The organism is Limibacillus halophilus (assembly GCF_014191775.1).
Taxonomy (GTDB): Bacteria; Pseudomonadota; Alphaproteobacteria; order Kiloniellales; family CECT-8803; genus Limibacillus; species Limibacillus halophilus.
The window spans coordinates 113,531-170,847 of the sequence record NZ_JACHXA010000001.1 but is presented as its reverse complement, the minus strand read 5'-3'; the positions used below and the strand labels follow the sequence as shown (position 1 = coordinate 170,847).

Sequence of the window (57,317 nt, the reverse complement as noted above, 5' to 3'; positions counted from 1 at the left end):
GCGGTGTAGCGTTTGTTGAAGTCCTCCCAGATCGCTGGGTCCGGCGCTGCGAACCAGCCGCCCTTGAGGGTGTCTTCTCGCAACAGGCTGGCATCGGCCCAAAGTGCGGTGCCCAGGAAACGAACATCGGGCAGTGCAATATCGTAATAGGGTAAATAGGGTGCCACGCCCAGCAGCCGCTGGCCGCCGTCCGGTAACAACACGGCATCGATCGATTCGGGGCCGATTGATGCGAAGGCCTTTGCAGACTCGTTCAACGAGCGTGCCGTTTGATCGTAGTAAGCCACACGTTCCACGCTGAGCGGCCCGCGCGTTGCGGCTTGCTGGAGAGCAACCACAGCGACGCGGCCGTAGGGTGTATCCGGCGCAAAAGCCGCGAACCGAAGCAGCCCCTGGCGCGACGAGAATTCGACGATACGGTCAACTTCGCTGGCAGGGTCAAATCCCAGTGTATAAACACCTTGGCCCGCGATCGAGCGGTCATTCGAGAAGGTCAGCAGTGGGACGCCCGCCGCGGCCAAAACAGGGGCGGCGGCCCGTGCAGAAGCCGAAAAGAGTGGGCCAACAACGATCCCGGCGCCCTGGTCCAGCAAGCGTTGCGCGGCTGCCGCCGCCCCTTGCGGATTGCCGCCAGTATCCTCCACCAACAGGGCCAGATCGGCCCCGGCATTGTCGAGGAAAGCAATCTGCGCGGCCTGCAACAAGGCTTGACCGACCGCGGCCTCCGATCCGGTAAGCGGCGCCAGGAACCCGATGCCGATCTTGCCGTCGTCAGTTAACCCTACGGGCCTAAGGGCCGTCGTATCGGGCGCTTCCACAGTTGGTTGTGTCGGTTGTATAGTTGTTCTTGTATCATCGGTACGCGGGCTGCCACAGGCAGCCAGCAGCAGGATGAACAACATTGACGCCAGACGAAAAGCGGTTCGCTTGAAGGCCCTTGAAGGCTGTTGAGCCGCTCCCGATTCAATGGAACGGCGTTCTTGACGTGCAGTCATCTGCTTCTCCCTCGCTAGGGGTGTGTCGCCCGACCCCTAATCCGGTCAAGATAGCGGGGCCGGCGAATGCCGTAAACCGGGCTGAATCACGATGGGAGGAATGCATGCCCGGCAAGACAAAGAAGCGGGGTCCCGGCACCGCTCCGATAGCGCAAGGCGCCCGCCGCCGGGCTTGGCGTTCAGGGCGTCGTGCCGAATGGTGGGCGCTGCTCTGGCTGCGTTTGCGCGGGTATCGCCTCTTGCGGCACGGTTACCGTTGCGCCCAGGGCGAGGTGGATCTGATCTTGCGTCGCGGTGGGTTGCTCGCTTTTGTCGAGGTAAAGCGCCGTGCGACCTTAAGTGCTGCAGCGGAGGCTATTCGTCCTGCACAGCAACGCCGTATTGCTGCTGCCGCAGCGCATTTCCTGCAGCGTCACGAGCGTTACGCGTCCTTTGCGTTGCGCTATGACGCTTTGTTGCTGGCGCCCGGCCGCTTGCCTTGCCACATAACTGGGGCTTGGCGTGACTCCAAGTAAAACGTTATGAGAATCATAGGATCGACACGGGAGAGATGGCTTCCCGGGGGTCGCCCCATCATCTGATTGGGAACCTGAAAGGTAAGGATGCAGAAGTACAGTCAACTCCTTTCGATGGAATGGGCAGGGTTTCGCGGCGGCATTTCAGGCGCGTTGCTGGCTTTGCTACTGGTTATGACCGCTTGTTCTCCTGCGGGAACTGCGGTCGGTGTCGGCGCCGGCGTCGGCGTCATGGCGTCCCAGGAACGTGGCCTGGGTCAAGGGGTCGAGGATCAGAGAATACGCCTCGAGATCAATAGCAAGTGGTTGCAGCATGATGAAAAGATGTACCGGCTTTTGTCGCTACAGGTGCAAGAAGCGCGTGTGTTGCTGACGGGTGCGCTGCCGAGCCAGGAAATGCGGCTCGCCGCGGTGCGCTTGGCTTGGGAAGTCGATGGCGTCAAGGAGGTCATCAACGAGATCACGATTACGGACGAAGGCGGGTTGGGGACCTATGCGCGCGATACCTGGATATCCACGCAGATCAAAACCAAGCTGATCTTCGATGTGGAGGTTTCCTCGATCAATTACTCCATCGAAACCGTGCATGGCGTGGTCTATCTGATGGGTATTGCCAAGGACGATACCGAGCTGTCCAGAGTGATCAACCACGCGCGCAATGTATCCTATGTCGAGCGCGTTGTGAGTTATGTGCGACGGCTTGATGATCAGGGGCCCGGCAAACCGCAGGTACAGGGATAAGCTGGAGTGAGTGATCGCTGGCAGAGTGCCTTGGCCGTTCCCGCGCGAAGTGAACTTGAAGCGCGTTTGAGACAGCTGACGTCAGGTCAAATGCCGATTGATCGCATTGCCGAGGCGGCGCTGCTAATGGCGGGCCTCGATAGGCCTGGCAAGGCGATGGTGCACTACCTGGATCATTTGGAGGAGTTGGCACGCGACACGGCCGCTGCCGCCGCCGACCTGGGGGCCAATCGGGCCGACATTTGGACTCCCGACCTGCGCTTGGAAGCGTTACGTGGAGTATTTGCGGTGCGGCATGGCTATTGCGGTGATCATGAATCTTACGACGATCCGCAGAATGCCAATCTTATGTCGGTAATGGAACGTCGTCGGGGTTTGCCGGTCTCGCTGGGCATTCTGACCTTGCAGGTCGCGCGCGCTCAGGGCTGGCATATGAATGGAGTCAGTTTTCCGGGCCATTTTCTCATCAGCATGGATACCGGCGGTGCGAGAGTCATCATCGACCCCTTCAACGGTTGGCGCCAACTTGCAGCTAGCGACATTCGCGAGTTGCTTAAAGCCATCACGGGATTGGGCGCGGAGCTATCGCCTGCCCATTACGCAGCGGTTGATGACCGTCACGTGCTTTTGCGGTTGCAGAACAACGTCAAGCTGCGGGCGGTTCAGGCGGGTCGCTTGAATGATGGATTGGCTAGCCTGGAAATTATGCTGATGATTGCGCCCGACAGCGCTGAGCTCTGGCGCGAGGCGGCGCTTCTTCATATCAACACCGACAACCTGCGTGCTGCGATACTGGCGCTTGAGCGGTTTATCAAATTGGCCCCGAGTGATCCGCGAGCCGATGAAGCCTTTGCGCTGATACGCGATCTACGGCATCGATTGAACTGAGATACACGAAACCGCGCCCGCTTGCAGGCGGCGATCCTGTCGTTATAGTGCCGTTTTGAGTAGCAACGGCCCAGCCCGGGTACCCCCGGGCACTATCGCCTGCGCAGTAACCCGGCTGGAGAAGAAACAAGATGAGCCTGGCTGTAGCCATCCAGATGGACCCGATCGATGTGGTAGACATCGACGCCGATAGCTCTTTCGCCTTGGCGTTGGAGGCCCAGAATCGCGGCCACAGATTGTTTCATTACCTGCCGCGGGACCTGACCTTTCGCCACCATCGCGTGATGGCGCGCGCCCGGTCTTTGTCCGTGCGACGCAAGGCCGGCGACCATTTCACACTTGGCGATCCCGAGATAGTGGACCTGCAGATCATGGACGTTGTCTTGATGCGTCAAGATCCGCCCTTTGATATGTCTTACATCACCGCGACCCATCTTCTGGAACACATCCATCCGCGTACATTGGTGGTGAATGACCCCGCCGCCGTGCGCAATGCGCCGGAGAAGCTGTTCGTAACGCACTTTCCGGACCTGATGCCGCCGACCTTGATTTCCTCGAACAAGGAGGAGATCAAGGCTTTCCGCAAGGAGCATGGAGATATTATCGTCAAGCCGCTGTTTGGGAACGGCGGGGCCGACGTTTTCCATATCCGGCCCGAGGACGACAATCTAAATGCGCTGCTTGAGATGTTCACCCGTATTTACCGTGAGCCAATCATGGTGCAGCGCTACATTCCCGAGGTACGCAAGGGCGACAAACGGATTATTCTGGTGGATGGCGAGCCGTTGGGCGCACTCAATCGGGTGCCGCCAGAAGGTGAGTCGCGCGCCAACCTGCACGTGGGCGGCAGGGCGGAAAAGGTTGGACTTACCGACCGGGAGCGCGAAATCTGTGCGGCAATAGGGCCGACGTTGCGCGATCAAGGGCTGATCTTCGTCGGCATCGACGTGATCGGTGACTACCTGACCGAGATCAACGTGACCTCACCGACCGGGTTGCAGGAGATTGGCCGCTTCGACGGCATTAATCTTGAAGGCCGCATCTGGGACGTGATCGAAGCGCGGGTCGCCCGGCGCCGGGACGCCTGAGGCGAATGACCTGGGGCGCAGCCTTGCTTCTGGCTTTGGTTGTGGCCGGTGCAAGCTGGGCAGCCGTCGGGATGCTGCAAAAGGGATTGCACCGGGCAGGCGTGCTCGATCATCCAAACGCGCGTTCCAGCCATCTTGTGCCGACGCCGCGCGGTGCGGGCATTGTTCTGATCCCAATCGTTCTTCTGGCCTGGGCTTTTGCGGGCCAACTCGGGCCCGCCACTCTGCCGGTTGCTGTGGTGCTGGGTGCGCTTTTGCTTGCCGCAGTATCCTGGGTCGACGACCTGCGCGGGCTTGGCGCCTTGCCGCGCCTGCTGGCGCAGTTTCTTGCCATCGGCCTGGGCCTATACGCGCTTGGTCCCGAGGGCAGCGTTTCCGGAGGTTTTCTGCCATTCTGGCTTGATCGCTTGCTTCTGGGTTTGGCCTGGCTCTGGTTCGTCAACCTATTCAATTTCATGGACGGTATCGACGGCATATCTGCCGTTGAGGGACTTTGCCTGTGCGCCGGTCTTCTGCTCTTGTCTTTTGTTTCGAGCCTGCCTTTTTCACCGGAGCCCCTGTTACTTGCCGCGGCTCTGCTGGGCTTTGCTTACTGGAATCGCCCGCCGGCGAGGATTTTTCTGGGTGACGTGGGGAGCGTGCCTCTCGGATTCCTTTTCGGCTTTCTTCTCGCGGAGGCGGCTTTGGCCGGGTATGCCTACGCGGCCATCATCATTCCGGCATATTATTGGGCGGATTCGACACTGACATTGTTGCGCCGGCTCTATCGTCGGCAGGTGATCTGGCAAGGCCACAGAGAACACTGGTATCAGCGCGCCGCCGCGCGGCTGGGGCATGGTCCGGTCGTTCTGCGCATTCTATGTTTCAATATCTTTCTGCTTCTGCTGCTGGTTCCAGTCGCCCTTGCTGAACCCTGGCTCAATCCCTGGGTTGCAATGTCGCTGGCAGGTTTTGCGACGCTGGTTTTCCTGACCGTCATTGGGCGCCCATTTGATGCCTGACGCGGCGCTGTCGATCTGCAACCGCTTGTGGTAAGTCTTTGACCTGAAAGGGGCTGTCGAAGATGCGCTATTTGCGGTTTTTCCTGCGGGCGGGCATGGCGTTCGTGCACGACACGGGCATGGCGGCCCTATCGTTCGTCCTGTCGCTTTATCTGCGCCTTGGAGAAAGCTTCGCCGCACGCTTCGATGATGCCCTTTTGCTGGCTACCGGCGTCTTTACGTTGGTCGCCGCCGCCAGTTTTTATGCGGTCGGTCTCTATCGCGGCATCTGGCGGTATGCATCACTCAGCGATCTAACGGCCATTACCAGAGCCGTGACACTGGCCTTGCTCGTGTTTCTGGCCGTGACCTTCTTCCTGACCCGCCTGGAGGCTGTGCCGCGCGGCGCCTTGATCATCAACTGGTTTGTGCTGATCGCGCTGCTTGGCGCTCCGAGGATGATTTACCGTGTACTCAAGGACAAGGGCTTCGAGCACCTGCTTGAGCGCCGCAGGCCTGGTATCCCGGTTCTTTTGGTCGGCGCAAACGATGCGGCGGAACTGTTCTTGCGCGAATACAAGCGAAACCCGAACTTCGCCTATGAACCCCTGTCCATGGTCGGTATTACCGGCAAGCGCACCGGGCGAATGATCCACGGCCTGAAGGTCGAGGGTGCGGTTGACGACATCCCGCGCATAATCGAGCGCTTGTCGGATAACGGGAGACCGCCGCAGCGGCTTATATTGACGCGTGACGTGGACCGGCCCGTGCTGGAGAAATTGCTGGAGATCGCCGACAGCAATGGAATCAGTCTAGCGCGATTACCCAAGCTATCGCAGTTACGGGCGGGCAGCACGCCGGATGGCTCCGGTTCGGGCGTGGAGATTCAGCCAATCCCCCTTGAGGATCTGTTGGGCCGTAAGGCAGTGCGCTTGGATCGTGGAGCGATGGACCGCCTCGTCCGTGCTAAACGTGTCCTTGTGACCGGCGCGGGCGGTTCCATCGGCGCAGAGTTGGTGCGCCAGCTGCTTGCCTTCGAGCCCAGCGAGTTGTTGCTGTTCGATATCAGCGAATACAACCTCTATAGCCTGACCCAAGAGCTTTCCGGCAGCCAGGTGAAGACGCCCTGGCGTTCTTTCCTGGGCGATGTGCGGAATCGTGAAAAACTCAACCGGCTGCTGGGCGAACTGCGTCCGGAGATTGTTTTCCACGCGGCCGCGTTGAAGCACGTCCCCCTGGCGGAAGACAATATCGGCGAGGCGATCCTGACCAACGTCGTGGGGACCAAGAACCTGGCGGATGCGGCGCGCGCCGCCGGGGCCGCCGCGGTCGTTATGGTATCGACGGACAAAGCCGTCCACCCAGTCAACGCCATGGGTGCCACCAAGCGCTTGGCTGAGAGCTATTGCCAGGCGCTTGACCTTGAGAGTGACGGAACCCGGTTCATAACGGTGCGCTTCGGCAACGTCCTGGGCTCTACGGGTTCCGTGGTCCCGTTGTTCCAGCGCCAGCTTTCCGAAGGGGGACCGCTGACCGTTACCGATCCTCACATGGTGCGTTACTTCATGTCCGTGGAAGAAGCCGTCCAGTTGATCCTCCAGGCCGCAGCCATGGAATTGGGTTCGGAAAAACACGAGAACAGCGGCCGGATTTACGTGTTGGAAATGGGAGAGCCCATCGCCATCGTCGATCTTGCGCGCCAGATGATCCGTCTTGCCGGTCTGCGTCCCGACAAGGACGTTCAGATCGTCTTCACGGGCCCACGGCCTGGCGAGAAGCTTCGCGAACGTTTGTTTCATGAAGCCGAAGAGATGTTGCCTACAGATCATCCCTCCTTGCACCTCGCTTCTCCACGAACGGCCGATCTTCGTTTGCTGATGCGTGGCATAGATGACCTAGAGGCCCTGAGTCGTCGAGGCGAGGACGTTGACGCCCAAACATTGCTGGGCCGGTTGGTTCCAGAATATGGCCAAACCGCAATAACGGAGTCCGCCGCCAAGGCCTAGGTTTGATTTCTCACCGCTACTCGGTGCGCTGCCGCTTGACCCTTGTCGCCTCGGCCTCTATTCAAAGGCGATCGCCTTCCCGCCCCCGGAATTGAGACGGAGTGAGCCCCATGACCGACGACCGCAGGACGCCGATACGGCGTGCTTTGCTTTCCGTTTCCGACAAGAGCGGCCTTGTCGAACTGGGTCATGCCTTGATCGCGGCAGGTGCGGAGATTCTGTCGACTGGCGGTTCAGCGCGGGCGCTGGCCGATGCCGGCATTGCGGTTACCGAAGTCTCGTCCCATACCGGATTCCCGGAAATCATGGATGGCCGCGTCAAAACACTGCACCCCAAAATCCACGGGGGTATTTTGGCGCGCCGGGATTTGGAAAACCACACGGCGGCCATGACCGAGCACGGCATCGCTCCTATCGATTTGGTGGCGGTCAACCTCTATCCCTTCCGGGAAACGGTCTTGAGCGGCGCGGATGCCGAGACCTGCGTGGAGAACATCGACATCGGTGGACCCGCCATGGTCCGTGCGGCGGCCAAGAACCACGCCGATGTCACGATTCTCACCGATCCTGGCGACTATGAACTCGTTATCTCTTCTCTGACGTTGGGTGGCCCCGACTTGGCATTGCGGCGGCGTCTTGCTGCCAAGGCCTATGCCCATACCGGAGCCTATGACGCAGCGATTGCCGGGTGGATGAGCGAACAACAGGGCGAGGCGTTTCCGGTTGAAGGCAGCTTGCCGGGCCGCTTGAAGCAAGTTCTACGCTATGGCGAGAACCCGCATCAAATCGCGGCTCTCTACCTGGATAGCTCTGCGCGACCGACGCGCCCGGGTATTGCCTCGGCTCAGCAGCTGCAGGGCAAGGAACTGAGCTACAACAACCTTAACGATACCGACGCGGCTTTTGAGTTGGTGGCGGAGTTCGATGAAACCCCGGCGGTCGCCATCATCAAGCATGCCAATCCTTGCGGCGTCGCTCAGGGGGCGGATCTACGGACCGCCTATCTACAGGCACAAGCGTGCGATCCCACCAGCGCATTTGGTGGTATCGTCGCCTTCAACCGTCCCCTGAACGCTGCTGTGGCGAAGGAGCTGGTGAAGACTTTCCTGGAGGTTATCATCGCTCCGGAGGTTGATGCCGAGGCTAGGGAAATTCTCTCGAGCAAACAGAACCTGCGAGTCTTGGTTACGGGCGGGCTCCCCGATCCGTTGGAAGCCGGGATGACCTTTAAGTCTATCGCCGGAGGGTTCTTGCTACAGAGTCGTGACGCCGGAAGGATCGGGCGGGCTGACCTGAAGCTCGTCACTCGTCGTGCGCCCAGCGAAGCGGAGTTGGCCGATCTCCTGTTTGCCTTCAGGGTCGGCAAGCACGTCAAGTCCAACACTATCGTTTATGCCAAGGAAGGCCGGACGGTTGGCATTGGCGCTGGTCAAATGAGTCGCGTTGATGCCGCCAGAATTGCGGCAATCAAGGCGCGTGAGGCGGGCGAGGCGGAAGGAGAGAAGACCTTACGGACGGCGGGTTGCGTCGTTGCCTCTGATGCCTTTTTCCCTTTTGCTGATGGATTGATGACAGCGGTCGAGGCTGGGGCGACGGCGGTTATTCAACCGGGCGGGTCGATGCGCGATGACGAAGTCATCGAGGCCGCCGACGCCGCCGGGATCGCCATGGTGTTTACGGGAATGCGGCACTTCCGCCACTAGACCTCGGCCACGGACCACCATTCCTGACCATGGGCGAAGCGGTCAACCAGAAGATCGAGGAATGTTCTTACCTTTGGCGAGAGATGCCTAGAGTGGGGGTAAAGCGCAAAAATCTCACCCTCCGGGGCGTGCAGATGCGGTAGGAGTTGTTCCAGCCTGCCGGCTTCCAACTCCGATGCGACGAGCCAGACCGGTAGCTGCGCAACACCGAGGCCCGATCGAGCCGCGGCCATGACCGCCTCCACGTCATTAACCTCGAACCGCCCCGAGACGGTGACGGCGGTTTCGTTCTCGTTCTCATCCAGAAAGCGCCAGTAGTAGCGATCACTGCGTACGGTATGGACGATGCAGTCGTGGTCAACCAATTCCTCGGGTCTCGTTGGACGGCCATATTTCTCAAGGTAGGCGGGGCTCGCAACGACCAACCTGCGATTGGTTGAAAGTCGCCTGGCCACCAGCGAGGAATCACGCATCGTGCCGGTGCGAACGACAAGGTCGACGCCCTCCGCCACAAGGTCGACAATGCGGTCGTTGAGCCGCAAGTCGAGAGTCACGTCCGGATTCTGCTTCAGGAACTTCTCACACAGCGGCACGATCCAGCGCCGCCCGAATATCACAGGGACTTCGACGGTCAAGCGACCGCTCGGGCGCTTTCTAAGGTCGCGAACGGCGTCCTCGGCTTCGGCGAGATCGGCCACCAACTGCCGGGCGCGCTGATGAAAAGCGCGCCCCTCATCGGTCAAGGACAATCGCCGTGTCGTACGATGGAACAGGCGTGCGCCCAAACGATCCTCAAGATGTGCGATCTGCTTGCTGACCGCAGAGGGGGTGACGTTCAGTTTCCGCGCGGCGGCGGAGAGCGAACCCGCGTCGGCGACTTCAACAAACAATGCAAGCTGTGCGAAGGAATCCATTTGTGCCTACAAGGAATAAATTATGTGCTAGAAAGCCATATTATAATTCATATGGAAAGTCCACATCTTTACCTGCAAGGCGTGACGGCTGTCGCCGGCACCGTGATTTGCAAGTGAGAGGAAAGATGATGGACTGGCATGTAGAAAGGCGCACCGCGCGGATTTCTGAGGCCATGCTCGCTGAGGCACAGCTTTCTGGCGGGGCCATAACCCGGACGTTGAACGAAGCCCAGCAAAGGCGAGCCGAGAGTCTGCTGGCATTGGTACGGCGCCTTGGTAGCGCCTTGCGTTCAGTTGGCCGCATGCCGCGTCCGGCAGCCCGCTTTGCCACAAGAACGATCGGCGATGGCGATTGCCCGGCCTGCGGTTAAACGGGCGCCTGTTTCAGGACTCGCTCTTTAGAGGTGCGAGGATCAGGAAACCGACGACGAAGAATGCGACGATCGATGCCATCCCGGCACGCTGGCTATCGAAAGCCAAGGTCAACCAACCGACCAGGAATGGCCCCATGAATGCCGTCGCTTTACCGGATAAAGCGTAGAGACCGAACATCTCTGTACGTTCATCAGGCTTTGCCAGTCGCGCCATCAGGCTGCGGCTCGCGGCTTGGGCCGGGCCAATGAAAATACCGATCGCGCAACCCAAGACGTAAAACATGAGCTTGTCGCTCACCAGGAGCACGGCCCCGCTGAGAAGTGTGAGTGCGCCCAATGCAATCAGGATCGTAGGTTTCGGCCCAATCCAGTCGTCGACCCAGGCAAAGCCAAGCGCGCCCAGGCCGGATGTGACATTCAACAGGATCGCAAAAACCAGGATCTCCTGAAAGCTCATGCCGAAAGTGCCAGCGGCGTAGATTCCGCCGAAGGCGAACAATGTGTTCAGTCCATCGGTGTAAAGCATGTGGGCTATCAAGAAACGGCTGATCCGGCGGCGCTGAGGGAGGCGCTTGAGGCTATGCTTGAGGGAGACGAAGCCGCGCCGAACCGCCTGGACAACGCCGATCTGACTGGCCGGGCGGTCCGGAACCAGAAAGAAGAGCGGTAAGCCGAACAGCAAGAACCAAAGGCCAATCAGCGGACCGCTCATTCGAACGGGTTCGGCCTTACTTGCATCCAGACCAAAGGGCGGCGTTTCGGGCTGAATGAAAACCACCAGGCAAACCACGAGCGCCGCCAAGCCTCCCGCATAGCCGATGCCCCAGGCCCAGCCGGATATGCGCCCCAGTTTCTCCGGCGGCGCCACCTCGGGCAGCATTGCGTTGTAGAACACCGTTCCGAGTTCGAAACTCGCAGATCCGGCACCAGCTAGAAGAAGGGCCAGAAGCAGGAACGAAGGGTTCGGCTCCACGAACCACAGGCCGAAAGCCGTGGCGATGGTGATTGCGCTGAGCACGCCAAGCCAGGGCTTGCGCGGTCCTCCCTGATCGGCGATGGCGCCCAGGATGGGCGCCAGGACCGCCACCGACAGCCCGGACAGGCTCATGGCGTTTCCCCAGGCTGCGGTGCCGCTCTCCGGATCGGTCGCTACGCCTGTCGTTACGTAGGCCGCGACAATGAAGGTGACGACCACCGTGGGATAGGCCGAATTGGCCCAATCGAAGAGGCACCACGCCCAAAGGCTGCGTTTGTGCCTGGGGTTGCTGTGATCTCCTGTCGAAAGGGTCGCGTTTTCCCCAGAGGCAGCCGGTCCGGTCATCAGAGTTCCTGGCAATGCGTAATAAAATTTTGCAAAAAGATCGCTAGCAGCTTTGTCGCGTGCGAGCAAGCAGGTCGCTGATATTCAAGAGACTTTCGGCAATATGTGGATAATTCTGTGTAAAGAACGTGCAAGATATGTGCGAGAAATCCGCTTTTTTGCACAGATTTTTGCGTTTGGGCGGTTCTGTAATGCTTGTCAGCGAGCCGCTTTGGCGTAACCCTTAAGTCACGTGAAAGCGTCGGGTTCGAAGATCCGGCGGCCCGGCCAGAGGATCACGGTTCAGGCTTCAAGCCCACCGCCTTATGGCAGCGGCGTCGCGATCATAGAACCTTCCCGGTAAAGTCGGCCTTTCGGGGTCGAAGGTGCCGGGCGGTTGGAAGACGGGTCCTTCGGGACAGGTTTTCCGATTGGGGAGCCTCGGTGGACCGGTAACCACTTGCTTCCTTTGCCGCCTCTCAGTCCATCCCTGCGCGGGCTGATTGGCGGATTGCCCACCCCCTCTTCGGGGGGGTGTGCCAGGACCCTTCGGGGACCAGGTGCCGGGCGGCTTCCTTCGGGAACCGCACGCGGTGGGCGCGGAAGTAGGAAAGGTGCCGCGAAGATTTGAGGTTTCCGATGTGGGGCCGTGGACCCGGTTCGCCGGGGAAGCCGTTCTCGCCGCTGCCGCTGACGGGGTCGCCAGGTCCGATCGACGGCGCGCGATGAAACGAAAAAAACCTCCCGCTTTTACGCGGGTTCCCCCTAAAAAGGGTTCCCGAGGCGCCGGGCCAACGGTTCACCCCGTGGCCCGGCGCTTCTCGTTTGTGCGGCCTATGCCGCGCTGTTTGGAAGCCGCGCGGCTTAGCGGCGCGGCATCAAGACCCAGTAATCCAGCTCCAGCACCGTTGCCGGGTCGATGCGGCCTTCGCTATCGGCGAAGGGATGGTCTTGGCAGGGTCTATTTTTCGTGGCCACGGTCCGCAGACGCAGTGCACCGATATCATTGCGAGCCGGAATCGCAGCTGAATCCAGCACTTCGCTCCAGGCATAGATCGTGTCCCCGCCAAAGGTCGGGTTGCAGTGACGGCCGCCGTTGATGGCCGCGACGTTCAACGCATTGGCCAGTCCGTTGAAACTGAGCGCACGGGCTATCGAAATGACGTGACCGCCATAAACAATGCGCTTGCCGAAGCGGCCGCCGCTTTCGGCGTGCTGATTGAAATGTACCCGGGCGGTGTTGTGATAGAGGCGGGTCGCGAGCTGGTGCTCCGCTTCTTCAATCGTCATCCCGTCGACGTGGTCTATTTTCTCGCCAGCGCTGTAGCCTTCCCAGAGATGCGGCGAGCCGGAAAGCGTCGTGTCGTAGTCTTTGCCCACCATGTTCTCCGGCACGATAAGCTGGTCCGCAGAGATCGCGTCGGGAAGGCTGGGTACGACCGGTTCGGGCGCGGCGCTGCCCGCATCTCGTTTGTGCACCATGACCCAACGGGTATAGCGCAGAACTGCTTCTCCACGCTGATTGTGTCCGGTCGTCTCGACATAGACGGTGCCCGTCTTACCGCTGGAGTTTTCCTTACGGCCTATGACTTTAGAGACGGCGGTCAGGCTGTCACCCGGAAAGACGGGCAAAAGGAAGCGCCCATCGGCGTAGCCTAGATTGGCAACCGCATTGAGGGAGATATCCGGTACCGATTTTCCGAAAACCAGATGGAAGACCAATAGGTCATCCAGTGGCGCGCGCGCCAACCCCAAACCCTGTGCGAAGCTGTCGGCGCTGTTGAGTGCGAAGCGGCTGCCATAGAGCGCCGTATAGAGCGCCTGGTCGCCGCTAGTCGCTGTTCGCGGCGTCGCGTGAACCAGGGTCTCTCCAGGGCGAAAATCCTCGAAGAAGCGGCCGGAATTGGTTTTGCAGCCGGTATCGGTTTTTGCCATTGCAGCTTGTCTCCTCGCCTCCTGGGTCGATCAGTTATCCGCGGGCGCCAGTGCGGCAATGGCCTGTGAGAGCGCGACCAGACGTTTTGCGCTTTCGACGTGAAGGTTCTCGATCAACTTTCCGTCGATCACCACCACGCCCTGACCGTCCGCGACCGCCTGTGCATGAGCGGCGATAATCTTACGTGACCATGCGATCTCCGCTTCATCCGGGGCAAAGGTTTCGTTCGCGGCAGCTATCGTCTTGGGATGGATCAAGGTTTTGCCGTCAAATCCCAGGTCTCGTCCCTGTTGGCAGGCGGCGCGGAATCCAGCGTCGTCCGACAGGTCCAGATGAACACCATCGACAATAGCCTTGCTGTGGGCCCTGGCGGCTAGCACGCAAAGGCTCAAGGCGGTCAACACCGGAAGGCGATCCGGTGTGTGCGCTGCCTGCAGGTCCTTGACGAGATCGGACGTTCCCATGACGAGACAGGAAAGACGGGGCGTCGCACCGGCTATTTCTGGGGCGTTAAGAATGCCCAACGGTGTTTCCATCATGACTTGGATCGCCATTTTCTCCGGCGCACCGGCGGAAATCATGCGTGCTTCGAGTTCTTGCACCATCGTCGCGGTCGAAACCTTGGGCAGCAGGATGGCATCCGCCGAAGTCTTGGCGATGGCGGCGATATCCTCGGCGGCCCAAGGCGAATCAAGACTGTTGATCCGCACCGCGATTTCACGTTTGCCGTAGCCGCCTTCGGCAAGGGCTGCGACGATCTGCGCGCGCGCGGCGGTCTTGGCTTCCGGCGCAACCGCATCCTCTAGATCCAGGATCAAGGCGTCAGCTGGCAGGGCGCGGCCTTTCTCCAGGGCGCGTGGGTTCGAGCCGGGCATGTAGAGAACGCTGCGGCGTGGGCGGACGGTGTGAGTCATCGCGGTTTCTGTTCCCCCTGGAATATTGCAGTGCGGTATAGCCTCGTTCAGGGATCGCTACAATGCAAGACGAAGCTGTGCCAAACTGCGATTCGAGGGCAGTCGCAGGAGATTCACGGGCCATGTCGGTCTTATCGATTCAGTCGCACGTTGTCTTTGGGCACGTTGGGAATGCCGTGGCCGCGTTTGCGCTGCAACGGCTGGGTATCGAGGTCTGGCCGGCGATGACCGTGCAGCTCGCTCATCATACCGGACACGGCCCGGCAAAGGGTGGGCCCCTGACGTTGGATAACCTTGAAGCGGTTACCCAGGGGTTGGATGACCTGGGCGTTCTTTCCAAATGCCGGGCCGTGCTGTCGGGTTATCTTGGTTCGGCGGAGCTCGGCCAGGCGGTTTTGAACGCTGTTGCGTTGGTAAAGGAGGCAAACCCAGACGCCTTTTACGTATGCGACCCGGTGATGGGCGATGACGGCGAGCTTTACGTCAGCCCGGAGATCCCCCGGTTTTTCCGAGAAGAAGCCTTGCCTCAAGCCGACGTGTTGACACCGAACCTCTTTGAGCTGAGCTTGCTCACCGGTTGGCATATTGAGCGGCGTCTGGACCTGTTGAGCGCTTCCGAATGGCTGCTTGAAGGCGGGTTGGACTGCCTTTTGGTAACCTCGGTCGATCTTGTGGATAGCCCGCCCGATAGCATCGAGATGCTGGTCGCCGGGCCCAAGGGCATTTGGCGGCTGGTCACGCCGCGATTGACGCTCACGCACAAGGCCGGCGGGGCCGGAGACCTCACGGCGGCACTGTTCATCGGTCACCTGCTACAGGGTCGGGGCATGGACGAGGCCTTGGCATTGGCCGGCTCATCGGTTCATGCCCTGCTCAGGGCGAAGGCGGAGGATGCGCTCGACTTGCCGCTGGTGGCTGCTCAGGAGTTCCTGGTCAAGCCGCCGACGCTCTACGAGGTCGAACAGGTCGTCTGAGAAGGGTTGCCAGGCGTCCCTATAGGCCCAGGACATCACGCATTGAGTAGAGGCCAGGCTTGCGGCCCTTCGTCCAGAGGGCGGCTTTTACCGCGCCAGAGGCGAAGACGCTGCGATTGGTGGCTTTGTGCGTGACCTCGATGCGTTCGCCGTTTCCGGCAAAAATCACCGTATGGTCGCCGACCACGTCGCCGCCGCGCAGCGATTGGAATCCGATGGTGCCGCGCTGGCGGACGCCGGTATGACCGTCGCGCACTCTGACCGCCGCCGTTTCCAATGCGACCTCGCGGCCCTTAGCCGCCGCCTCGCCCAGCATTAATGCCGTGCCCGAGGGGGCATCGACCTTGTGTTTGTGGTGCATCTCCACAATCTCGATATCGAAATCGGGATCCAGCGCCTTGGCCACCTGCTCCACGAGATTGACCAGCAGGTTGACGCCCAGGCTCATGTTGCCTGCCTTGACAATTGGGGTGTGCGTCGCCGCCTCGGCGATCTCGGCCTCTTCCTCTGCCGAGATACCGGTGGTGCCGATGACGTAGGCGACCTGCCGTTCGCTTGCAAGCTTGGCCGTGGCGGTGGTGGAAGCCGGGCTGGTGAAGTCGATCAGGACATCGCTGAGGGCGATTAGGGCGGTGGCGTCGTCGCCTACTTTCAAGCTCAAGGGTCCGAGCCCCGCCAGTTCGCCCAGGTCGCGGCCGACAGCTTCGCTGCCCGGCCGCTCAATACCGCCGGACAGAACGGCGCCGCTGGTCGCGGCCACGGTCTGAATCAACATCCGGCCCATGCGACCGCCCGCGCCGACTATTCCTATTCTGGTATCCGCCATCTTCCGTTTCCCCCAATCATCGCAGCTTGCTTTAGCATGTAGGCGTTGCGGGGAAAAGGCGCGTTACTCGGTGAGGCCATCCCAGAATTCCTTGACCTTGGCGAAGAAGCCGTCGGACTGGGGTGAGGTCTTCTGGCCCTTGCTCTCGGTCTGGAATTCCTCCAACAGCTCTTTCTGGCGCTTGGTAAGGTTTACCGGCGTTTCCACCTGAACCTGGATATAGAGATCGCCGCGCGCCGAAGAGCGCAGCACGCTCATGCCCTTGCCGCGCAGCCTGAAGGAGTGGCCGTTCTGGGTGCCTTCGGGAATCTGCAGTCTTGCGCGCTTGCCGTCGATCACCGGCACTTCCAGGGTGCCGCCCAGGGCAGCCGTGGTCATGGGGATCGGCACGTTGCAGAAAAGATGCGCGCCCTCGCGCTTGAAGAAGCGATGCGCCTTGACGGAAATAAACACGTAGAGGTCGCCGGGGCCGCCGCCACGCAGGCCCGCCTCTCCCTTGCCCGATAGCCGAATCGGCGTGCCGTCTTCGACACCGGCCGGGATCTGGATTGCCAGGGTCTGATTCTTCTCAATCCGGCCTTGTCCGTGGCAGCTGTGGCAGGGGTCTTCGATGACCCGGCCTTGTCCCTGACAGCGCGGACAGGTTCGCTCGATGGTGAAAAAGCCCGACTGCTGTCGTACGCGCCCGCGACCCGCGCAAGTACCGCAGGTCGTCGGTTGGGAGCCTGGTTCGGCTCCGGTGCCGTTGCAAGGTTCGCAGGCAACGGATGTCGGAACGTGGACTTGGGCCTTCTTGCCCTCGAAGGCTTCCTCCAGGGTGATTTCCAGATTGATCCGAATATCGGAACCGCGAGTCCCTGCCGACTGGCGTCTCTGTCCGCCGCCGCCGCCCATGAAGTCGCCGAACATCTCGTCGAAAATATCGGCAAATCCGCCGCCGAAATCGCCGCCGCCGCCGCCCCTCGGACCCCCGCCCATGTTGCCGTCGAAGGCGGCATGACCGAAGCGGTCGTAAGCGGCACGCTTCTGTTCGTCCTTCAGAACGTCATAAGCGTCATTGGCCTCGCGAAATTTTTCTTCGGCTTCCTTGCTGTCCGGATTACGGTCCGGATGATACTTCATGGCGAGCTTCCGGTAGGCCTTCTTGATCTCGTCGATCGAGGCCCCTTTGGATACGCCCAGCGTTTCGTAAAAATCCCGTTTAGCCATCGATGTGGATGCCCTCTCCGCCGCGTCGTCCGGATCCCGCCCCGGATACGGCCGCGTGGTGCGGCCGATCCGGCAGCGGTCGAACCGGGTTCGTTACGAGTTTTTCTTCGACTCGTCGTCGTCGACTTCTTCGAAGTCGGCATCCACGACGCCTTCGTCCGCGGCAGCGCCGCTTCCACTTTGGCCGCCTTCGCCCTGGGCTGCGTCACCCTGGGCTTCCTCGCCCTGCTTATAGAGCGCTTCGCCGATTTTCATGGAAGCCTGTACAAGTGCTTCCGTCTTGGCTTTGATGGCCTCAAGGTCGTCGCCGTCCTTGACGCTTTTCAGGTCGTCGATGGCTGCCTGAACTTCTTGCTTCTCCGCGTCACCAAGCTTGTCGCCGACTTCGCTGAGCGACTTTTCGGACTGATGGATCAGGGCATCGGCCTGGTTGCGCAGTTCGGCAACTTCGCGCCGCTTCTTGTCTTCTTCCGCGTGCGCTTCGGCGTCCCGGACCATCTTCTCGACCTCGTCGTCGGCAAGACCGCCGGAAGCTTGGATGCGAATCTGCTGCTCTTTGCCCGTGGCCTTGTCTTTCGCCGAGACCTGAACGATGCCGTTGGCGTCGATATCGAAGGTCACTTCGATCTGCGGCATGCCACGCTGCGCCGGAGGCAGTCCGACCAGATCGAACTGGCCGAGCAACTTGTTGTCGGCCGCCATTTCCCGCTCACCCTGGAAAACGCGGATGGTCACCGCCGTCTGGTTGTCCTCGGCGGTCGAGAAAACCTGACTCTTCTTGGTCGGAATGGTGGTATTGCGGTCGATCAGTCGGGTAAAGACACCGCCCAGGGTCTCAATACCCAAAGACAGCGGCGTCACGTCGAGCAGCAGGACGTCCTTGACGTCACCCTGCAACACGCCGCCCTGGATAGCAGCGCCGATGGCCACGACCTCGTCGGGGTTGACGCCCTTGTGGGGCTCCTTGCCGAAGAAGGTCTTCACCGTCTCCTGAATCTTGGGCATGCGGGTCATGCCGCCGACGAGAATAACCTCGTCGATATCACCCGCGGTCAAGCCGGCGTCCTTGAGGGCGGTCTTGCAAGGCTTGACGGTTCGCTGCACCAGATCGTCCACCAAGCTTTCCAGCTTGGCCCGCGAAAGTTTGATGTTGAGGTGCTTGGGGCCGGACTGGTCGGCGGTGATGAAGGGCAGGTTGACTTCCGTCTGCGTGCTGGCGCTGAGCTCAATCTTCGCCTTCTCTGCGGCTTCTTTAAGGCGCTGCAAAGCCAGCTTGTCCTCGCGCAGGTCGATGCCCTGCTCTTTCTTGAACTCGTCGGCCAGGTACTCGATGATCCGATTGTCGAAGTCTTCACCACCCAGGAAAGTGTCGCCATTGGTGGCCTTAACTTCGAAGACACCATCGCCGATCTCCAGGATGGAAACGTCGAACGTGCCGCCGCCAAGGTCGTAGACCGCGACGGTGCCGCTCTTGTTCTTTTCAAGACCATAGGCCAGGGCAGCGGCGGTCGGCTCGTTGATAATACGCAGCACTTCCAAGCCGGCAATCTTGCCGGCGTCCTTGGTAGCCTGGCGCTGTGAATCATTAAAATAAGCCGGAACCGTGATGACGGCCTTCTCGACCTTCTCGCCCAGGTACCCTTCGGCTGTTTCCTTCATTTTCTGCAGGATGAAGGCGGAAATCTGGCTAGGGCTGTACTTCTCGTCGTGCGCCTGAACCCAGGCGTCGCCGTTGTCGGCCTTGACGATCTGGTAGGGCACCAGTTCCTGGTCCTTCTTCGCGGTCGGGTCGTCGAAGCGACGACCGATCAAGCGCTTAATGGCAAACAGCGTATTGCTGGGGTTGGTGACCGCCTGGCGTTTCGCAGGCTGACCCACAAGGCGCTCGCCGTCCTTGGTAAAGGCGACCATGGAGGGGGTCGTGCGTGCACCCTCGGCGTTCTCAATGACCTTAGCCTGCTTACCATCCATGATGGCGATACAGGAGTTTGTGGTTCCCAGGTCGATTCCGATGACTTTGCTCATGTGTTTCCTCTTTTCCAGCAGACCTCTCGGGTGGCCTTCCAGCAGAAGCGCCACCGCTTCGGTCCCCAAAAGGTTTTCGTCTACATTCGGCTCATTGCGACGGCTATGATGATCACGTCGCTCCAACGCGCTATATAGTCAAGACTGGCGCGCCTGCAAGCATTGAAACCGTTTGACGTGCAGGGTTTTTATGTCGCGGCGTGCCAAAACGCCAGTCTAGAAAGTCACAGAGCCTAAGGAGCCGACCCGCGATGGCTAACGATAAGAAAGAGCAAGCAGACGCGCCACGACAGCGCACAGCCTTGTTGTTGGTTGCAATAGCGGTGATAGGCGTCTTGATGATGTTGGCCGGCGAGCTGCTGCTCGACAGTGTGATTCTGTCTCGTTTGGGCAGCTATGTCGCGCTTGCGGGCGGGGCAGTTTATTTTTTGTTGCGGCGTCGCGGCCGCTCCCGAAAGGGAGAGGAAACAGGGTGATCGGGGGTGTTGGCTATTTCCCGGAGTTTCTTTGCGGTGAGCAGCAGCGGACTTTGGTCGCCGCTATAGCGTCCGTGCTGCAGGAAGCGCCGTTTTTTACACCGGTGATGCCCCGCAGCGGCAAGAGCTTCTCGGTCTGCATGACCAACACAGGCCCCCTGGGCTGGGTATCGGACCGCCAAGGCGGCTATCGTTATCAGGCTTGTCACCCGAACACCGGACGGCGCTGGCCGCCAATCCCGCAATCGGTGCTGGATGTCTGGTCTTCGGTCGCAGAATATTCTCATCCGCCGGAGGCCTGCCTCGTCAACTACTATCGGCCTGGCGCGCGTATGGGGTTGCATCAGGACCGGGACGAGGAAGAGCTTGCCGCGCCCGTCGTTTCGATCTCTTTGGGGGATACCGGCCTGTTTCGGATCGCAGCGGATCGGCAAGGGCCTTCGAGCGTCGTTAAGCTGCGTTCAGGCGATGTGTTGGTGATGGCGGGGCCTGCGCGGCTGTCCTACCATGGTATAGACCGTATTCTGGGGGGCTCCAGCCGGCTGTTGACCGGGCCACTGTTTCCCGACGGCGGTCGGATCAACCTCACACTGCGTCGCGTTACGCGACCTTGACGATGACCGGTACGTGGTCCGAGGGTTTTTCCCAGGTGCGGGTATCCCGGAAGACCTCATAGCCGGCGATCGCCGCGTTTCCTGCCGCGTTGGCAAGGACATGGTCCAAGCGCCATCCATAGTCCTTCTCAAAAGACTGAGCGAAGCGGTAACCCCACCAGCTGTAAAGCGGCTTATCCTCGGAGACAAAGCGCCGACCCACGTCGGTGAGCGCGCCTGAGGCCAACAATTGCTGGAAGCGTTCAGTTTCCGTCGGTGTATGGCCGACGCTGCGCAGCAACTTTTTGTGGTTCCAAACGTCATTTTCCCACGGTGCGATGTTCAAGTCGCCAACCAGGATCATGGCTCGATCATCGTTTTTCCGATCTGCCGCCCACTGCGCCATCTCGTCATAGAACCCTAGCTTGTGCGCAAACTTCTCATTCTTTTCCGGGTCGGGCGTCGGGCCGCCCGAAGGAGCGTAAAAGTTATGAATCTCAAGGCCGCCATCCAACTCAACGGATGCATGGCGGCAGTCGTCTTTGCCCCACCACGCACGCCGCTCTCCCACGGCCTTGAACGGGCGGCGAGAAAGAACGGCGACGCCGTTGTAGCTTTTCTGTCCAATGATAACCTGATGCGTGAAACCCATCGCCTTGATTTCTTCGGCGGGAAACTCCTCGTCCCGAACCTTGGTCTCCTGCAGGCACAGAACATCGGGGCTCTTTTCTTCCACAAGCCGCGCCAGACCGTCCAGGCGTTGGCGCAGGGAATTGACGTTCCAGGTGGCAAGGGTAAGGGCGCTCATGCTGTATCCTCTCCGGTGCGCGGGTCGGCAGGACGAATCCAAGCCCGTCAAACGTTGGGCGCGCAGTCTGCCGCCCTAGGTGGGGTCAGGGCAAGCCGAACCTTGTGACGATGCTTCGCGATCAAGGTGGGGGCGGATTTCAGGCAAAAAAGAACGCCCGGCTCGGGGGGAGGAGATCCGGGCGTTCTCGTTTGAGCTCCTAAGAGCTGGGAGTTCCGGCAGGGGAACACGGAACTTCCCTCTTATGCGTTACTCACCGTTGCGGCTTTCACTCATGAGTATGAATCTAGGTCGCAGAATGTATCTTGCAATAGGGTGCGGCGCACAATCGTATGCATCTCAGGAATAGCTGCCTTGGCGGGCATGCAGAGCCGAAACGACGAACCAAAGCTCAGACGGCCAAGGCCAGGCGGCCCTGCGCCCTGGCTTCCGCACGTTGCCGGGCGGCGTCGCCGAAGGCCTCAAACATTTTCAGTGAAGCGGGGTTCTCCCGGACCTTGTATTCCGGATGCCACTGCACGCCGAGCGCAAAAGTGCTGGCGCCCTTGACGCTCACCGCCTCGTACGTGCCGTCTGGCGCGATCGCCTCAATGGCCAAACGGTCCGCGACCTGATCGATGGCCTGCCAGTGAAGCGAATTAATCTCAATCCTTCGGACACCAAGTATTTTCTCAAGTTCGCCGCCGGGTGTCAGATCAACGGAATGGCGCGGCCCATACTTGATATCCATATTCTCGACCTTGGGCGCCCGGTGATCCAGACGACCTTCAAGCTCATGAACCCTTGGATAGAGTGTCCCACCAAGGGCCACATTAAGCTCCTGATAACCGCGGCAGATTGCAAACAGGGGTACGCCATGCTCCAGCGCCAGCTCGATCAGGGGTAGCGTCGTTTCGTCGCGCCACTCGTCATGGGGCTCGGCTTCCGGTGTAGGGGTCTGGCCATAACGCGTAGGGTGAACATTTGATGGACTGCCGGTCAGCATTATGCCGTCCAGACGGTCAATCATCTCAGCGAGTGGAATAAGATCACCCAGCGCTGGGAAGACGACGGGAATTCCCTTTGCGCCAAGACTGACGGCGCGCACGTACTTGTCGCCTACCACATGGAACGGCATTTGATCCATGGACCGGACGCAGGCCGGAACGCCAATGAGGGGTTGCTTTGCTGTCATACCCGATAGCTAGCGCTGAACCTGACAAAGCGCAAGAGCGTTAGCATGCGGTAGAGTTTATGAGCAGCCCTAGCACGGGCTTGTGTATTGCCTTCGCCTTCAAGGCGCGGCATATCACGCGCTATGGAAAACGCGATCGAAGAACTTCTGACATACAAGGGACTGATCGTCGCACTTTGGCTGGGGGCTTTTTTCGTGGCCGAACGGCTCTATCCTGCAGCGCCTCTGCCGCCGGAACTGGGGGCGGCAACAGCACGATCCAGTTGGCTGCGGTTGGCGCGCAATGCGTCTCTCTGGCTGGTTAATGTCGGACTGTCGCCCCTGATCGTCCTGCCGCTTTCACTTTGGGCAAGCGGCCAGATACTCAATTGGAGACCCGATTGGTGGAGCGGCGCCTTAGGTCTGGCTTTCGATCTTATCCTGCTCGATTTCCTGATCTACTGGTGGCACCGGGCCAATCACGTCGTGGGGTTCCTCTGGCGGTTCCACGAGGTGCATCACCTGGATCGCTTTTTGGACACCACTTCGGCGGTGCGTTTCCATTTCGGCGAGGTTGTGCTGTCGGCGCTGGCCCGTGCGGGCGTCATCATTCTGCTCGGTATGCCTTTTACATCCGTGGTCGTGTTCGAGGTGGTGGTGCTTTGCGCCGCGATATTTCACCACTCCAACCTCCGCCTGCCGGCGGTAGTCGAGAAACCGCTGTCCAAGGTGATCGTAACGCCTTCAATTCACTGGGTGCATCACCATGCGGTGCGCAAGGACACCGATTCGAACTACGGTACGCTCTTTAGCTTCTGGGATCGTCTATTTGCGTCCTTCAGCCGCAATCATCGACAAACCGACATGGTAATCGGCGTCGAAGCACGGCCCGAGCGATCTTTGCTGGGTCTTTTGGCGCGGCCGTTTACGGGATGATCGTGAGACCGGTCAACGGTCCGACGCGCTGCCGCTGAGCGGCAGCGTGTACTCGCTGAAATCGAACGCCTTGTCGGGAATCGGGTCGTTGAAGCGCGGATCCAAGAGCGTGATCTGAATAATCATTCCCTGTGCGTCAACGATCTGCCAGCGTTGAAGACTGAGTGGATTCTCATTGAACTGCAGGGTCACGGTTCCCTGATCAAGCTTATCTTCTTCAACGAGCGACACCAGAACCGTGCCGCCGCGCCGCTTCAATTCGACGATACGTAAGGGTTGATCGAAGGATACCTGTTCCCGCAGCAAGAACCAGATAGGAGTTTGCTCGACATCGATGCGTGTCGCTTCTTCCAAGTCCCGGTCGTAGTAAAAAAGTACATCACCGTCAGATATCATGACGATGGGGTGGGGCGCATCATACTCAAAGCGCATCTTGCCTGGCCGATCCAGGTGCAGCATGCCCTCCGCGTAGGCGCCGTTGGACGCGAGCTGGGCATAACGCGCCGTGATCGTGTCGATCCCGTTGAGATATGCTTCGATTTTCCCGAGCAGCCGCGCGGCCTCCGATCCCTTGTCGGCGCCGTCGATACCACTGGTCTTGAAATCACCCAGGTTGGGCGAAGCGTTCTGCGCTTTCGCCGGGAGGCCGGCGGCCAGCAGCGCGCCTAACAGCAGTAGAGGCAATAGACGCAGTCGGGTGATCTGAAATCTTTTCATATTTGCCTTCGCCATGTTTTGCATGATTTGAGGGTGAAAGCCGCGGTAGCGGTCGTGCCAAGACAATGGTGTTGCTTATCTTGCCTGACAAGGCCGGTACACCAGATCGCCGTTACTAGGCGACAAGCATGGCAATTCTATGACGGGTTTCTTGGCTGCCGGTCTGGCGTGTGTCGCTCAGCCGTCTCCACCAACCAGAATTTCACGCTTACCAACATGGTTGGCCTTGCTGACCAAGCCTTCCTGTTCCATGCGTTCAATCAAACGTGCAGCCCGGTTGTAGCCGATCTGCAGGTGGCGCTGGACGAAGGAAGTTGAAGCCTTACGTTCGCGCAACACCAAGGCTACCGCCTGATCGTAAAGCTCGTCGCCGCTGCCGCCTCCGTTGATGCCTCCACCATCGCCACCGGGCATCAGGATGTCGCCGCCGACCTCCGTTTCATCGGTGACCGATTCGAGGTACTCCGGCTCACCCAGATCGCGGAGGTGATTGACGACGCGCTCGACCTCCTCGTCGGTGACAAGCGGTCCATGAACGCGCGTGATGCGGCCGCCGTGCGCCATGTAGAGCATATCGCCCTGGCCCAGCAACTGCTCCGCACCCATCTCGCCCAAGATCGTACGGCTGTCGATCTTGGAGGTGACGTGGAACGAGATGCGTGTAGGGAAGTTGGCCTTGATCGTGCCGGTGATGACATCGACCGACGGGCGCTGCGTTGCCATGATGAGGTGGATGCCCGCCGCACGCGCCATCTGCGCCAAGCGCTGGATCGCACCCTCCACATCCTTGCCGGCGACCAGCATCAGGTCGGCCATTTCGTCGACGATCACCACGATGAAAGGCAGTGCCGTCAGATCAAACGGCTGTTCCTCGTAGATCGGTTGGCCAGTGTCCGGATCGAAGCCGGTTTGCACCTTGCGCGTCAGCACCTCACCCTTCCGTTGGGCTTCGTCGACCCGCTGGTTGTAACCCTCGATAGAGCGCACGCCGAGCCGCGACATGGCCTGATAACGCTGCTCCATTTCGCGAACGGCCCATTTCAAGGCGACGACCGCCTTGCGCGGATCGGTGACTACCGGTGAGAGCAAGTGCGGGATTCCGTCATAGACCGACAATTCGAGCATCTTCGGGTCGACCATGATGAAACGGCATTGCTCGGGCGATAGGCGGTAGAGCAGGCTGAGGATCATCGCATTGACCGAGACCGACTTGCCCGATCCGGTGGTGCCGGCGACCAGCAAGTGCGGCATGCGGGCCAGATCGGCGACGAGCGGCTGTCCGCCAATGTCCTTGCCAAGCACCAATGGCAGCTTTGCCCGCGTATCCTGGTAAATGTCGGAGGCCAGCACCTCGCGGAGCCAAACGGTGTCACGCTTTTTGTTGGGGAGCTCGATGCCGATCACGCTGGAGCCCGGGACGACCGCCACACGCACCGACAAGGCGCTCATCGAACGGGCGATGTCATCCGCCAGACCGATGACCCGGCTTGTCTTGGTTCCAGGCGCAGGCTCCAGTTCATATCGCGTAACCACGGGTCCTGGCCGCACCTTCACGATCTCGCCTTTGACGCCAAAGTCCTGTAACACGCCTTCCAGCAGGCGGGCGTTCTTTTCCAGGGCGTCGTTGCTATGCTCAGCGTTGACAACCTCTGGCGGCGGCGTTCGCAACAGCTCCAAGTCAGGTCCCGCGTAGTCGCCAGGGTTGCCGAGTTTTAGGCTGCCCTGTTTCTGCGCCGCGGTTTGCCGTGGGGCTTTCTTCTCCTCAGGCTTGCTCGGGATATCCGTCGGGCCCTTGGCGGCACTACCGCGGGCAGCGGGTTTTCGGGGGCCGTCATCGCCACGCTTGCCGGTATCCAGTCGCGGCTCCACGCGATCGCTACGCGGCGGTGCATCCTCCTCGTCCTCGCCGTCAGATCCCGTGAGCGGCTTGAAGCGCGCCCAGAAACCGGCAAGAGACGGCAGCCGCGGCATGGAGGGACGTTCGGTCAGGAAAGAAGGGAAAGAAAGACCGCCCGCGCTTTCACTGGCCTTGTTTCCGGCGCTGGTTCTAGCTTCAGATTTACGGGCAGATTTTGGCTCCGGACGGGACTTCTTGCCCTTAGCATCCACCTGCCGGCGTGGGAACAGCCAGGTGGCGCCGCGCCCCAGTGCGCGCCAGTCACGACCTGTTAGCGCCAAGCAAAAGCCCAGCAGACACAGGCCCAAAACAAGGCCGATCAACCCCAACAGCCAAAGCGCCAGTCCGAAGGTGCCTTTGAGAGCGCTGGCCAACAGCGCGCCCGAGAACCCACCCAAATTCGAGGGGAAAGGCCAACCTTCGGGCCGAGGCAGCGTCTCCATCGCCATGGCAATGCACAATAGACCGATAGGCAGCAACGTCAGCCGCAGCCACATCCGTTCGAGCGTGTGATCGCGCAGAATCCGATAACCCCAGGTCATGAAGATGACCGCCAGAACCAAAGTGGCGAGCCCCAGGCTTTGCAGCAGAAGATCGGCAGCATAGGCACCCGGCAGGCCCAGCAGGTTTGTAGCTTCGGTCGTCGTTGCGCGGTTGAGAGACGGGTCGTTGGGGTTGTAACTGATGCTGGCGGCGATCAGGGCCGGGCCGAGGGCAAACAAAAGCACCCCGAGCAACTCGATTGCGCGGTTGCGCAGAAATGCGCTCGCATTCTCCGGTAACAGGCGGCTCGCACCGCGTCCGGCTGTAGAATCTCTCACCGACATGCCTCCTCCCCCAGCATGGTTGGAGCTTCGATGCCCTGCAAGGCACTATCTGCGTGGCGGTTGTGTCTCATACTTCCAAGGTGTCCAGCAATAGGCGTAGAGCGGCTTCGTTGAAGGCCGCATCATAGACCAGGGCTACGCGGATATATGGCGCTCCGGGGTTATCTCCCCGTTCGTCCTCCGCACTCATGTAGGCGCCGGGAAGGACCCGAATACCGGCCTCCTTCCAAAGCTTCACCGTTGCGGCTTCTCCGTCCCCGACGTCGAGCCAAAGGAAAAAGCCGCCTCCTGGGCGCCGATAACCTAATCGATTGCCGAGCAAACGCTCGGCCATGACAAAGCTCTCGCGGTAATAGTCACGATTGCGCTCCACGTGCACCTCGTCGCGCCACAGGCTGGCCCCGGCTGCCAGTGCCGGTAAGGGGACGCCTGCACCGCCAAAGCGCATTGCACCATCCACCCGGTCGATCCAGCGCGCATCTCCTGCAACGAAACCGCATCGCAGACCCGGCGCGCTGGAACGCTTCGAAAGGGAGTGGAACACCACCAGATTGTCGAGTGAGCCAAACTCGGCAGCCGATTGGAGCGCGCCTAGCGGCGGTTGGTCCAGATAAATTTCAGAGTAGCACTCGTCGAATATGGCGAGGAAATCATGCTGCCGGGCCAGGGTGATGACGTCGCGCATCTGCGCTGCATCGGCAATCGCGCCTTGTGGGTTGGACGGCGAGCAAAGGATTGCCAGCGCCGCCTTCTCCAACACCTCCTTGGGCAAGGCGGCGTAGTCGGGCATGAACCCGGTTTCAGCCCGCGCAGGAACAAAAACAGGCTCGCCTCCAGCCGCCGCCGTGGCGCCGGCGTAGACGTGAAAGAAGGGACTGGGCAAAAGAACCTTTCGCTTTTCGCCTTCGCCGGGGCCGGGAATCGCCATCATGATCGTGAAAAACAGGCCTTCGCGGGTGCCCGGGACAGGCAGGATGTTGCGGTCCGGATCGATGAAATTGGCCGGCAGGGCAAAGCGGTTGGTCAGCCAGTCCGCTGCAGCTTCCCTATAGTCGGCCGTACCGCGCGGCGGCGGATAGGAGCCCCAGCCCGCCGCGTTTTTTTGCAGGCACTCCTGCAGGAATGCCGGCGGCGCATTCTTGGGGTCGCCGACTTGTAGCTGTATCGGTCCCTTGACGCCCGGGAGCCCGTGGTCGCCGGCAGGGTGGTCGCGCAACAGGCGTTCCAACCGCAAGAACGGATGGAAGCTGCCGAGGGCGCTCCTACCTGCAGCCGCAAAAGATGTCATCGTTGGCAGTTCCCTTTAACCCCGCGCCATATTCATCAAGCCTGAACAGCCAAAGCCCAGCGGTTCGGTCGGAAATAGGCTAAAACAAGAACAATCTTAACGTTATGTCTTAAGACGGACAAGCAGCTTCGATTGATAAGCAGTTTGGACGGCTGGAAGAAAATCCGCAAGATGTAGTGGGCTTGTGAATTCATGGCCGCAATACTTGTCTTACCAGAGCGAAATGGCGCCTGCCAATCTGCCCTTTGCGACTCGAAAACGACTCGGGCGCGACTCGGGAGGCGAATCGAATCTCGAAATCAGAACATAGCGGGAACTTAATAAAAAAAGCCCGGAAGCCGAAGCTTCCGGGCCGAGGTTAGCGGAGGAACATCCGCCGGGAACGGTTTGAGGACTGCTCTGTCCTTAGAAGGTTTGGGAGCCGCGCCCGAACTCGGGGTAGGCCTCCATGCCCAGTTCGGCCTTGTCGAGCCCCATGTCTTCTTCTTCTTCGCTCACGCGCAGACCAATGAAGGTTTTGATAAGGAGCCAGAAGATTGCGCTAGCAACCGAGACGAAGATGCCGATGGCCAGAATGCCGATGATCTGGGCGCTGAATGAAGCATCGCCATTGGTGAGAGGAACGGCCAACGTGCCCCAGATACCGGCGCAGAGGTGTACCGGAATCGCACCGACGACATCGTCAATCCGGATCTTGTCGAGAAGGGGGACAACGAACACCACGATGACGCCGCCCACCGCGCCAATCATCATGGATTCGACCAGCGTTGGAGTCAGCGGTTCCGCGGTGATCGAAACCAAGCCAGCAAGCGCCCCGTTCAGGACCATCGTCAGATCCGCCTTCTTGTAGATGACTTGGGTCAGGATCAACGCTGTGATCGCGCCGCCGGCGGCCGCAGTGTTGGTGTTGGCGAAGATGCGCGCTACGTCGGAAGCGTCACCCAGGGATCCCAGGGCAAGCTGTGAGGCGCCATTGAACCCGAACCAGCCGAGCCAGAGGATGAAGGTACCCAAGGTCGCCAGAGTCAGGTTGGAGCCCGGCATCGGGTGTATGCGCCCATCGGCGCCGTATTTGCCCTTGCGCGCACCCAAGATCACGGCGCCGATCAGGGCCGCCCAGCCGCCGGCGGAGTGCACGATGGTTGAGCCCGCGAAATCGTTGAAGCCCAGCGCATCGAGCCAACCGCCGCCCCATTTCCAGGAACCCTGGATCGGGTAGATAAAGGCGGTCAGCAGCACCGTGAAGGCTAGGAAAGGCCACAGCTTGATGCGCTCGGCCAGCGTGCCGGAAACAATGGAGGCCGTGGTTGCGCAGAAAACCAACTGGAAGAAGAAATCCGAGCCGACGGAAGCATAAGTGATGTCTTCGCCTTCGTGGCCCGGCAGCGACGTGACACTAAAGGCGCCCAGCCAGCCCTGACTCATCCAGGCGTCGCCCGGATACATGAGGTTGTAGCCGATCAGCATGTAGGTCAGGCAAGCTATGGAGTAGAGCGTGATGTTCTTCAGGCTCTGCATGGCCACGTTCTTCGTGCGGACCAGGCCCGCTTCCAGCATGGCGAAGCCGGCAGCCATCCACATAACCAGGAAGCCGCCGATCAGAAACAGTGTGGTGTTGAAAACGTAGGTGACTTCCTCGGAAACCTCGGCGGCGGCCGGAGATACGAGCAAGACCCCACCCAAGGCAGCAAGACCTGCGATGGAGAGGGATTTCCTGATTAAGGTGCGTGTCATGTTCCAAGTCCTCCTCAAAGAGCCGCGCTATCGGTTTCGCCGGTGCGAATGCGCACGGCGTGATTCAGATCCAGAACGAAGATTTTGCCGTCACCAATGCGCCCGGTATTGGCGGCAACTTGGATTGTCTCGACGACCTTCTCGACGAGCGGGTCATCAACCGCGATCTCGATTTTCACTTTCGGCAAGAAATTGACGGCGTATTCGGCGCCGCGGTAAATTTCAGTTTGCCCCTTCTGACGGCCGTATCCCTTGACCTCGCTGACGGTCAGACCCTCGACCCCGACGCCTGTCAACGCTTCTCGGACCTCGTCGAGTTTGAAGGGTTTTATGATGGCCATTACCAGCTTCATGGCTGGGTACCCCCGTGTTGTTGGTAGCAAGAGTTCATTCTCCCCAAGACCGGCGACAGCCGGCCCCTGACAGATAACAAGCAAGTTTCATGCCAAAATCGCCGGCTTCTCGAATCATGACGGCGAATCAAACAGCTACTTCGCAGGTGCAGCATGAGCGGTTCATGAAATACAAAGAGCTTTATGGGATAAATGCCTAAATAATAATCATCTACAATCATTTGCATAAAAAATATGCATATATAGAATCTAAGCCGCATCGCCTCAGGGGCTGATCCGGGGGCTGGACAGCGCGCGCTCGGCAGTCGATCTTTACGGAATGAAGAAGAACCCAAATCTTGAGTGTGATGTATTGATCATCGGCGGCGGGTTGGTCGGCCTGACGCTTGGTCATGCTTTGGCGGGCGCGGGATTATCCGCCGTTGTGTTGGACCGCGCCGATCCGGCAAAAATGCAGGACAACACCTTTGACGGCCGGGCTAGTGCCATTGCCAGGGGCACGAAGCAGATGCTGCAGGTGTTGGATCTTTGGGGCGCGATGGCGCCGGCGGCGGCGCCCATCCTGGATATTCGGGTTTCCGATGCGCGGGTGGGCGAGCAGCCGTCGCCGCTTTTCCTGCACTATGATCATCGGGAGGTTGGCGATCAGCCGCTTGGCTACATCGTCGAAAATAGAGCGATCCGTCGCGGGCTCTTCGGCGCATTGCCGCGCGAAGGGATGACACTGCTTGCTCCCTGCACGCTGGAAAGCCTGGAGCGTGGTGCACATGCCGTGGAGGCGACGCTGGGTGACGGCCGTCGGGTCACCGCTCGTCTGGCGGTTTCAGCCGAAGGCCGCAACGCGCGTTTGCGCGACGAGGCGCGTATCGAGGTAACACGCTGGGATTATCCCCAGAGTGGCATCGTCTGTACGGTCGAGCACAGCCTGCCGCACGAGGGCGTGGCGCACGAAAACTTCCTGCCTTCCGGTCCTTTCGCGATGCTGCCGTTGACAGACGACGCCGCGGGCAACCACCGCTCCTCCATCGTCTGGACGGAGAAGCGCAGTCTGGTCGACCATCTGATGGCTTTACCCGAAGCCGACTTTTCAAAAGAGATCGCCCGTCGTTTCGGTGATAGCCTGGGGACCCTCAAGGCGGTCGGCCCGCGCTGGTCTTATCCACTCTCTCTGCTGCTGGCGGACCGATACATCGATAATCGACTGGCTTTGGTTGGTGACGCCGCCCACGGGATTCACCCGATTGCCGGTCAGGGACTCAATCTGGGGCTGCGTGATGTCGCTGCCTTGTCCGAAGTGCTGGTGGATGCGGCGCGCCTTGGACTTGACGTCGGTTCGGCAACTGTTCTGGAACGCTATCCGCAATGGCGGCACTTCGATGGTCTGGCGCTGGTTGCCGTCACCGATGCGCTCAATCGTTTATTTTCCAACGATATTGCCCCGGTTCGCCTAGCCCGTGATCTGGGGCTGGCGGCGGTTCAGCGAATTCCGCCGCTCAAACGTCTCTTCATGCGTCACGCCATGGGCCTGGAAGGCGATTTGCCGCGATTGATCAAGGGCCAACCCTTGTAGCGGCGCTAGGCCAGGAAATCCGAAAACTCGGGAAAGGCTTTGACCTTTTCGATCAGGTAGTCGCCATAGACGACTGCCGGATAGGCTTCGCTTCCGGTGCCGGGCAAGGGTTCGATCACGGCATCGACCGCTGGTTCGAAGAAGAAGGGCAACGAGTAACGAGAACCGCCTTGAAGCGCCAGGACCCGATGGCGGGTAGCGCGGTAGCGGCCGGCGCTCCAGCGTTCCATCAGGTCACCCAGGTTGATCGCCAGGCTGTCCGGCAAACAGGGGACATCAATCCACTGGCCCGCGCCATTCTCCGCCTGCAGTCCCGGTTGGTCCAGTTGGGCCAACAGGGTCAAGCAACCGGAATCACTGTGCTCCCGTGTCATGATGGGATAGCGGGCGCCCTGATGGTCGCGGTAAGGCCGGTCTAGTCCGATGTAGGATTCCGCACTGCGCGGCGGATAGTGCAACAGACGCAAGGTCCCGTTTCCTTGGTCGAAGGCCTGGGCGAAGTGGTCCTCGGCCAGACCCAAAGCCCGGGCGAGGGACTGCAGCAGGGCTGTCCCGACCCCCTCCATGGCCTTGCGATAGGCGAGAACATCGGCGCGCCAGCCCGGTAGGTCGTCCTCGGTCGGCCAGGGGTTTTCCTCAATCAAGGGGTGTCGCTTAGCGGGTGCCGGGTCAGGACCGAGGTCGATTCCCTCCTTGTAGGCGGCAACGCCTCTCTGCAACGGGAAGTACCCTCTATAGAGCGTTCGGGCCTCGGGCGCGAACTTGCGTCGCCAGAGTCGCCGTTGCGCGTCCGGCGGGATCGAAAAGAGCCGCAGCAGGGACGCCCGGCGTTCCGGGGAAAGCAGGGCCTCGTCCGGCAAACCCGTAACAACAAGAAACCCGATCTCCCGGCAGGCCCGGTCGATGGCCCGGTCAACGACATCGCGCGCGGCGCTTGGGCGCCCAAAGAGTGGCGAAATGTCCACTTGGGGAATCGTGTCGAAGGCTGCGGCTGACATGGGATCGGCGTCCTTGCGCTAAATCTCCCGGCCCAGCAAGGCTTCCTCATACGGGAAGGTGGAGAGACGCTCGACGCCGCTTGCCGTTATCAGGACCTGATCTTCCAGCTTTACGCCCTCGTTGCCGCCCTCAGCGCCGATGTAGCTTTCCACGCAGATGGTCATGCCGGCCTCCAGGACGCCGTCGTAACCGTGGGCGTCGATATCCTCCAGATAGGCACAGTGCGGATACTCGTCACAGAAGCCGACGCCATGAAAGATTACGGAGTAGCGGCCTGGCAGATAACGATCCGGCAGCTTGAAGGCGGTCTCGGCTAGTTCACGAAACGAAATACCGGGCCGGATGAGCTGCATGTTCGTCTCAATCTGTTCATGGGCCAGGCGGTATAGCTCTTGCTGTTCGCCGCTCGGCTTGCCGTGGCCGCAGTAGTAGGTGCGCGATAGGTCGGAGCAGTAACCGAAGGGGCCGATCAAATCGGTGTCGAAAGCGACCAGCTCACCTGCGCGAATGATCCGGTCGGAGCACTCGTGGAACCAGGGGTTGGTCCGGCCTCCCGAGGCCAGAAGGCGGGTCTCGATCCACTCTCCGCCGCGCGCGATATTGACGTGATGCAGATGTGCCCAAAGCTCGTTCTCGGTCATGCCGGGCTTGAGTTCCTCGCGCATCTTTGCCATCCCGGCCTCGCAGACCGAAATAGAATGGTTCATCAACGCAATCTCATCCGCTGACTTGATGCAGCGCGCCAGTTCGCAAATTGCCTGGCCGTCACAGATTTCGATGCCGTGAACTTCCAGCGCGCGGATCCCCGCGATGTCGCAGTGGTCTGCCGCCAAACGCCTGTTGCCGCCGCCGGTCGCCTTCACCAGATCGGCAATCTCGGCGGCCCAGATGGCGGCCTTCTCGTTCATGCGGGGGCCGGCGCCGAAGAAGTACCAAGCTTGGGCGGGCCGCACTTCGGCGATGGTTTCCAGGCCTTCCGACAGATGCTCGCCGTTGTGGAACTCGAACAGCACGATCGGGCCTTCGGTGGGCACGAAGCAGTAGCGCGACGCATTGTGCAGGGTCCAGACCGCCATGTTGCGGCTGCCGGTGGCATAGCGGATGTTGATCGGGTCATAGAGCACGATGCCCGCCACGTCGTGGGCGCGAAGCTGAGCCCTCAAACGGTCGAGGCGATAGGCGCGCAGGCGCTTCATGTCGACCTGCCCTTCGCAGTCGCTGAGGGTTGGCGGCGCCGTGCGGGCGGCCAGATGCGTCGAGATGCTACGAGATGAAAGACTGCGGGCCGCACCCGCCGGTATGATCGTATCTGGCGCCATGACGATCTTTCTCCCTGCCATAGCTATTCCCACCAATATCCGGGAAAGCCTGACAGGATGTAAGCCGCTGTCTTGCTAGAAACCGACTCGCATACCGCAAATTCGACAGTTGCGTCACTTATCGTGGCATCAAGTTATCAAGGGTCGCGGCTGAGGCCCTTCTTCTCCAGGTCGGCCAGGTAGGCCTGCCAGATCTCGTCTTGCCGCTCGCCAAGATCATAGAGGTACTTCCATGAAAAGATGCCGGTGTCGTGCAGGTCGTCAAAGCGCAGACGCACCGCATAGTTGCCGACCGGCTCGATCGCCATGATGCCGACGTGGCGGCGGCCGGGGACGGTCTTCTTCTGCGAGGGGCCATGGCCCTGGACCTCCGCCGATGGGCTTTCGACGCGCAGCAATTCGGCCGGGTAGTCGAACGTCACGCCGTTATCGAAGGTGATCTTCAGGTGTTTGGTTGCCTTGGCGTAGGAAATCTCCGTCGGCCAGTGGTTGCTCTCCCAGGTTCCGTCGCTGGACGCTGCGTCGTTGCTCATGAGGCTCAAGTCTCCTTATCCAGCGACCGTGCTTCGTCCGGTAGCATGATGGGAATGCCGTTGCGAATCGGATAAGCGAGCCCCGCCTGACGGCTGACCAGTTCATTGGCTGCCGCGTCGTAGTCGAGGGGACCCTTGGTTACCGGGCAAACCAGAAGCTCCAAAAGCTTTGGATCGACCTTTGTCATGACCTTGCCGCCTTTCTTCTTCGCGGAAACAGACCCGCTCAATGCCTTGGTTTGGCGCCGCCTTGCGTCTCTTGGGCGCTGGAGGCATCCAGCTCCAATAGTTTTATCAAGGTCTCGGCCCGTGTCGAGAGGTTGGGCGCCATCAGCAGCGCCTGCTTCTCCAATGCCTCGAAAGGACAAGCCATGGCGAGCGAGGTGATCAAACGCTCGCCCGGCGCCTGTTCGATGGCTTCCCAGTCCGCTCGGATTCGTTTGACGCTAAAATAGGCGCGCAGGGCCGTCAGCAAGCGATCCCGGTCAAAAAAGTCCTCCAGGACTTCCGGCCTTTCAAGGTCGTCGCGGAACTCGGAGTAATCCGGCCGCACGCGGCGGAAACCCCTCTCCAAAGACAACTCCTCGCCGACCTTGAAGCGGAGCATGCCCTTCAAGGTTATGAGATAGCGGCCGTCCTCTGTTTCCGCGAAGGACACGATACGACCGACGCAGCCCAAGGGAAAGCAGGGGGCCGATCCCATTTGCAGTCCCTTTGTTTCCAAACTGGGCTGGATCATCCCGATCATGCGCCGACCGGCCAAGGCCTGATCGACCATGGCCAGGTAGCGCGGCTCGAAGATGTTCAGCGGCAATTCAGCGCGGGGCAACAGCAGAACCCCGGTCAACGGAAAGATCGGCAGAATTTCCGGCAACTCGTCGAAGGTCGGATCGAAAGGATTTTCGCTCATACCTATGAGAGATAGGGCCGGTTGATCACGAGAAAAGCAGGGACGACAGTTTTTTACGAGCCTGAACGGTCACCGGGTCGGTCGGACCCCAGGCCTCGAAGAACTGCACCAGCTGCTTGCGGGCTGCTTCGTCGTTCCAGGCGCGTTGGCGCCGGATGACTTCCAACAGCGCGTCCGCGGCTTCTTCACGCTGACCCGTGGCGTTCAGGGCCATGGCGAGATCGAAGCGCGCCTGATGATCGTTCGCATCCTGTGCGATCTTGGCCTGGAGATCAGCCAGATTGGCGGCGGCACCGTCGGCCTGCTCGGCAAGTTCGAGCGCGGCCAAAGCGCCCTGAATATCGCTCTGCAACTTCAAGGCTTCGCTGAGCTCGTCGAAGACCGCCCTAGCCGCCTCCATCTCGCCGGCGCCGATGTAGGCGCGGATAACACCGGATAACGCCTTGGCGTTCTCCGCGTCCTGTTCCAGCACCTGGGCGTAGAGTGAAGCGGCGGCTTCCGGTTGGCCCTGTCGCATCAACTCGTCGGCCTGTTCAAGGAGCGCCTCGATGGAGTTTTCGTCATCCCCGCCGCCAGCGGCCTCGAGGACCTGCTGGATGAACTGGCGAAGCTGGCTTTCGGGCAGGGCGCCTTGGAATCCATCCAGGGGGCGGCCCTGGTAGAAGGCATAGACCGTCGGGATCGACTGGACTCGGAGCTGTTGGGCAATGCCCTGGTTCTCATCGACATTGACCTTGGCAAGCATGACCTTTCCACCGGCTTGCGTAACCAGCTTCTCCAGCGCGGGGGTTAGCTGTTTGCAAGGACCGCACCACGGGGCCCAGAAATCAACGATGATTGGCCGCTGCATCGATGCTTCGATGACTTCGGCCATGAAATCCTTTTCGCTGATGTCCTTGATGACATTGCCTGGACCCGTTCCATTGGTCGCAGGACCGGCGCTGCCGATAATCTCTTCCATTGTGGCGATACCCTTTTCCCGACTTTCTGATCCGGGCGTTGTGCTGTTCATCAACGCCTCGCGTTTCGTTCCCAAGTTACATGGCCGTTCCGATCAACCATGGCAAGCCCGGCTTTAGCAGGCCCGCTCTTGGCTTTCGTCTATTCCGTCGCTGACCCTTCAAAATCCAGGAGCTGGGGCGGGTGCCCCACGGCTTCCAGAAACCGCAACAAATCCTGCGGCGCTATCGCGGTCGTCATATGATTGACCAGCGGGTGCGCATTGACAATTTCCCCTTCAAGAACCGCTCGATCCAAGACCATGGTGACGGCAGAGGTTCGATCATTGATCACCGCCAACGGCGTCACGGCGCCGGGACGCACGCCGAGGAACCGCATCAGGCGTTCCGCGCTGCCGAAGGAAAAACGACCCGCTTGGAGTCGTTCGCCCAAGGCCTTCAGGTCGATGGTTCGATCTTCCAGGCAGGTAACCAGCCACATCGCGCCTTTCTTATTGCGCAGGAACAAATTTTTGATATGCGCGCCCGGCAGGTTGCCGCGCAGCGCTTGGGCTTCCTCGACGGTGAATACCGGGGCATGCTCGACGGTCGTTTGCGCGACGTTCATGGCAGCCAAGCGCTCCAGCAACTGTTCGGGCGTTAGCGGCGGATGGCCGTCTTCAAGTATTGCGTCAATCTCGCTCATGGAATATCTGCCGTTCCTGGGAAGGTTCATGCGAGTTGCGAAGCTAACTTCCAGGCGGCTGCCTCTCAAGAGGAAACGCCTCTGCGACCGCTGAGATGAACGACCGTGATCCTGAAAAAGGGATTTTACCCCTTGCCAAACCCCCTGAAAGGTTTTATCTCCCCCACCGCGAAACTGATACGCGGGCGTAGCTCAGGGGTAGAGCACAACCTTGCCAAGGTTGGGGTCGTGAGTTCAAATCTCATCGCCCGCTCCAGTTTCCCAAATGAGCCGCCTCCGGGCGGCTTTTTTGATGCCTCCTCATCGGCCTTTTCAGTCGGATTTGCTATGTTGAGTCGGGTCGCAGTTGGATGGCAGGAGGCAGGGGACGCATGAAAGAGAAGGGCGTAGTGGAGCAGACGGTTGTCTCCCTAAACGGTCGCATTGAGCAGCCGGGCGCCGCTTCTGTTGCGATCTCCTCGCCGGCGGTCGCCTTCGGTCTGTCGGTCTTCGAGACGTTGCGTGGCTACCGACAAACGGCCGCCGGATCGGAGGGCATCGCGCTGTTTCGGGTTGGTGACCATCTGAAACGCCTTGCTCGCTCGGCGGAGATGATGCGCTTTCCGCCATTGCCACCGGAATCGCAGATGTCGCGATGGTTGGTCGAGGCAGCCCAGGCGCTTGGTGGAAACGAGGACTGCCATCTGCGGATCACGGCCCTCTTGTCCGGCGAGCATGGGCGCCTTCTTGATGACAGTCCGGTAGCGATCGCCATCGTCGCTGCCCGCCGTCCCGAACCCGACCTCGGTTCCCGGGTGCGGCGCTGCCACCTGAGCCCTTGGGTCCGTATCTCGCGCCAAGTCATGCCGCCGCTTATCAAGTGCGCTCCCAACTATCATAATAGCCGCCTGGCTCTTCTCACGGCCCGCGAGTCTGGCTTCGACGGTGCGGTGATGTTGAACGCGGCAGGCAATGTCGCCGAAGGGCCGGTCGCCAATCTCTTCCTGATCCGGGAAGGTCGTTTGGTGACGCCCGATCTGGAGAGCGACATCCTTGACGGCATCACCCGCGACAGCTTGCTGTCCATCGCGGCGAGGGACCTGAATTTAGCCTGCGAAGAGCGCCCGGTCGACGTCGCGACGTTGTGCACGGCCGACGAAGCTTTTTTCAGCAGTACCGGCGCGGGTATCGAGCCCATCAGCAGTCTTGACGGAAAACCACTCTCGGCAGGCGCGCCGGGTCCGGTGACGAGGTTGCTGGCGGATCGCTACGGTGACGTTTGCCGCGGCGCCGTTCAGGATTGGGGTTGTTGGCTGACGTCGGTCAATTCACCGGGGGTCTGATCACCAGGGACCTGAACGAAGCGTTCGACTTTGCCGCCTTCAATCGTCAAACGACGTAATACGCGTGACTGGGAAGTTTCGAACTCGGCCCGTCCGTGCTGTAGGCGCAGATTGTCCCACACCAGAAGGTCGCCTTGCCGCCATTGGTGATCGTAGCGAAAGCGCGGTTGCTCCAAATGGGAAAAAAGCTCTGCCAATAAGGCATTGCTTTCTTCTTCCGGCAAACCGACCAAGGTGCGGGTCATCAAGCGGTTGACGAACAGCAACGCATGGCCGCTGACAGGGTGTTTGATCACGCTGGGATGACGCCATGTAGCGGTATTGGCGTCCAGAGTCGCCGTGCGGGTCGTTTCACTGCCGCCATAAGCTTGAAGCACATCAAGACCCGATAACAACGCCTGAGTCCCTCGCGGTAATGCCGCATAGGCGGCAACGGCATCGGCAAACCGCGTAGCGCCGCCCTTGGAAGGAATCTCCAAACCATAAAGTAGCGTCGCCTTGTTGGGGTGCTCGGCGAAACACTGATCAACATGCAAATCCATCGCACCCTTCGGTAGAATCGCGACGGCATCGTCAACCGGGCGGTTGCTGACATAGCGAATGCGCGGTGTCGCACCCTCGCTGCGAACCTTTCCCAGGCAGGCGGCAAAAGCTGCTTGTGTCGCCTCGTCAAGCGTTTGGCCGGGGAAGAGAAGGAATCCATGCTCGGCAAGGAGGGCATTCAGTGTTTCTGTCGAAAGGGAACGGACGGCCTCGTTAAGCGCCTGCCCGGTGATTTCCAGTCCAAGCGTCGGCGACAGCCGGCGTAGTGCTAGCGGCCCAACTGACTGGGACAAACCCGTCATACCCTTGCCGTCATCAAGCAAACCCTTCCCCAAGGCTTCCGTCAAAACCGCTCCTTTGCCCGACCCAAACTGAGAACCAACCGTTGTGGTGCAGCAATCTAAAAGTGGCGGGTTTCCTCTTGGTCCATAACACTCTTTTTTATTTTGATAAAATGTTACGTTCTTTAGCGAACACGGGAACAAACGAAGCGATGGGGTGGCCGAAGGTATGTTGGGGTGGCAATGATTCTTGAATTTCTGCTCCCCCAACCGGGACCCCAACGTCAATTGCGGAACTTCCCGGCGGTCGTTGTGCATCTGATGGGCTGGGCCACGGTCGCCTGGGTTGTTCATGCGGTACTAATGGCGCGAAGCGATCCTCTGGTTGCGACCATCGTGTTCTTCACCCTAATCATGGTCGTGGTGTTTTTGAGCGTCGGCGCAACCAGCCGTTCTGATCCGGACCAACCCAGCGCCCTGGATTGGTCACTGGCGACTTCCAGCTTGCTTGTTGGTCTCTACTTTGCCGGGACTGCCGACAGCTTCATATACCGTATCAATTTGTTGGATCCACTCTCGCGGATCGAGGTCCTGGCGGGCAGTCTCGTCGTGGGGTTGGCCCTTGAGGTAACCCGGCGCACGGTGGGTCCGGTTCTGGTCCTGCTCTGCCTGGTTCTGATCCTCTACAACGTGTTTGGGCATCATCTGGCGCCGCCGTTCAATCACGGCGTTATTTCCTACAGCGATTGGTTGGACCTTACGGTCTTCACAACCGATGGACTCTTCGGTGCGCCCCTGCGGGTGGCTACCAGTTACGTCTTTGCGCTGATTTTTTTCGGCCTGCTTTTCAGCCGGGCGCGCGGTGGCGAGTTTTTTTGCGATCTTGCCGCCATGGTCGCCGGTCGCGGAAAGGGAGGGTTGGCCAAGGTTTCGGTCATAGCCTCCGGGTTGTTCGGCACGGTATCGGGAAGCCCCACATCGGATGTGGTGACCACCGGCTCGATCACGATCCCGGAGATGATGCGTCGAGGCTATCCCGCAAGGCTGGCCGGCGCGGTGGAGGTGGCTGGCTCCACCGGCGGCGGCTTGCTTCCGCCGGTGATGGGATCGGCGGCGTTTCTGATGGCCGAGATCACGGGCATCTCGTACGTCGAGATCGTAGTGGCGGCGGCTGTCCCCGCGCTTCTCTACTATGGCGCGGTTTATTTTCAACTCCATCTGCGCGCGATCAAACTCGATCTGCCCCGGTTGTCACCGGATGAGCTGCCGGGTTTGGTCGGCACCCTGCGTCGCGGCTGGCCCCTACTATTCCCAATGCTAGCCATTACCTGGCTGCTGCTTTCAGGTTACACCCCTGCTTTGGCGGGCGCAGGAGCGTCGGTAATTTTGCTACTCGTGGGAATTCGCATGGTGGGATGGTCGTCCTGGTTGCGGGTTCTTGCTGAAATTCCGGGTGAGGCGGTGCGCCGCGCCGCGCCAGTGGCGGGTGCCTGCGCGGCGGCCGGCCTGATTGTTGGTGGACTGACCATTACCGGCCTCGCAGCCAAATTATCGGGCATGGTCTTACAGTTTCACGGCGACTCACTTCTGATCGCGCTGGCTGCCAGCGCCGTCATCACCTTGTTACTGGGCATGGGTATGCCGGTTCCCAGCGCCTATCTTCTGGCCGCCGCGGTCGCGGGTCCCGTGCTTGCGCAGCTGGCGATCGGCGAGCTGGCCGGGCACCTCTTCTTGCTATACTTCGCGGTCATGTCGGCCATGACGCCGCCCATCGCGGTTGCCGCGTTTGCCGCTGCCTCGATTGCCGGTGTGCGGCCATTCGGCATAGCTGGCGGCGCCGTTCGTCTGGCTATCTCGGCTTACGTGATCCCGTTCTTGTTCGTGTTACTGCCCGGCTTGTTGCTTCGGACAACCCTACAGGACAGTCTGGTCGCGGTGACGATCAGTCTGTGCGTAGTCGGATTGCTGGCGATGGCCGTGGAGGGCTATGCGGCCAAGCCTTTGCTGCGATGGCAACAGGCCTGTTGCTTTATTGCGGCAGGGTTGCTGCTTCTTGTCCTGTAATGCCATTTTTCACAATGGGGGTCTCCGTGAGGGGACTGGAGCGGTTTTTGGAGGGGAGAGAGTAGATGAGACGTAGGGTTTTCATAATGGCAGCTTTGGTAGCCATGATCCCGGCACTCGGGAGTGCGGCTGTCAGCTACAACCTTGTCTTGGCGGGCGCCAGTGCGGGGGGGCTTTGGTCCTTGATCGGTGTCGGCGTCGACAACGCCATGAAAACCGCATATCCGGGTTCGACGGTGACCTACCAGACTTCCGGCGGCGGCTATGCGAATGTTTCATTGCTGGCGGATGAGAAGGTGGACATCGCAATTCTGCATGACGCGGAGGCGCGAAAGGCGGTTGAAGGAGCGGCCCCGTTCAGTAAGCCCTCGGAGCACCTGCGCGCCTTGGCGGTACTCTATGATTTTTCGGCGTTGCAACCGATTCTCGTGAAGGCTTTCGCGGAAGAACACGGGATCACCTCTTTTGAGGACTTGAAGGCCAAACGCCCGCCGTTGCGCCTGGTGCTCAACAAACCGGGCAACATTACACACGATCTGGCCGTCAACGTCTTGCAGGCCTATGGCATTGCGCCGGAAGACATCGAATCTTGGGGCGGGCGGGTTATGATTGCCGGGTCCCGTGAATCGGCCGAGCTTCTGCGCAATGGTCAGGCGGACATGGCCATGAATGCGCCCTTTGTTGGGCACTCTTCCATTCTGGAGGTTGCCAGCGCGCGTGAGCTTATCCTGCTGGCGCCCTCCGCCTCGGTGATCGGCTCCGTCGGCGAAAAGATGGGGATCGGATCGGTAACCATCCCGGCCAGTGCCTATGACTGGTTGGACAAGGATACGCCGACCTTGGCGCTGGCTGCGATGATCGCCGCGGATGCCTCAATGGATGACGTGACGGCCAAGGCGATCACGGCGGCCTTGATCGAACATATTGATTCCCTGCGGGATGTGCATAAGGCGATGCTGGGACTGGACCGGCCGATGTTGCTGCGGCAGCGTTCCATCCCCTTTCACCCAGGCAGCATTGCGGCTTTCAAGGAAGCGGGTTTGATGTAACGGCTACAACACCGGCAGGCGGGTGCCGGCTATCAGGCGCGCGCAGCTCGTCGGAGCAGCAGACCCTCAATCGCTTCGATTGTGCGGTCTGCTGCGGGCCAGAAGTGCGGAAACCCGACCCGGTACCACCAGAGCAGCATGTTGGGATTGATCTCGAAGATCAACGGGCGTCCGTCCTCGGTCAAGCCGAAGTCAATACCGCAGATATCGACGCCGACACCCTCGCAGGCGGCCATCAGCGCATCGCTATTTGCCTGGCCCAGATAGCCGCGGACATCGGCCATGAAGGCGGCTTCCTCCGCATGGAATGCCGGATCGTTGATCAAGGTGCTGGCGCGTAGCTGGCTCGAGCGTTGCTGATCATTCTCGCCGTGAGTGTTCCAATGGCTGTTGAAGAAGCAGTTGACCGGAAGCAGCTCCCCATCGATCCAGGCGCAACGGTATACCTTGTAGTGCCCCTTTTCGTTCCTCTGGGCATTGTGGAACTCGATCGCGAAAATCTCCGGTGAGATCCTGCGCTTTGCCAGCGTTGCAAGGGCCTGGTCCAGCGCCTCGTTACCCTCGCATAGGTGCATGCCGCCGCCATACTGCGATGTGGTGGGGCGAACGAGCAGCGGGAAAGCGAAGTCCGATAGGATTTTCGTCTTCAAGGCCTTTAAATCAGCATCAGCAATGTTATAACGTAATGTTTTTGGAAACAACAGATCGCTGCGGTCCTTCAGGCGCCGGTAGTTGGCGTCCCGGCGCAGGTTGCGAACCGATGCCGGGGCATTGACCAAAGGAATGCCGACCTGATCGCAAAGCTCTTTTGCCTGGCGGGCGATATCTTCATCCACTTCCGCCATGGCGTTGCCCAGAACGACTTCTATTTTTCTATCACGGAGCAGGTCGGGTTTGTCGTGGAGCGATTCGATCAGACCGTAGTTGATCGCCAGCTTTCTGCCCGGAACAAGAGCCGCGAAATTCGCGCCGCCAAAGATCTGCTGGATCGTATACTGCTTGCCGACGTGCACACTCTGGCGCGGCCGATTTGCCATCACCAGTGCTTGGGTCATCCTTGGTCTTGTGCGCTTCAAGGGCCAGAGGGGATGTTGATCCATCAGTTTTTCAAGGTGCTCAACGCCTTTGGGGAGGCGGTGCTTGGCGAGAACCCATGCGGCAGCCGCATCGAACTGCGGCCACGCGCAGCCCGCCTTGGTCGCGGTTGCCACATGGTCGACCGCTTCTTGGCCGCGACCGAGGTAGGTTAAGGTTAAAGGAAGCGCCATGGCACGTGGCCAGACGCCTGGTTTCAACCCAAGCGCGTTGTCTATCTGTTCAACCGGCCACGAGCTTCCACCAATAGCTTTCAGGGCGGCGCCGAACTCCACCAGAACGTCCGGCAGGCGACCGTGCTGATAAGCGGCCCCCAGGGCCGCAACCGCCCGCTTGTTGTGGCCGAGCTTGAGATGGGCGATGCCGATTGCGCGATAAATGCTCGCCTCATCGCGCTTGGCGGCAAGGAGGATTCTGCCGATCAACACGGTTGTGTGCGAGCAACCCAGGTCCTGAGCCGATTGAAACAGCTTGCGGAGTAAGGCCAACCGCCTATCGGCGGTAAGATTGGCTTCATTCAACTTCTCGGAAAGGGCTTTACGCGCGGCCACCAGTCCCTTAGCGGCCGCGAACTTCTCGATGTTCTGGACAGGTAACCCCAGAACTTGCTTATCCCCCATACCCGACGCTCCCTCTTTGTCGTCATCGTTAACGCCGCAAAACCACGCCGCATTAAAGCCTAGACCTTTGGTTGGGCCAAAGCCTGACGACACTCCAGCATCACCTCTAGTTAGAGCCAATAAAATTCCTCGGCAAGGTTATCGGTTTTATAAGCACAGAATCCGGGCTAGTTGCATGAAGTACAGGCACGAAAGTAAGGCAGAATTTACAATAAAACCATTAAGTTGCCCTGAATAACACCGCAACATTGACTTAGAAATTCAAACATAGGGCTTTGCGCATGTTTTACAACGAATCCGGGGCAAAATTGAAACAACGCTTCGGATAGATCAATCGATACAGAATTTAATTCCATAAAGCGGTCAAAATTGGCAAGCAAGTGGTTGCTCTGAATGTAAATTTTCATTAAGCAGGACGCAGCCATTTTATTGAGGGGGAGTTTGTCATGTCCGCACGGTCGCAATTTTTATCCGGGTATTTGCTGTCTTCAACTGCGCTGGTCGGTGTAACCGCCGGTGCGTTGGCGCTCTGGACAGCCCAGGTAAACCCGGCTTCTGCGGCCTGTGACATCAGCCTCCCGACAGAGGGTCAGACCGTCACCTGCATTGATGCGGATGTGACGGGTGTCTATGCGGCGGACGACGAGCGCAACATCACGGTGGTGCTTTCCCCCAGCGCCTCCATTGATGCACCTGCGGACGACGGCATCGACCTGAATGGCTCCAGCAATGTGACCCTCAACAGCAGTAGCTCAGTGAATGGCCTGGGCAGCTATGACGCCATCCGCTTCAGCGACGGCGACATCGCGTACAGCGGCTCCTCGACCGTCACCCTGAACGACGCCAGCGCAACCGCACAATACGGCAACGTGCTGGATGTTCAGCTCGGCGCCGGGGTCGGATACACCAAGGGCAGCTACACGGGCGACTCCTTCACCCTGAGCGCCAGCAAGTCGAACCTCTCGAACAATTACTATCCTGGCGGCTACAGCACGGCAGACGCCGTGAAAGTCGATACCGGTGTGTACATCGGTTTTGGTGTGGGCAGCACCACCGAAGCAACCGCAGGCGATATCACCGTCGATTTTTCTGAAACCAAACTCAATAGCTACGGCAATGGCCTGAACCTAAAGAGCATCGGCTATGCCAAGGGTCTGTACGACGCATCGGCTAACGGCGGCACGGTCAGTGTCGAGTTGAGCCAGAACAGCAGCATCAACACCAAATTCTATGGCGCCGGCAAGAATGGCGGCGGAACGGGCATCCTCGTCACCACAGGCGGTGTGGCCAAAACCAAGTACGGTGAGTACGACGACAATTACGCCGGCAGTTACGGCGGGATGATCTCGATCGGATTGGATGCGAGCAGCGTCAGTGCCGAGGATAATGGTATTGCGGCGCAAAGCATCGCCTACGCTAAGGCTGGTGGCGTTGGCAACGATGCGATGGCGGACGGCGGTACGATCGACATCACACTTGCCAACGGCAGTTCGGTTGACGGGCTCGACAGTGGAATCATCGCCGGCAAATATGGCAAGGGTGGCGCGACAGCCTTTTCCAAGGGTGGCGGCGCGACCGCAATCGGAACGGACATTTCGATCGATCTCAGCAATTCATACGCAAGCGGTGCGGACGGAGTCGGAATCGGGGCAGTCAGTGGCGCCTTCGCTTTTAGTTTGGGCGGCGGAATTGTCGACAAGTATTACGGCACCTCCGGCAGCGACGCCGACGCCACGACCGGCAACATAACCATCGGGCTGGACGGCAGCCAGGTGAAGGGGGCCTATGACGGCATCGTGGCAGCCTCCAAAGGGCTTGCGCTGGGTTACTACGCCGATGCAAGCGCCCAGGGCGGCGATATATCGGTCTCGCTCACCAACGAATCGACGGCTACCGGGTATAACGGCAATGGAATTTCCGTTTATTCGAAGAATTACGCGATCAGCAAGGGGTATGCCTATTACGGCCTCTACACCAGCGCGAGCGCGGCCGGCGGCACCATCGATGTTTCACTGACTAATAGCGCTGTTTACGGATCGCAGTCGGGCATCGCGGTCCAAGACTCCGCTTACGCCGTCAACGTTATCGGCGGCGTGTTGGTTGCCCGCGAGGAACCGGGCGGTGGGTCAAGCAGCACAGAATACTCCAGTGCTACGGCAGTAGCTTCGGACGTGACGATCTCGCTGAGTGGCGCGGACGTTGAAGGGTATTACGGCAACGGCATCTCGATCGGCGGCAAGTACGGACCGTCGGCTGTAGCGAAGGTTGATTTTAAGGGCGGCGGGATCAGTTCTCGCGCGCCAATCTTTGGTAGTTACGGGCCGGTCGCCTATGCCAACGGCGGCAGCGCTACGCTGAATCTGGCGGACGGGACCTCTGTCTATTCGGTGTTCGGTAGCGCTGCGTACCTGGAGCGAGCTGCTTACGCTTACGGATTCTTTGGCACCGCAACCGCACAGGGCGGCGACATCACGGTAAACCTTTCGGGCGGATCCAGCCTCTACTCGATTTATGGCAAAGGACTTGAGACGAAGGCCTACGGCTATGCAAAAGGAAAATATGCTAACGGCCTGGGTGGAAATCTGACGGTAACTCTGACCGAGGGTTCTTTCATCGGCAGCTATTACAGCAGCGGGATTACTGGCGATATAACGGCCAAATCGCAGGGCAAATACTCAACCGCCAATGGCGGCAGCTTCACTCTGACCATGGATGATTCATCAATTTACGGAGGCGGCGGCGCGGGAGTTTCGATCAAAGGCGCGGCGAGTGCTGTAAAGAGCTTCGACGCCTACGCGACCGGCGGTACCGTGGACATCTCCCTGGCGAATAAATCTGCAGTCTATGCGCAGTATGACGGGATCGCGGTCGACTTCGATGCTGCTGCTGATGGCTTTGTCTATGCCAATGCCATGGGCGCTTCGGTCACCCTTTCCATGGCTGACAGCGCCGTATACAGCAAGTACGGCGACGGCCTTGAGCTAAAGGCCCAAGCCTATGCCTTCGCTGATTCCAGTAAGAAAGGGTCTATCGGCAACGCCTACGCAACGGGTGGGATGCTCGATATCACTCTAACCAACTCCAAGATCGACGCCTATTATGAAGGCGTCTTTGCCGACTTCGATGTGACGGCGAAGTCGGAATACGGCTCGGCCGAGGCCAATGGGCAGACGGTCACCATCGCGGTTAGTGGCAGCAGCATTTATTCTAAATATGCCGACGGATTCGATATCGAGGGTGATACCGATGCCTATGGCAAGTACGCCATGGCAACGGGTGGTACTTTCGACATTTCGCTGACCAACGGCACCTTTATCGGCGCGCAATATGAGGGTGTCGAGATTGATGCGGATGTTGAAGCGAGCCACGAGTACGGCGCCAGCCAGACAGCCTCGGCGACGGGCGCCACAATCACCCTGTCGATGGATGATTCCACGATCTACGCTTACAACGGAGACGGTCTGCAATTGGAATCCGACGCCGATGCGGACGGCAGTTATGCCTACGCGACCGGCGCTACTGTCAACGTGTCCTTGACCAACGGCTCATACATAAAAGCCAAGTACGACGGCATAGAGTTGGACTTCGATGCAGACGCGGATGGGGAAGGCGACGATGTTGCCGAGGCGACGGGTGCCAACATCACGCTCTCCATGGACGCAAGCTCCATCTATGCCATCTATGGGGATGGCATCAACATAGATGCCGACGCAGACTCCAAGAAAGCGGAATATTCGACAGCGACGGGTCCGACGGTTGATATCTCGCTAACTAACTCTTTCATTGGCGCTTACGACGACGGTATCTACGCGCAAGTCGGCGCGGATGCAGATGGTAAGAACTCCTATGCCTATGGCGCGACGGTGACGCTTGCTTTGGACGATAGCGGCATTTACTCGTACTACGGTGATGGCATTAGTATGAAGGGGAAGACCGAGGCGAATGGTAGTTATGCCTTGGGTGCGACGGTCGATATTTCCCTGGTAAACGAGTCGAAGGTTAAGGGCTATAACGACGGCATCGACCTGTCTTTCGAGACGGAGGCTGACGGAACCGTCGCGACGGCAATCGGTGCAACCTTCAATTTCTCAATGGACATGAGCGCGGTTAAGGGCAAGTACAATGACGGCGTTGCCTTCTTTGGTGACGTGACCGCGTCAGGCAAGAACGCCTATGCGACGGGTGCCACGGTAGACCTTACCCTGGCCAACAAATCACTTGTTTATGGCTACGAAGGCGGCATCGAGATTGAAGCCCATGCCTATGCCAAGGCCGGTTACGCCATTGCGACGGGTGGCACCATCACCCTGTCGGCGGCGGATTCGAAGATTGGCGGCAAGTACAACGATGCCATTGAGCTTCATGCCAACGCCGACGCATACGCCAATGGCGCCTATCCCAGCGGCAAGCTTCCCAGCCTGTCCTATGCGCAGGGCGGCACAGTCGGTATCGATCTGAACAATACCTTTGTCTTTAGCAAGTACGGCGACGGTATCGATGCCGAGGCCGAGGCGCGCGCCGACGCATCTTACTATTACGGCGGTGCGAACGAGTATGCTGTTGCCAAGGGCGGCACGGTAACCCTGTCGGCAACGAATTCGTTTATCGTCGGTTATAATGATGCGTTGGATCTAGAAGCCGATGCCGACGCTGGGAGCAAGTCCTATGGCGCAGTCCCAGCCTTCTCGGAAGCGGTCGGCGGCACCGTTACCGCCGATCTGCAGGGTACCTATGTCTTCGGTAAATACGATGGCATCGACCTGGAAGCCGACGCGGATGCATTTGGTGAAAACTATGCACACGCTCAGGGCGGCACGATTGCGCTGACGATGAACAGTAAATCCGTTGCCTACTCCAAGAAGGGTGGGTACTTCGGGGTTAACGCCATCGAGGCCGACGCCAGTGCGAATGCCGTCAGCGGCAGTAACTATTATTATCCGTACTTCAATTTGGCGAACAAGGTCACCTTGCCTGGCGGGGATGAGTCGGCGCCAGCCGATGCCATCGCCATCGCCGGCACAGTCGATATCAGCCTTGATCAATCGGCGGCTATTGCGAAGGATGGCGGCGGTATCTATGCCGACGTCAGCGCTTATGCCAAGAACAAAGGTTATTATGGCCACACAGCCTTCGCACAAGGCGGCACGGCAACCATCAGCCTGGCAAACGGCTCGGTTGCCAAGGGCGGCTACTATGGCGCGGCCATCGGCGCGAATGCCGATGCCTATGCCGACGGCAAGAGTGGCGGCGTGGCGGAAGGCGGCACCATCTCGCTCGGGGTCACGGACTCCGGGGTTTATGGTTACACCGGTATCGATACAACAGCCTTTGCCAGCGCCTTCGCCAGTAAGAGTGGCGGCGTGGCAGAAGCCATGGGCGGGACGATCACGATTGATCTGACCAACAGTTTCGTAGACACCAAATACACGGCAGTTTACGCCAATGCCTCGGCCTATGCTTATGGTGACGGTATTGCGCCGGCCAAGGGCGTTTACACCTTGGCCCAGGGTGGCACGGTGACGGTTTCGCTGATTGGCAGCACGGTCAGGACCAGTTACGCCGGTGGCCATGGTGTTCATACGCAAAATAATGCCAACGCGGGTGGATACAGTGGTTCCTACTCCGCCTATCTCGGCACCGTGACGGTCAATCTCGACAGTAGCAGCGTGATCCTGGCCTACGGTGCAGGTTCCTATGGTGTCTTCTTCGGAAGCACCTACGGGAACGGGGTGCCAGGCGCAGACTGCGACACCAGTTACAACGCCACCTGCAACACGCTCAATAACCAGGGCACAGTGTACTCAGCCGTGTCCACGGCGGTTGTCGGCAGTGATAATGGGGACCGGGTCAACAACTACGGCACGCTTTCCGGCAGCACGGCTTCGCTCAACATGATGGGCGGCGATGACGTTGTATGGCTGGGAACCGGCACAAGTGTTACCGGCATCATGCTGGGTGGCGATCAGGATACCCTGCCAGGCGACATCGATATCCGTGCGCTGGATGACTCGGCGCTGGGTGATGCGCTCTTCCTGTCCGGCATGGGCAGCCTGGGTGCGGACTCCGATGAGTTCGAAGTCCTCCGCATGGTTGGCGATGTCTGGGAACTGCAGGCCGGTACCAACCAGAACCTGACGGTGGGCGCCACGGTCGAGAGCGGTACGCTCTTCGTCAATGGCACGCTGACCGCGCCGGATACCATTGTCCACCATGGGGCGACCCTTGGCGGCATCGGTACAGTGATGGGCTTCCTGGAGAACAGCGGCACGGTTGCGCCGGGTAACTCCATCGGCACCCTGACCAACGACGGCGATTTCCTCCAGAACAGCGACGGTGTCCTTGAGATCGAATTCACCAGCGCCATCGCGCCGGGACAGGAGGGTGTGGAAAGCGACCTGCTGGTCGTGACCGGCTCCGCTGAGATCAACGGCACGGTCAAGTTCATCAACCTGAGCGGCGTGGACGTTGCGGTTGACACCATGGGCACCCCGATCGTCATCGTCGACAGCGGTGTGAACCCGATTGTCTTCAACGGGACGGTCACGGGCGCACAGTTCGCCCAGGTCATTCCGGGTCAGGAAGACGACTTCGGCTTTGTGTCCTTCGCCAGTACGCCGAACGGTGTCGCCCAGGCCTACATTCCGACCACGTTTGAAGCCTCCGACCTCTTCATCCAGGCATTGGGTAGCGAGACCAACTCAAATCGCCGCGGTGGCAGCAGCCAATCGGCAGCCTTGACGGCCAACCAGACGGCCTCACTGGGACTCTCTCCATCGCGGGTCGTGGTGGCGGAAGAAGGTGAAGGCGACTTCTGGTTGCGCCCGCTGGGCCGCTTCGGTGACCGGGATACCCGCGACGGTATCTTCGGCTACGACTACAAAATCGGCGGCGTCGCGGCTGGTGCGAGCACCTTCGTGTCGAAGGACTTGGTGATCGGCGGCGCGCTCGGCTTCACCCACAGTGAAACCGATAAGAACGTGGTCGGTGGGACCGACGACATGGACGCCTTCTACCTTGGCTTCTATGCCGACTACACCATGGACAACAACGCCTTCTTGAACTTCTCGACAGCGATTGCCTACAACGACTACTCGCTGGAGCGTATGGTTCTGGTCAACAACGTGGCAACCAAGGGCGAGGGCGATCCCTACGGTATTTCCTTCGACGCCCGTGTCGGGGTTGGCATGGAATATGACCTGGGCGGCGGTCTGTTGGTGCGTCCCACCGCATCGACGACCTACTTGATGGCCTACGTTGACGACTACACTGAATCGGGCCTCGGCCAGTTCAACATGGATGTCGACAGCGAAACCTATCAGGAGCTGCGTAACGCCATCGGCGTCGAGTTCGAGAAGGGTATCGATACCCGCCTCGGCGGCGAGCAAGCCACGATTATTCCCTCCTTCAAGGTCGGTGTGACGCACACCATCCCTCTGGATGATCGGGAAGGCACGGCAAGTTTCGTCGGCTTCGGTAACAGCTTTGCAATTACCGGCGACGACCAGGACGACGTCTATCTGTCCGTCGGCACCGGCTTCAGCATGGCCATTGGCGAAAACACAACCGCCTTCATCGGATATGATGGTGACTTTAACGAGGACAACAGACGGCATACGGTTAACGGTGGCTTCCGCATCACTTGGTAACCGGATTTACAGGATTGGCGCCGGGGCTTTCGTAGTCCCGGCGTTTCCTGTCTCTGGCCTCGCGCGCGTTCCGCGTTCCTCTGGCCGTCTGTCTGGCCCCGATCATAGCGACCAAGCGACCCCTCAATTCAATATCAGCAATGGTGACACTCGATGCGCACGCGCCTAGCCGGACTATTTGCAATCCTTGCCCTTCCAATCCTGTTGGGGGGCATTTCTTTTAAGGCCGAGGCGCAGAATGCCGACGCAACCGTAGAGACCTCCCGTTTCAACGATTGGATATTGCGCTGCGTCAAGACTGAAACGGTTTCTTGCCGATTGTCTCAGCAGGGTTACATGGAACAGAATGGCAAGAAGGTGAAAGTCCTTACCATCACGGCCGATCCCGAACGTCTGCGGGTCGGTACGCCGTTGGGATTTGACCTGACCAAGGGCATGATGCTCCGTGCTGGCAATTTCGAACGCGTGGTGGCTTACCGTGTGTGCACAAAAACCGGCTGTGCCGGCGGGACGCCTCTGGATGAGGAATTGGTGAGGGCCTTTCGCAAGGCGGAGAATGCTGAGATCATTCTGACGAGCCTGGAGGAGAAGACCGTTACCATGACGGTGTCCCTGAGCGGCTTTACCAACGCCCATCGCGAGATGATGACCGCCCATCAATGAACCGGCATAGAAACTAGAGAAAAGGCAGATCGACCAACTATGCAGCACATGCAGTTTCCAAGACCGGCATTCGCTCTGGGACTAGCCGCATCGTTTCTTGCCACGCGCCGCCCTTTTTCGGTTCAGCCGACGCAGCAATTCATCGGAACGCTTCTGGGGCAAATCGAACGTAAGCATTACCTGATCAGCCTGGAAGACCAGAAAGTGGTCGGATTTCTTGGCTGGGGCCTCTGCTCTATGGAGGTCGCCGAAGCCTGGGCAAATGCGGAGAAAACCCCAACCTTTGCAGAATGCAACGGTGGGGACACAGTTCTTTTGTTCAGCGTGGCGGCCGCGAGCGCCAAGGTGGTTCGGGCCCAGCGCAAGGCGCTGAAGGAACGTTACCCTGATTACCCCTTGATCGGCCGCAGGGTAAAGAACGGCAAGGCACGCCCGCTGCGGGTCAAGGTTTGATTACGGGAGCAGGCGTTTCGGTCGTCCACTAAACGCAACGGTAGAGCACCCGCCCCCCAACTGAGAGCGAGATAAGCAGATGGATGAGAAGACTGAAGACACCTACACCAAACTGTTCACGCAGCCTTCTCCAGATCGTCCCTTTCGGTTTGAAACAAAGCGCTTCATCGTACGGCCGATGCGACCGGCCGATGTCAACGCGCGCTATGTAAGTTGGTGGAACGACGAGGAAACCCAGCTCGGCAACAACCGCAAGCCGCAGAGTTGGACGCACGAGCGCGCGGTCAAGCATATCCACTGGTTCGACAACAAGAACAACTTTCATTTCGGCATCTTCGTCAAGGAGTCCAAAGAACTCATCGGCTTCATGAGTTTGTTGACGAACAAGGAATCAGCCATCGCCAAATCCAATGTCGTCCTGGACCGCAGCTATTGGGGTAAGAACGTGGTCCCGGAAGTTCGGGCGGTCCTGGTGGAGTTGGCGTTCAAACGGATGAAGATGGTGAAGTTCAAAGGCCTCGTGATCGGCCGCAACTATCCCTCCATTTTCAACTATCTGACGATGGGTTTTACCTGCGAGGGCGTGCAGCGGAGCGACGTCCCCTTTGTTGGCGGCGGCCGGGCCGATGTCTACCATTTCGCGTTGTTTCCCGAAGAATGGGAAGCTCGAAAGAAGAAGGGGAGCGCGGCGCAGAGGAAAACTTCCGGTGTTAGCAAGAAGAAGGCATGACACCTGCTTTTCTCCGTTTGTCTTGTCTCCAAAATACCAAAGTCGAGGTTCGGTAACCCATGCTGCTCAGTCGTTCCCTAGGTGAGATCAAAGACGTACGCAGCGGTGAAGTCTGGACAGCCGATGACTTGCGCGCCGGCATGGCCCGATGCCGCGCGGGGTTCCAGGCCGCCGGGGTGGGCGCCGGCGACAACGTTGTGATCGGACACGGTGGCACGGCGCGGTTTTTTTCGGAGCTTTTCGCGGTCTGGTCACTCCGCGCCACGGCGGTCTGTACGAACCCTTCCTTGACGCGCAATGAAGTAGAGCACGTGCTTGCTTTCGTGGAGCCGAAGGTAATGAGCCGCACGCCGTTGGAGGAGGGCTCTAGCGAGATCGGCGGCGTGCCACTGCTGGACCTATGGAGTGATACCGGGATCACAGCGGACCCCGTGGCGGAGACGGATCTTTTGCCCGATGAGGATTGGCCGGCCCTGATTCTCTTTACTTCCGGTACAACGGGCACACCCAAGGGTGTCGTCCATAGCGCGGCGACCCTGCGCGCACGGCTTCGCCTCAACCTCGAGCATCTGAGCGTCGACGAGCTAAAGCACAGCCTTTGCGTTTTGCCCACGCACTTCGGGCATGGCTTGATCGGCAACTGCCTGACGCCGTTGGCGGCGGGATGTCGGCTGCTTTTGTATTGTAATCCCGGCGTTGACGGCGCAGCGCGCCTTGCGTCTCACATCGATGCCGAGGCGGTGACCTTCATGAGTTCGGTTCCGTCCTTCTGGAAGGTTGCCCTGCGGGCCGGGCCGCCACCCGTGAGGGCAAGCTTGAAACGCGTACACGTCGGTTCGGCGCCGCTCGCCGCCGACCTGTGGCAAGCCATCGAAACCTGGACCGGCGGCGCCGCGGTCTGGAACCTCTATGGCCTGACTGAAACAGCCAACTGGACGGCGGGCGCGGGACCGGAGGCTGGACAGCATCGGGATGGCTTGGTTGGCAGCATGTGGGGCGGAGAAGCCGCCGTTTTGAGCGCCGAGGGAGAGGTCTTGAAGGTCGGGGAAGGTGAGGTCTTGTTGAAGACGCCATCCTTGATGGTGGGGTACTACAAGCGTCCGGACCTGACTGCCGAGGTAATCCAGGATGGGTGGTACCGAACGGGCGATCATGGTCGGATCGACGAAGATGGTGTCGTTCAATTGGTTGGCCGCCGTAAGAACGAGATCAATCGCGCGGGCATGAAAGTCCTGCCAGAGGAGATAGACCTGTTGTTGGAACGGCACCCGGACGTTCTGGAGGCCTGTGCGTTTGGCCTGCCGGACCCTATCAGCGGCGAGACGGTTGCGGTGGCCGTGCGCCTGGGTGACGCGGCGGAGGCCACGCCCCAGATTCTCAAGCGCTGGTGCACCGATTATATCCGTCAGGAATGCATCCCGGAGCGGTGGTTCGTTGTCGGAGAGATCCCGAAAACCGACCGGGGTAAGATCAATCGCGATATCGTGCGGGAAGCCTGCCTTGCCTCAAAGGGGTAGCACAGGAGTGACCGAGGCTGCGGCAAGAGGAGAACGATGCCTTGAAGAGTAAGAATCAGATAGTGGCCGCCAAAGCCTTTTTGGCAGAAGCGCTCAACGTGGCACCAGAAGAGCTGGCGGATGATATCCAGGTCGGTGAAACCCAGGAATGGGATAGCCTCGGGCATATGCGGCTGCTCCTGGCTATCGAAGAACGTCTTGGCAAGCAGCTACCCGCAGCCTGGGTCGTGGCCATTCGGAATCTTGAAGATATCGCAGCGCTGCTTAAGGACGGGACGCTGCCGGAAGGTCGCATTCCTAGCTGGTGAGCCTACTTGCGCCGTCTATCGGCGGGTCATGGTGATGTCATCCCAGCCCGTTGGCCGCAGCGTCAATGCATAATCGAAGGGCGGGTCGCGGTCGGGCATCTCCAGGCGTAGCTGCTCCAGCATCACCTTCGTTGCCTCCTCAACTTCCAACATGGCCAGGCGCGCGCCGCCGCATTTTCGGGGTCCCGCGAAAAAGGGGATGAACGCCTTTCGGTTCACGGTTTTCTCGGTGAACTCCGGCCGATCCGGCCAAAACCGCAGCGGGTCGGTCCAATAGCGTTCTTTTCGATGAAGACCGGCAATCGAAAATACGATCGTGTGGCCCGGATCGATCGCCATTCCACCAAGGTCGACTTGCCTGGACGTGGCGCGGGTGACGAACGGTAGGGGCGGCCTCATGCGCATTGTTTCATGGGCGAAAGCCAAGGCTCTATCGTCACCCTTTTCACTGCCCAGGCCGTTGGCAAGCTCCTCCTGCAATGCCGGTCGGCGGGCCAGCTCATGGGCAACCCACGAGAGGCTGGATACCGTGGTCTCGATTCCAGCGAGGAAGGCCATGAAGAACTCATGGCGTCCGACGAAGTTGGCAATGCTATCGCCAACCTGCTCTTCGAACGCGCTCATCAGGAGCGTCACGCCGGGCGCCGCTTCGGCAATCATGCGTACATTGTTGTCGAGTTGTCTGGCCGCGGCCTCCAGCGCCGCCGGGTTTTCCAGGCGGTCGGGTCGCCAGGAAAAATACTGTAGATATCGTGAGAGGCTGCGAAAGCTCGACATCAACCTCCGCGAGCCTGCCATATCCATCTCTACGTTCAACGATTTGAAGAAAATGTCGATGGCGCCGGTCTGAAGGGCGTCGAACAGGCTCCAGGGTCGGTCCGGGTCCACGATTTCCTCAAGGCGGCGCGCATAGGTTCTGTGAACGCGCGCGCGATTGCTGCTGCGCCCGGCCTGGGAGAAGAACTTCTGAGTCAGCCCGCGCCGAATCTCCCACTCCCGACCGTTCGTATTGAAGCGATTGCGCCCAAGAAGCTTGAGGAGGTTGTACTCCTTGATAAAGGCGTCGGAATTCATGGCTGCTTCGTGAATGAGCTCCGCATCGTCGAGTGTGATCAAGGATCTCAAGTCGCAAAGGTCCTGCGCCCCCGATTGCTTGTCCGCCAGGTCAAATATTTCGGACGTGAGCCCGTTGAGGAACGCAAGCGCCTCCTCGGATTTGTCCGTCTTTTGCTGGCGTATACTTTGCATGATGGATCCAAAAAAGTTCGCGGGTGGCCAGAATTTCCTGATTAAAAGACCATAGGCTGAGATTGGCCTTCAAGGCTTGATTGTTCTAGATTACAACTTGGTGCGGTAATTGAACGTGAAATCGAAGAATCGGGGGGCTTATGGCCGACGGCGCGACAACGGATAAGGTGGTTGATTCAAAGGCTGACGAGAACAAATCAAGCAACGAGTCCGTGTTGCTGGTTGGCGATAGTTCCAACAAGGAGCCGGTCAAGCCCTGGCATCTCACGACCTCCGCGCATTTGCATCAATGGTTGAGCCGTGTCGGCGCTTCCATTGCTTTCACGACCTACGAGGCCGGGAAGCTTGTGTTGCTGGCCCCGGGACGGGAAGGCAAGTTGGTCGTCTCGGATCGCGACTTCGGTCAGGCCATGGCGCTCAACCTAACCAACGACGGGTTCCTGCTGTCCAGTGCGGCGCAGGTGTGGCGGTTCCAGAATGGGTTGGAACGGGGCGCCATTTACGAGGGCTGGGACCATGTTTTCCTGCCGCGCAAATCCCACGTGACCGGCGCGGTCGATGTGCATGACGTCGCGATCGACAACCAGGGGCGATTGTTGGCGGTCGTCACCGGGTACAACTGCGTTGCCGAGC

At 59.7% G+C, this 57,317-nt stretch carries 48 protein-coding genes and 1 tRNA gene (2 of these 49 running past the window's edge); 24 read left to right on the top strand and 25 right to left on the bottom strand.

Annotated features, from left to right (window positions below; translation table 11 throughout):
• Positions 1-995 carry the 5' portion of a penicillin-binding protein activator gene (locus FHR98_RS00770; RefSeq protein ID WP_183414700.1) on the bottom strand. Its footprint begins 283 nt before the window's first position, so only the first 995 of its 1,278 coding nucleotides appear in the window; the start codon lies at positions 993-995; its stop codon lies off the left edge, out of view.
• A gap of 104 nt (positions 996-1,099) precedes the next feature.
• Here FHR98_RS00770 and FHR98_RS00765 point away from each other — a divergent pair, with 104 nt between their 5' ends.
• From FHR98_RS00765 to purH, 7 genes are all read left to right on the top strand, one after another.
• The gene (locus FHR98_RS00765; RefSeq protein WP_183414699.1) at positions 1,100-1,510 is read left to right on the top strand and encodes a YraN family protein; all 411 of its coding nucleotides are present in this window, start codon (positions 1,100-1,102) and stop codon (positions 1,508-1,510) included.
• Between the two features lie 87 nt (positions 1,511-1,597).
• Positions 1,598-2,251: a BON domain-containing protein gene (locus tag FHR98_RS00760; RefSeq protein WP_221205661.1), complete on the top strand. Its 654-nt coding sequence runs from the start codon at positions 1,598-1,600 to the stop codon at positions 2,249-2,251.
• Between the two features lie 6 nt (positions 2,252-2,257).
• Positions 2,258-3,139, top strand: a complete 882-nt coding sequence (locus FHR98_RS00755; RefSeq protein ID WP_221205660.1) for a SirB1 family protein — start codon at positions 2,258-2,260, stop codon at positions 3,137-3,139.
• A gap of 131 nt (positions 3,140-3,270) precedes the next feature.
• Positions 3,271-4,227: a glutathione synthase gene (gshB, locus tag FHR98_RS00750; RefSeq protein ID WP_183414698.1), complete on the top strand. Its 957-nt coding sequence runs from the start codon at positions 3,271-3,273 to the stop codon at positions 4,225-4,227.
• Between the two features lie 5 nt (positions 4,228-4,232).
• Positions 4,233-5,228: an MraY family glycosyltransferase gene (locus FHR98_RS00745; protein WP_183414697.1), complete on the top strand. Its 996-nt coding sequence runs from the start codon at positions 4,233-4,235 to the stop codon at positions 5,226-5,228.
• Between the two features lie 62 nt (positions 5,229-5,290).
• Positions 5,291-7,213 carry a polysaccharide biosynthesis protein gene (locus FHR98_RS00740; protein ID WP_183414696.1) on the top strand — a complete coding sequence of 641 codons (1,923 nt, stop codon included), beginning with the start codon at positions 5,291-5,293 and terminating at the stop codon, positions 7,211-7,213.
• A gap of 110 nt (positions 7,214-7,323) precedes the next feature.
• Positions 7,324-8,916 (top strand): bifunctional phosphoribosylaminoimidazolecarboxamide formyltransferase/IMP cyclohydrolase, encoded by a 1,593-nt coding sequence (purH, locus tag FHR98_RS00735; RefSeq protein ID WP_183414695.1) that lies wholly within the window; start codon positions 7,324-7,326, stop codon positions 8,914-8,916.
• Here purH and FHR98_RS00730 read toward each other — a convergent pair.
• Entirely contained in the window at positions 8,913-9,830 is a 918-nt protein-coding gene (locus tag FHR98_RS00730) for a LysR family transcriptional regulator (protein ID WP_183414694.1), read from the bottom strand. The two genes, purH and FHR98_RS00730, sit on opposite strands and share 4 nt — an antisense overlap.
• Positions 9,831-9,955: 125 nt before the next feature.
• On the opposite strand from FHR98_RS00730, the gene FHR98_RS00725 reads away from it, so the two are divergent.
• Positions 9,956-10,201 (top strand): hypothetical protein, encoded by a 246-nt coding sequence (locus tag FHR98_RS00725; RefSeq protein WP_183414693.1) that lies wholly within the window; start codon positions 9,956-9,958, stop codon positions 10,199-10,201.
• Between the two features lie 13 nt (positions 10,202-10,214).
• Here the strand turns inward: FHR98_RS00725 and FHR98_RS00720 are convergent, their stop codons facing one another.
• From FHR98_RS00720 to FHR98_RS00710, 3 genes are all read right to left on the bottom strand, one after another.
• On the bottom strand, positions 10,215-11,525 hold the full coding sequence (locus FHR98_RS00720; protein ID WP_183414692.1) for an MFS transporter: 1,311 nt from the start codon (positions 11,523-11,525) through the stop codon (positions 10,215-10,217).
• Between the two features lie 843 nt (positions 11,526-12,368).
• Positions 12,369-13,439, bottom strand: a complete 1,071-nt coding sequence (locus FHR98_RS00715) for a MaoC family dehydratase (RefSeq protein ID WP_183414691.1) — start codon at positions 13,437-13,439, stop codon at positions 12,369-12,371.
• 30 nt (positions 13,440-13,469) lie between these two features.
• Positions 13,470-14,354: an HpcH/HpaI aldolase/citrate lyase family protein gene (locus tag FHR98_RS00710; protein WP_183414690.1), complete on the bottom strand. Its 885-nt coding sequence runs from the start codon at positions 14,352-14,354 to the stop codon at positions 13,470-13,472.
• Positions 14,355-14,416: 62 nt separating this feature from the next.
• Between FHR98_RS00710 and pdxY the strand changes: the two genes are divergently transcribed.
• Positions 14,417-15,328 (top strand): pyridoxal kinase PdxY, encoded by a 912-nt coding sequence (pdxY, locus tag FHR98_RS00705; RefSeq protein WP_221205659.1) that lies wholly within the window; start codon positions 14,417-14,419, stop codon positions 15,326-15,328.
• 19 nt (positions 15,329-15,347) lie between these two features.
• Here pdxY and dapB read toward each other — a convergent pair whose 3' ends face one another.
• The 3 genes from dapB to dnaK form a co-directional block, all read right to left on the bottom strand.
• On the bottom strand, positions 15,348-16,154 hold the full coding sequence (gene dapB / locus FHR98_RS00700; RefSeq protein ID WP_183414689.1) for a 4-hydroxy-tetrahydrodipicolinate reductase: 807 nt from the start codon (positions 16,152-16,154) through the stop codon (positions 15,348-15,350).
• A 63-nt stretch (positions 16,155-16,217) separates the two neighbouring features.
• Positions 16,218-17,363, bottom strand: a complete 1,146-nt coding sequence (gene dnaJ, locus FHR98_RS00695; RefSeq protein ID WP_183414688.1) for a molecular chaperone DnaJ — start codon at positions 17,361-17,363, stop codon at positions 16,218-16,220.
• A 93-nt stretch (positions 17,364-17,456) separates the two neighbouring features.
• A complete protein-coding gene (gene dnaK, locus FHR98_RS00690) occupies positions 17,457-19,388 on the bottom strand; it encodes a molecular chaperone DnaK (protein ID WP_183414687.1) in 1,932 nt (643 codons plus the stop codon).
• A 251-nt stretch (positions 19,389-19,639) separates the two neighbouring features.
• On the opposite strand from dnaK, the gene FHR98_RS00685 reads away from it, so the two are divergent.
• Both FHR98_RS00685 and FHR98_RS00680 read left to right on the top strand, forming a co-directional pair.
• Entirely contained in the window at positions 19,640-19,864 is a 225-nt protein-coding gene (locus FHR98_RS00685) for a DUF3040 domain-containing protein (protein WP_183414686.1), read from the top strand.
• Entirely contained in the window at positions 19,861-20,478 is a 618-nt protein-coding gene (locus tag FHR98_RS00680; protein ID WP_183414685.1) for an alpha-ketoglutarate-dependent dioxygenase AlkB family protein, read from the top strand. The genes FHR98_RS00685 and FHR98_RS00680 overlap by 4 nt, the downstream gene beginning before the upstream one ends.
• Here the strand turns inward: FHR98_RS00680 and xth are convergent.
• Both xth and FHR98_RS00670 read right to left on the bottom strand, forming a co-directional pair.
• On the bottom strand, positions 20,465-21,265 hold the full coding sequence (gene xth / locus FHR98_RS00675) for an exodeoxyribonuclease III (RefSeq protein WP_183414684.1): 801 nt from the start codon (positions 21,263-21,265) through the stop codon (positions 20,465-20,467). The genes FHR98_RS00680 and xth overlap by 14 nt on opposite strands.
• A gap of 391 nt (positions 21,266-21,656) precedes the next feature.
• A complete protein-coding gene (locus FHR98_RS00670; protein ID WP_183414683.1) occupies positions 21,657-22,439 on the bottom strand; it encodes a gamma-glutamyl-gamma-aminobutyrate hydrolase family protein in 783 nt (260 codons plus the stop codon).
• A gap of 123 nt (positions 22,440-22,562) precedes the next feature.
• Between FHR98_RS00670 and FHR98_RS00665 the strand changes: the two genes are divergently transcribed.
• A complete protein-coding gene (locus tag FHR98_RS00665) occupies positions 22,563-23,354 on the top strand; it encodes a sterol desaturase family protein (protein WP_183414682.1) in 792 nt (263 codons plus the stop codon).
• A gap of 12 nt (positions 23,355-23,366) precedes the next feature.
• Here FHR98_RS00665 and FHR98_RS00660 read toward each other — a convergent pair whose 3' ends face one another.
• The 5 genes from FHR98_RS00660 to FHR98_RS00640 form a co-directional block, all read right to left on the bottom strand.
• Complete coding sequence (locus FHR98_RS00660; protein ID WP_183414681.1) at positions 23,367-24,071, bottom strand: LolA family protein; 705 nt, start codon at positions 24,069-24,071, stop codon at positions 23,367-23,369.
• A gap of 177 nt (positions 24,072-24,248) precedes the next feature.
• On the bottom strand, positions 24,249-26,789 hold the full coding sequence (locus FHR98_RS00655) for a DNA translocase FtsK (protein ID WP_322091196.1): 2,541 nt from the start codon (positions 26,787-26,789) through the stop codon (positions 24,249-24,251).
• Positions 26,790-26,862: 73 nt separating this feature from the next.
• Positions 26,863-28,083 carry an aminotransferase class I/II-fold pyridoxal phosphate-dependent enzyme gene (locus FHR98_RS00650; RefSeq protein WP_183414679.1) on the bottom strand — a complete coding sequence of 407 codons (1,221 nt, stop codon included), beginning with the start codon at positions 28,081-28,083 and terminating at the stop codon, positions 26,863-26,865.
• Positions 28,084-28,488: 405 nt separating this feature from the next.
• Positions 28,489-29,817: an ammonium transporter gene (locus FHR98_RS00645; protein ID WP_183414678.1), complete on the bottom strand. Its 1,329-nt coding sequence runs from the start codon at positions 29,815-29,817 to the stop codon at positions 28,489-28,491.
• A 14-nt stretch (positions 29,818-29,831) separates the two neighbouring features.
• Entirely contained in the window at positions 29,832-30,170 is a 339-nt protein-coding gene (locus FHR98_RS00640) for a P-II family nitrogen regulator (RefSeq protein WP_183414677.1), read from the bottom strand.
• Positions 30,171-30,489: 319 nt separating this feature from the next.
• Between FHR98_RS00640 and FHR98_RS00635 the strand changes: the two genes are divergently transcribed.
• Positions 30,490-31,740 (top strand): UbiH/UbiF/VisC/COQ6 family ubiquinone biosynthesis hydroxylase, encoded by a 1,251-nt coding sequence (locus tag FHR98_RS00635; protein ID WP_183414676.1) that lies wholly within the window; start codon positions 30,490-30,492, stop codon positions 31,738-31,740.
• Between the two features lie 5 nt (positions 31,741-31,745).
• Here the strand turns inward: FHR98_RS00635 and FHR98_RS00630 are convergent, their stop codons facing one another.
• The 7 genes from FHR98_RS00630 to FHR98_RS00600 all read right to left on the bottom strand — a co-directional run bounded on the left by FHR98_RS00630 (position 31,746) and on the right by FHR98_RS00600 (position 37,145).
• Complete coding sequence (locus FHR98_RS00630; protein WP_183414675.1) at positions 31,746-32,738, bottom strand: isopenicillin N synthase family dioxygenase; 993 nt, start codon at positions 32,736-32,738, stop codon at positions 31,746-31,748.
• 18 nt (positions 32,739-32,756) lie between these two features.
• Positions 32,757-34,058 (bottom strand): M24 family metallopeptidase, encoded by a 1,302-nt coding sequence (locus tag FHR98_RS00625; RefSeq protein WP_183414674.1) that lies wholly within the window; start codon positions 34,056-34,058, stop codon positions 32,757-32,759.
• A 137-nt stretch (positions 34,059-34,195) separates the two neighbouring features.
• Complete coding sequence (locus FHR98_RS00620) at positions 34,196-34,591, bottom strand: gamma-butyrobetaine hydroxylase family protein (protein WP_183414673.1); 396 nt, start codon at positions 34,589-34,591, stop codon at positions 34,196-34,198.
• A 5-nt stretch (positions 34,592-34,596) separates the two neighbouring features.
• Positions 34,597-34,779 (bottom strand): Trm112 family protein, encoded by a 183-nt coding sequence (locus FHR98_RS00615; RefSeq protein ID WP_183414672.1) that lies wholly within the window; start codon positions 34,777-34,779, stop codon positions 34,597-34,599.
• Between the two features lie 38 nt (positions 34,780-34,817).
• Positions 34,818-35,501 carry an LON peptidase substrate-binding domain-containing protein gene (locus FHR98_RS00610; RefSeq protein WP_183414671.1) on the bottom strand — a complete coding sequence of 228 codons (684 nt, stop codon included), beginning with the start codon at positions 35,499-35,501 and terminating at the stop codon, positions 34,818-34,820.
• Positions 35,502-35,526: 25 nt separating this feature from the next.
• The gene (gene trxA / locus FHR98_RS00605) at positions 35,527-36,513 is read right to left on the bottom strand and encodes a thioredoxin (protein ID WP_246377292.1); all 987 of its coding nucleotides are present in this window, start codon (positions 36,511-36,513) and stop codon (positions 35,527-35,529) included.
• Positions 36,514-36,602: 89 nt separating this feature from the next.
• Positions 36,603-37,145, bottom strand: coding sequence for a prolyl-tRNA synthetase associated domain-containing protein (locus FHR98_RS00600; protein ID WP_183414670.1), 543 nt, complete (start codon positions 37,143-37,145; stop codon positions 36,603-36,605).
• Between the two features lie 181 nt (positions 37,146-37,326).
• Here FHR98_RS00600 and FHR98_RS00595 point away from each other — a divergent pair.
• Together FHR98_RS00595 and FHR98_RS00590 are read left to right on the top strand one after the other, a co-directional pair.
• A tRNA-Gly gene (locus FHR98_RS00595) sits at positions 37,327-37,401 on the top strand.
• A 115-nt stretch (positions 37,402-37,516) separates the two neighbouring features.
• On the top strand, positions 37,517-38,467 hold the full coding sequence (locus FHR98_RS00590) for an aminotransferase class IV (protein WP_183414669.1): 951 nt from the start codon (positions 37,517-37,519) through the stop codon (positions 38,465-38,467).
• Here the strand turns inward: FHR98_RS00590 and FHR98_RS00585 are convergent.
• A complete protein-coding gene (locus FHR98_RS00585; RefSeq protein WP_183414668.1) occupies positions 38,419-39,357 on the bottom strand; it encodes a TauD/TfdA dioxygenase family protein in 939 nt (312 codons plus the stop codon). The genes FHR98_RS00590 and FHR98_RS00585 overlap by 49 nt on opposite strands.
• Before the next feature lie 177 nt (positions 39,358-39,534).
• Between FHR98_RS00585 and FHR98_RS00580 the strand changes: the two genes are divergently transcribed.
• Both FHR98_RS00580 and FHR98_RS00575 read left to right on the top strand, forming a co-directional pair.
• Positions 39,535-41,355 carry a TRAP transporter permease gene (locus tag FHR98_RS00580; protein WP_183414667.1) on the top strand — a complete coding sequence of 607 codons (1,821 nt, stop codon included), beginning with the start codon at positions 39,535-39,537 and terminating at the stop codon, positions 41,353-41,355.
• Positions 41,356-41,420: 65 nt separating this feature from the next.
• The gene (locus FHR98_RS00575) at positions 41,421-42,404 is read left to right on the top strand and encodes a TAXI family TRAP transporter solute-binding subunit (RefSeq protein WP_183414666.1); all 984 of its coding nucleotides are present in this window, start codon (positions 41,421-41,423) and stop codon (positions 42,402-42,404) included.
• A gap of 32 nt (positions 42,405-42,436) precedes the next feature.
• On the opposite strand, the gene FHR98_RS00570 is transcribed toward FHR98_RS00575, so the two are convergent.
• On the bottom strand, positions 42,437-44,119 hold the full coding sequence (locus FHR98_RS00570; RefSeq protein ID WP_183414665.1) for an ATP-grasp domain-containing protein: 1,683 nt from the start codon (positions 44,117-44,119) through the stop codon (positions 42,437-42,439).
• A gap of 446 nt (positions 44,120-44,565) precedes the next feature.
• Here FHR98_RS00570 and FHR98_RS00565 point away from each other — a divergent pair, with 446 nt between their 5' ends.
• The 6 genes from FHR98_RS00565 to FHR98_RS00540 all read left to right on the top strand — a co-directional run bounded on the left by FHR98_RS00565 (position 44,566) and on the right by FHR98_RS00540 (position 55,436).
• Complete coding sequence (locus tag FHR98_RS00565; protein ID WP_183414664.1) at positions 44,566-51,765, top strand: autotransporter outer membrane beta-barrel domain-containing protein; 7,200 nt, start codon at positions 44,566-44,568, stop codon at positions 51,763-51,765.
• Positions 51,766-51,918: 153 nt separating this feature from the next.
• The gene (locus tag FHR98_RS00560) at positions 51,919-52,428 is read left to right on the top strand and encodes an invasion associated locus B family protein (RefSeq protein WP_183414663.1); all 510 of its coding nucleotides are present in this window, start codon (positions 51,919-51,921) and stop codon (positions 52,426-52,428) included.
• Positions 52,429-52,467: 39 nt separating this feature from the next.
• Positions 52,468-52,881 (top strand): hypothetical protein, encoded by a 414-nt coding sequence (locus tag FHR98_RS00555; RefSeq protein WP_183414662.1) that lies wholly within the window; start codon positions 52,468-52,470, stop codon positions 52,879-52,881.
• Positions 52,882-52,960: 79 nt separating this feature from the next.
• Positions 52,961-53,611 (top strand): GNAT family N-acetyltransferase, encoded by a 651-nt coding sequence (locus tag FHR98_RS00550; RefSeq protein WP_183414661.1) that lies wholly within the window; start codon positions 52,961-52,963, stop codon positions 53,609-53,611.
• Between the two features lie 59 nt (positions 53,612-53,670).
• Complete coding sequence (locus FHR98_RS00545; protein ID WP_183414660.1) at positions 53,671-55,128, top strand: class I adenylate-forming enzyme family protein; 1,458 nt, start codon at positions 53,671-53,673, stop codon at positions 55,126-55,128.
• A gap of 41 nt (positions 55,129-55,169) precedes the next feature.
• Complete coding sequence (locus tag FHR98_RS00540) at positions 55,170-55,436, top strand: acyl carrier protein (protein WP_183414659.1); 267 nt, start codon at positions 55,170-55,172, stop codon at positions 55,434-55,436.
• Positions 55,437-55,451: 15 nt separating this feature from the next.
• Here FHR98_RS00540 and FHR98_RS00535 read toward each other — a convergent pair whose 3' ends face one another.
• The gene (locus tag FHR98_RS00535; RefSeq protein WP_183414658.1) at positions 55,452-56,684 is read right to left on the bottom strand and encodes a cytochrome P450; all 1,233 of its coding nucleotides are present in this window, start codon (positions 56,682-56,684) and stop codon (positions 55,452-55,454) included.
• Between the two features lie 140 nt (positions 56,685-56,824).
• On the opposite strand from FHR98_RS00535, the gene FHR98_RS00530 reads away from it, so the two are divergent.
• Positions 56,825-57,317, top strand: the beginning of a protein-coding gene (locus FHR98_RS00530; protein ID WP_183414657.1) for a TIGR03032 family protein. Its footprint extends 653 nt past the window's final position; 493 of the gene's 1,146 nt are visible here — the first part of the coding sequence; it begins with the start codon at positions 56,825-56,827; its stop codon lies off the right edge, out of view.

What these genes read in the sequence shown, in the direction of transcription:
- FHR98_RS00600 (WP_183414670.1), bottom strand. Translation starts at nt 37,145, where the DNA reads ATGAGCGAGATTGACGCAATACTTGAAGACGGCCATCCGCCGCTAACG.
- FHR98_RS00745 (WP_183414697.1), top strand. Translation starts at nt 4,233, where the DNA reads ATGACCTGGGGCGCAGCCTTGCTTCTGGCTTTGGTTGTGGCCGGTGCA.
- dapB (WP_183414689.1), bottom strand. Translation starts at nt 16,154, where the DNA reads ATGGCGGATACCAGAATAGGAATAGTCGGCGCGGGCGGTCGCATGGGC.
- FHR98_RS00720 (WP_183414692.1), bottom strand. Translation starts at nt 11,525, where the DNA reads ATGACCGGACCGGCTGCCTCTGGGGAAAACGCGACCCTTTCGACAGGA.
- FHR98_RS00765 (WP_183414699.1), top strand. Translation starts at nt 1,100, where the DNA reads ATGCCCGGCAAGACAAAGAAGCGGGGTCCCGGCACCGCTCCGATAGCG.
- dnaJ (WP_183414688.1), bottom strand. Translation starts at nt 17,363, where the DNA reads ATGGCTAAACGGGATTTTTACGAAACGCTGGGCGTATCCAAAGGGGCC.
- FHR98_RS00645 (WP_183414678.1), bottom strand. Translation starts at nt 29,817, where the DNA reads ATGACACGCACCTTAATCAGGAAATCCCTCTCCATCGCAGGTCTTGCT.
- FHR98_RS00560 (WP_183414663.1), top strand. Translation starts at nt 51,919, where the DNA reads ATGCGCACGCGCCTAGCCGGACTATTTGCAATCCTTGCCCTTCCAATC.
- pdxY (WP_221205659.1), top strand. Translation starts at nt 14,417, where the DNA reads ATGCAAGACGAAGCTGTGCCAAACTGCGATTCGAGGGCAGTCGCAGGA.
- FHR98_RS00565 (WP_183414664.1), top strand. Translation starts at nt 44,566, where the DNA reads ATGTCCGCACGGTCGCAATTTTTATCCGGGTATTTGCTGTCTTCAACT.
- FHR98_RS00640 (WP_183414677.1), bottom strand. Translation starts at nt 30,170, where the DNA reads ATGAAGCTGGTAATGGCCATCATAAAACCCTTCAAACTCGACGAGGTC.
- trxA (WP_246377292.1), bottom strand. Translation starts at nt 36,513, where the DNA reads ATGAACAGCACAACGCCCGGATCAGAAAGTCGGGAAAAGGGTATCGCC.
- xth (WP_183414684.1), bottom strand. Translation starts at nt 21,265, where the DNA reads ATGAGCGCCCTTACCCTTGCCACCTGGAACGTCAATTCCCTGCGCCAA.
- FHR98_RS00730 (WP_183414694.1), bottom strand. Translation starts at nt 9,830, where the DNA reads ATGGATTCCTTCGCACAGCTTGCATTGTTTGTTGAAGTCGCCGACGCG.
- FHR98_RS00650 (WP_183414679.1), bottom strand. Translation starts at nt 28,083, where the DNA reads ATGACATCTTTTGCGGCTGCAGGTAGGAGCGCCCTCGGCAGCTTCCAT.
- FHR98_RS00615 (WP_183414672.1), bottom strand. Translation starts at nt 34,779, where the DNA reads ATGACAAAGGTCGATCCAAAGCTTTTGGAGCTTCTGGTTTGCCCGGTA.
- FHR98_RS00625 (WP_183414674.1), bottom strand. Translation starts at nt 34,058, where the DNA reads ATGGCGCCAGATACGATCATACCGGCGGGTGCGGCCCGCAGTCTTTCA.
- gshB (WP_183414698.1), top strand. Translation starts at nt 3,271, where the DNA reads ATGAGCCTGGCTGTAGCCATCCAGATGGACCCGATCGATGTGGTAGAC.
- purH (WP_183414695.1), top strand. Translation starts at nt 7,324, where the DNA reads ATGACCGACGACCGCAGGACGCCGATACGGCGTGCTTTGCTTTCCGTT.
- FHR98_RS00685 (WP_183414686.1), top strand. Translation starts at nt 19,640, where the DNA reads ATGGCTAACGATAAGAAAGAGCAAGCAGACGCGCCACGACAGCGCACA.
- FHR98_RS00580 (WP_183414667.1), top strand. Translation starts at nt 39,535, where the DNA reads ATGATTCTTGAATTTCTGCTCCCCCAACCGGGACCCCAACGTCAATTG.
- FHR98_RS00555 (WP_183414662.1), top strand. Translation starts at nt 52,468, where the DNA reads ATGCAGCACATGCAGTTTCCAAGACCGGCATTCGCTCTGGGACTAGCC.
- FHR98_RS00590 (WP_183414669.1), top strand. Translation starts at nt 37,517, where the DNA reads ATGAAAGAGAAGGGCGTAGTGGAGCAGACGGTTGTCTCCCTAAACGGT.
- FHR98_RS00575 (WP_183414666.1), top strand. Translation starts at nt 41,421, where the DNA reads ATGAGACGTAGGGTTTTCATAATGGCAGCTTTGGTAGCCATGATCCCG.
- FHR98_RS00535 (WP_183414658.1), bottom strand. Translation starts at nt 56,684, where the DNA reads ATGCAAAGTATACGCCAGCAAAAGACGGACAAATCCGAGGAGGCGCTT.
- FHR98_RS00665 (WP_183414682.1), top strand. Translation starts at nt 22,563, where the DNA reads ATGGAAAACGCGATCGAAGAACTTCTGACATACAAGGGACTGATCGTC.
- FHR98_RS00635 (WP_183414676.1), top strand. Translation starts at nt 30,490, where the DNA reads ATGAAGAAGAACCCAAATCTTGAGTGTGATGTATTGATCATCGGCGGC.
- FHR98_RS00760 (WP_221205661.1), top strand. Translation starts at nt 1,598, where the DNA reads ATGCAGAAGTACAGTCAACTCCTTTCGATGGAATGGGCAGGGTTTCGC.
- FHR98_RS00715 (WP_183414691.1), bottom strand. Translation starts at nt 13,439, where the DNA reads ATGGCAAAAACCGATACCGGCTGCAAAACCAATTCCGGCCGCTTCTTC.
- FHR98_RS00725 (WP_183414693.1), top strand. Translation starts at nt 9,956, where the DNA reads ATGATGGACTGGCATGTAGAAAGGCGCACCGCGCGGATTTCTGAGGCC.
- FHR98_RS00740 (WP_183414696.1), top strand. Translation starts at nt 5,291, where the DNA reads ATGCGCTATTTGCGGTTTTTCCTGCGGGCGGGCATGGCGTTCGTGCAC.
- FHR98_RS00710 (WP_183414690.1), bottom strand. Translation starts at nt 14,354, where the DNA reads ATGACTCACACCGTCCGCCCACGCCGCAGCGTTCTCTACATGCCCGGC.
- FHR98_RS00670 (WP_183414683.1), bottom strand. Translation starts at nt 22,439, where the DNA reads ATGACAGCAAAGCAACCCCTCATTGGCGTTCCGGCCTGCGTCCGGTCC.
- FHR98_RS00620 (WP_183414673.1), bottom strand. Translation starts at nt 34,591, where the DNA reads ATGAGCAACGACGCAGCGTCCAGCGACGGAACCTGGGAGAGCAACCAC.
- FHR98_RS00630 (WP_183414675.1), bottom strand. Translation starts at nt 32,738, where the DNA reads ATGTCAGCCGCAGCCTTCGACACGATTCCCCAAGTGGACATTTCGCCA.
- FHR98_RS00610 (WP_183414671.1), bottom strand. Translation starts at nt 35,501, where the DNA reads ATGAGCGAAAATCCTTTCGATCCGACCTTCGACGAGTTGCCGGAAATT.
- dnaK (WP_183414687.1), bottom strand. Translation starts at nt 19,388, where the DNA reads ATGAGCAAAGTCATCGGAATCGACCTGGGAACCACAAACTCCTGTATC.
- FHR98_RS00550 (WP_183414661.1), top strand. Translation starts at nt 52,961, where the DNA reads ATGGATGAGAAGACTGAAGACACCTACACCAAACTGTTCACGCAGCCT.
- FHR98_RS00570 (WP_183414665.1), bottom strand. Translation starts at nt 44,119, where the DNA reads ATGGGGGATAAGCAAGTTCTGGGGTTACCTGTCCAGAACATCGAGAAG.
- FHR98_RS00545 (WP_183414660.1), top strand. Translation starts at nt 53,671, where the DNA reads ATGCTGCTCAGTCGTTCCCTAGGTGAGATCAAAGACGTACGCAGCGGT.
- FHR98_RS00660 (WP_183414681.1), bottom strand. Translation starts at nt 24,071, where the DNA reads ATGAAAAGATTTCAGATCACCCGACTGCGTCTATTGCCTCTACTGCTG.